This window comes from Mycobacterium sp. KBS0706 (assembly GCF_005938675.2).
GTDB lineage: Bacteria > Pseudomonadota > Alphaproteobacteria > DSM-16000 > Inquilinaceae > Inquilinus.
The window spans coordinates 1-45,322 of sequence record NZ_VCCH02000068.1 but is presented as its reverse complement, the minus strand read 5'-3'; the positions used below and the strand labels follow the sequence as shown (position 1 = coordinate 45,322).

Sequence of the window (45,322 nt, the reverse complement as noted above, 5' to 3'; positions counted from 1 at the left end):
GGTGGAGTGAGGCTCTTTCGAAGGAGACACGCCGGCGGCAGCCAGGGCCGGCGTCGTGCGGCGGCCGGTCAGTTGAGGGTCAGTTGCGGGCCGAGCCGATCGATCTTCTGGCTGGCGCGCAGGATGTCCCCTGGCTGGATTTCCGTCCGCTCATTGGCGGTGATCTCCTGGTATCCGCCATCGACGAGACGGGTGATGGTGTAGGTCGTCGTCAAGGTCGCGACCGCGTCGGTGGCGGTCGTCATCGCCTTCTTGAGCTCCGAGAGGGTGTCGAGAAGCGAGCCCAGCTTCTGGTCGGCGCGAGCGATCTCGAGATCCGCCTCACGGATATCGGCAGCATCCTCGTCGTTCCGCTTGTTCCGCAGCTCGACGCGCCGCTGCTCGAGGTCCAGCAGGTTCTGGTGCGCGCGCGCGAGATAGGACTGCTGCTCCAGCATATCGCGCTGGGCCACCGAATAGCTGCGCTGCGTCTCGCGCAACCGCGTCAGCTGGGTCAGCTTCTGGTCGGCCAGGGTCTGCATCGCCTTCACGTCCTCGGCCAGCAAGGCCAGCTCGTCGTTGTGAAGCTTGACGGCCTGCTCCAGCGTCGTGATCTCCTGCTCGTAGCTGGGGCGCTGTGCCTGCAGCGCCAGGTCCTGGCTCTCGAATGAGTCCTTGCGCACCTTGAACAGGTTCTTCTCGCTCTGCACGATCCGGTTCAGCGCATCGACATCCTGAATGCCGTCATGCGTGGGCGGGACGAAGGAGAAATCGTCAGCCCCCTCCATCTCCGCCTGAAGCCGGGCACGACGAACCTGGAGGGAGAAACGAAGCAGTTGGGAATCGGTGTAGTCCTGCTCGGTGGAGATGAGCTGGAGCCGGCTGTTGTCCAGGGTCAATGTCGGCTGCTTGAATCCGCCGCCGACGGCGAGGAGTTCCAGCGCGATCATGCCCGGCCGATACGGATAAGGGCCGGGCTTCTCGACCTCCCCCAGGACGAAGACCGGCGCGTATTCCTCGATCGACACGCTGACGGCCTTGCCCGACGGGACATGCTCCTCCAGCTCGTCGCCGATCCGCTTGGCGATCTCGCTGGTGGTAAGCCCGCGGACATCGACATCACCGATAAGTGGATAGCCGATGGCTCCGCCGGGGCCGACGCGGAACCGGCCGGTGAGCGTCTCCTGCCCATAGACGCTGACCATCAGGATATCCCCGGGGCCGACATGGTAAGCTCCGTCGCCTGCCGTGGCAGGGGTCGCAATGCCCAGCCAGAGCAGAGCTGCGAACAGGCCAGACAGGACGCGCGCCCCGGTCCCGCGGCCCGAAGCCGGTCGCGAACATCCCGGGCCTGTCATCGTCATCTGGATTTCGGTGTTCATGAGCCGCCCCTTCTAGGCTTCTTTCACAAGGCCGATGCCCTGACCACGCACGTCCGGCGGACGCGGCTGGTCGATCTCGGGGGGCCATTGGGGGAGGAAACCGCTTTCGTAGCGAGACTGGCGGCCGGGAGGGACGCCGTTGAGGATGACGCCGGACACCGGGATCCCGCGGAAGGCGAGCTGCCGGACGGTGGTGGCCACGGCCTCGGTGTTCGTCCGGCCCCACCGCACGACCAGGATGACAGCGTCCGCCAATGCCCCAAGCTGTGCCGCGTCGGTCGAGGTCGAGGCCGGGGCAGTGTCGAGAATGATGAGATCGTATCGCTTCCTGAGCTTCGGCAGAGCCTCCCGCAGATAGGCCCCGCCGAGGACACAGTCGAGAGAGTCGCCGAACGATGCCGGGGCGATGAAATGCGCCTGGGAGCGCGGATCGACCTGGATCGCGTCCTCCAATGACTGCGCGGCGCCGCTGACGTCGGGAACCGGCAAGGCCGCGGGCGTTCCGAACTGGGCAGCGATGGCGGGCTTGCGGAGATCCGCGTCGACGACGATGGCCTTGAGCCCGGTCCTGGCCGCCGAACGCGCCAGCGAGACCGCCAGGCTGGTCTTGCCCTCGCCGGGATGCACCGACGTGAACATCAGGACCTGTGCGCGTCGGGTCGCCGGGGCCAGCTGGAGCGTCGATCGCAGGGCACGGATGGCCTCGCTGAAGGCGGATCGGGGCTGGTCCACCACGAATGCCGACACGGCTGCCGGGCGCTTCACCCTGCGAATCCGGGGGACGAGATCGATCACCGGGAGGCCGATCATCTTCTCCAGATCGTCCGGGGACCGGACCCGGTCGTCGAGGCTCTCACGCAGCAATGCGAGACCGAAGCCTAAGCCGAGCCCGGCGAGAAGGCCCAGCCCGGCATAGGGAACGAGCTTCGGGCTCGCCGGCATGGATGGCGGCTCGGCCTTGGAGACCATGCGGGCCTCCCGGACGGCGTAACCCTCCTGCTCGATGGTTTGTTTGTAGCGGTTGAGATAGGTCTCGTAGATCGTGCGATCGGCAGTGGCTTCGCGCTCGAGCTGGTTGAGCTGCACCCGGGCATTGCTGGTCTTGGTGAGATCGGCCTCGGCCTCCTGGAAAGCGGCCTGCAGCGCGTTTTCCTTGCGCCGGGCGACGTCCAGCTCGTTGTCGAGGCTCTTGAGGACGCGCTGCACCTCGCCGGCGATCTGCTGCTTGAGCGATTCCAGCTGAGACTTGAGGGAGGGGAGTTGGCTGCTCTTGACGGCGCCCGTGTCCTGCAACTCGGACAGGCCGCGCTCGACCTTCGCCTGCTCGGCCCGAAGCGCCTGGATCGTCGCGGAACCAAGGACCTGGGCGAAATTGTCCAACCCGCCTTCGCTCTGCGACAGCGCCTTCGCGGTTTCGAGGCGGGCCTCGGCATCGGCCCGGCTGGACCGCGCCTGGACCAGCTCGATGTTGAGGGCATTGATCCGCTGGGTCTCGAGCGTCTGGCCATCGGATTCGATGAGCCCGGCGTCGCGACGGAAGCGTTCGGCTGCCGCCTCGGATGTCTCGAGCCGCTGCCGCAGGTCGTCAAGCTTCGCGCCAAGCCATTCGCTCGCCTGCCGGGTGGCCTCCGACTGGACCGAGGCCTGGTAGGAGAGATAGGCCTCGCCGAACGCATTGGCCACAGCCGCCGAGAATTCGGGATCCCCGGATGTGTAGGAGATGAAGATCGTATAGGACCGGCCGTCGTTGCTCACCTGGACATTGTCAAGCAGGCGATCGATCATATCGCGCCGCGTCGGCCCCTCCGCCGCATCGGATTGCGGCTCCGCCGGGTCTGGGGCGGGCTCCTCGACGAGGGTCCGCCACCCGTCTCCGATCCAACGTTCGATCTTATCCCGGGAAGTCTCGACCAGGGGCGGCGCGATATCGGCCGGCTGATATCCCGTGTGCTCGAGGATGTCGATCACGCGATCGGCCATCGTTCGGGATGAGATGACGTCGAGTTCGGTGCGGAGAACAGGGCTGTCCTGCGGCAGAGGAGAGACCACGGCGTCCGCCGGCAGAACCTGGACGCGCCGGACGTCGAGCGCGATGACGACCTCCGCAACATAATGTGGCTGCGCCTGCATGTAGAGAAAGGTGGAGATCATCATCGCGGCGGCCACCGGGATCCAAATGGCCCATTTCCGCCGGCGCAGGATTCGTAGATATTCCTGCGCCCCCCGCATGTGATGACTGGAATTCGCAGCGATCTCTATCATTCTCGCCCACCAAAGCCTAAAATAATTCTAGTTCAATAAAAACTACATAGATCTATCCGAACCCCCTCCCCTCGGCATCATGTCATTTATCTTGTAGGCCACCTCAGTTCGGTTCTTAGCCTTGAGTTTCTTCATGATATTTCGAATGTGCACCTTTACCGTGCTCTCGCAGAGATTGAGCTCGTAGGCGATGATTTTATTGGCTTTGCCCCGACGCAGTGCATCGGCCACCGCCGCCTGACGCGCGGTGAAGAGGCCATTCATGCCGCTGCTCTGGGTCGGCTTCTCGCCAGACAGATGCTGTTGAAAGGAGACAAGGCTACTGGCCGGAACAAAAATGCCGCCGGCGCGCGCGAGGCGGACCGCCTCTATGGCAACGTCGAGGCCCACACTGGTCGGAATATAGCCACGAGCACCATATTCCAAAATCTTCATGACGTGCACCATATCTTCCACGTCGCCGATGACGATCGTCGGAATGGCCGAGAATTCCGATGCCAAAGACCTGACCGCTTCCACAACCTCAGGGTCTGCCGCATTTCGCCACCCGATATTGAGCAGAATTGCTGACACCCGGTCATGGAGCTCCGACATGCTTATCCAATCTTCGATACTGGAAAAGGCGGATGCCTCCAGATTTGGATTTCTGGATCGAAATCCTCGTATCAGACATTCCAGTTCGAGCTTGCGATAGTCGATCACCGCCAAGTGGATGTTGCTGGAGCTTTCAGAGATCATCGGACTGCTCGCAGCATGATCTTTGGTCCCAGCCGCTTCGTGCAGATCGTAGAGCATCGGTTTTGTTTCCGCCGACCCCAAGTAGTTCTTGGTGGCTCCGTTGGCAGAAAATTCCAGGTTGTACGACATATTATTTCCCCGCTGGTGGAAGGCTATTTCCGGCCCTCAGAGCGATATTGCGTCAAGTTTTATGCAAATTTTTTCTTGTCGTTGTCTTGGCAACTCTCCGCCGCCCCCACTCACTTCCTCAGGGGTTGCCAATCGAAACTGGCACATCCCCCAATTACATTTAATCTTTCTTAGTATATTTTGGATCTCCCCTATCCAGGAGCCGAGTTCTCTCCGGATCAGGGTTACCATAAAGCATAGTATACGCTTCGGCTGCTTTGGGAATTAACCTAAATTAGGCGACCGGTACTCCTTTGGAGGAACCCTCGCAAAAGGCATTTCTCAACATATATCAAGCGACCTGAGTCCGGATGCTGTGGATCTGCCGATTGCACGATGGCGAAAGCGAAAGGAGGACACCCGGCTCCCCATCCGGCGGCCGCGCTCGGGCCTGGTTAGAGGATCGACGGGTCGGACCCGACCGGAATGTGGTAGCCCCCGCAGCTTCTGCAGCAATCCAGCCCACCATCTAATACACTTGGCGACCACCGATCAGGCTGCCTTCGGCGCCCGATGGCGCTGCCAAGCTGGGCGAATCGAAGCCGTCCGGGTGGCGGGCATGCCACGACCATGCCGATTGGATGATCGTTGGCAGGTCGCTGTGCCGAGGCCTCCAGCCCAGTTCGCGCTGCAGCTTTCCGGAATCGGCAACAAGGCTGGCCGGATCCCCGGCGCGGCGCGGCCGGATCATCGTCGGGATGTCGCGGCCAGTCACCCTTTCTGCGATCTCGATGACCTCGCACACGCTGTATCCCGTGCCCGATCCAACATTGTATGTCAGCCCTCCCGAGGACCGCAGTGCAATCAGAGCCCTGACATGGGCGTCGGCGAGGTCGAGGACATGGACATAGTCCCGGATGCAGGTTCCATCGGGCGTCGGATAGTCATCTCCGAAAATGTCGATATGCGACCGGCGCCGCAGCGCAACCTGGAGGACCAGCGGGATGAGATGCGTCTCCGGACGGTGATCCTCGCCGAGGTTCCCGCCGAACTGGGCGCCGGCGGCATTGAAGTATCTCAGGATGGCGGTGCGTATCCCGTGGCTGCGCTCGGCCCAGAACAGGATCCGCTCGCACATATGCTTGGATTCGCCATAGGGGTTGCCGGGCGAAACCGGCAGGCTCTCATCGATATCCGAACCATCCCGACTGTCAAATATACTTGCAGTCGAGGACAGGATAAAGGCACGCGTGCCGTGGTCGACGGCAGCCTGCAGGACATTCGAAAGTGTACCGATGTTGTATTGTATGTAGTCGATGGGACGAGCGTTCGACTCGCCGACCAACGTCCTGGCGGCGAAATGCATGATCACGTCGTATCGATGCTCCGCAAACACCCTGTTGATCGAACCGGCGTCCCGCAGATCGGCAAGAACGAAGGATGCAGAAGGCGGCACGGCTGCCCGATGGCCGGTGGAGAGGTCGTCGACAACCGTGACACGGAAGCCAAGGTCGCAGAGCAGCCAGGAGACATGGCTTCCGACGAAGCCGGCGCCTCCCGTGACCAGGATGGTCTCCACCGGATTGATCGCCCGACGCCTCATCATCCAACTCCCACCTGTGGAAACGCACTGGGCGGCACGCCCTAGCGCCGATTCACCCCGCCTCAGTTGCTGAAGATCTTGCGCGACGATGCGCGCCCGCTTCCGAGATAAGCGGCATCGAACTGAGCCAACTCGATGAGGCCGGTCCGGTCGAGAAACTCGACTTCCGAGTTCCGGAATACGACGAGCCCGAGTTGCCGCAGGCTCCTCAGCACGCGATTGACGTGAATGGCCGTCAACCCGAGAGCATTGGCCAGGTCGTGCTGGGTGAGCGGACAGAAAAATCCCGATGAATCGCCCTGGCCGATGAATTCCAGCCGCACGGACAATTCGAGCAACAGATGAGCCACGCGGGCCGCGGCGGATCTACGCCCCAGCGTGATCAGACGCTCCGCCACAATGGAGCCTCCGAGGCTGGCGCTCCAGAGGATTGCCCCACCAAGTCGCGGGCACTGCCTGGACACCGCCAGCAGCGATTGTGATGAGATCGACGCGGCTACGACCCGCGTTATGCTGGCAAAATTAAGGCCAGGTCCACTCACAAAAACGCTCTCCAGACCGCAGAAGTCCCCAGGCAGAACGAAATCCACTATCTGCCTCAACCCGTTGGGAAGATCTTTGAACGAGTAACCCCACCCCTTACTTATAATAAGAATCTGATTTCTCCGATCTGTCTCTTCTATCATCTCCATTCGGGCTGGATAACTCTGAGTATTCGTCAGGATTTTTCTCGCGGCAAGAGATTCCGATGGCGACGGCGTGATATACCGACCGATCTTTAACAAAAAGGCCTCGTCCACTATAGGCATCTGCGTTACCCTTGCCCAATTCAGGAGAAAAAACGATCCTCCTTCTCAAGTATTTTACAATATAGCATAATATGCATTAATATTGACATCCAAGGCGCCACTCCGAAATAATAATTTTAAAGCAACACCTCTGCTCTCTTTTGCCTTCTTGCAAGCGACCACAGGGCCGCCGTTCCGGGCATCTCGATTACTCCGTCGCCACGACACATACGCACAAACTGCATATTTATCATATTTAATTTTAATTAAGTTAGATTTAATCGCGCCCGCCGCGACCGAATTTGAATCGGGCTGTTGCGTCTCACCCTCCCGAACCCACCCACGGGCGATTGGCCATACCGGGATCACCCGATCGTGCTAACCGAAGACCAGGGCGTTGGATGCCTGGCCCGAGGGACCCGGCTTTTGTTGGTGCCCGTCATCACAATCATCATCATCCGTTCGCGGTGGTGCTTGTTCGAGCCACCAGCGATAGGTGTCCCGAATCCCGCCTTCCAGATCGATTCCGGATCGCCAGCCCAGCTGCGCGATCCGCTCGATGTCGAGCAGCTTCCGCGGAGTGCCGTCCGGCCGGCGTTCGTCGAAGGCGAAGGTCCCCTGATAGCCGACCACCTCCGCAATGACCTTGGCGAGCTCGGCCACGGAGATGTCCGCCCCTGTTCCGATATTGATCGGCGTCGAGGCCTCGTACTGCCGCATGGCGATGATGCAGGCATCGGCAAGATCGTCGACATGCAGGAACTCGCGCCGGGGCCGCCCCGATCCCCAGATCTCGACGCTCGCCAGGCCACGGATCTTCGCCTCGTGGATCCGACGAATCAGCGCCGGCAGCACATGCGAGGTTTCCAGATCGAAATTGTCGTTGGGACCATACAGGTTGGTCGGCATCGCCGAGATGAAGCGGCAGCCATATTGCCGGGCGTAGCACTCCACCATCTTCACCCCGGCGATCTTGGCGATGGCATAGGGTTCATTGGTCTTCTCGAGCGCTCCGGTGAGGAGCTGGTCCTCCCGGATCGGCTGGGCCGTGTCGCGCGGATAGATGCAGCTCGACCCAAGATACAGCAGCTTTTCGACACCGGTCCGATAGGCCGCGTGGATGACATTGGCGCCGATCATCAGATTCTCGTAGAGGAACTCGGCCGGGTAGGTCGCATTCGCGATGATCCCGCCGACCCGCGCCGCGGCGGCGAAGACAATCTCCGGCCGCTCCCGGCGCATCCAGTCCTCCGTGGCCGCCTGGCTGGTCAGGTCGACCTCGGCCCGGTCGACGAAGAGCAGCGTGCAGTCCTCCCGCGCCAGACGGCGGACAAGGGCCGAACCCACCATACCCCGGTGACCGCTGACCCAGACGCGCTTGCCGCGCAGGTCGAGAGGCGGCCGGCCGACATCGTCATTGGTAGCGGTCATTTCGCCCGGCCTCGCGCATCACGGCAATCATGTCTGAATTCACCATCTCCGCGACCAGATCGCCGAACGAGGTGGTGTGGCTCCAGCCCAGCTTCTCCCGGGCCTTCGCCGGGTTGCCGAGCAGGAGGTCGACCTCGGTCGGGCGGAAGTATCGCGGATCGATCTCGATCAGCGGTACGCCGGTCCTGGCGTCGAGGCCTTTTTCGTCGATGCCCGTCCCGGTCCATTCGATGTCGCGGCCCGCCACCCGGAAGGCGAGTTCGACGAATTCGCGCACGGTGTGGGTCTCGCCTGTGGCGAGTACATAGTCCTCGGGCGTGTCCTGTTGGACGATGCGCCATATCCCTTCGACGAAGTCCCGCGCGTGCCCCCAATCGCGCCGCGCGTCCAGATTGCCGAGATACAGGCATTTCTGGAGATCGCGCTCGATCGCGGCGACCGCCCGCGTGATCTTCCGCGTGACGAAGGTCTCCCCCCGGATCGGGCTCTCGTGGTTGAACAGGATCCCGTTCGAGGCATGGAAACCATAAGCCTCGCGGTAGTTCACGGTCATCCAATAGGCATAGAGCTTGGCGATCGCGTAGGGGCTGCGGGGATAGAACGGAGTCAGCTCGTCCTGTGGGACCGCCTGGACCCGTCCGAACAACTCCGAGGTCGAGGCCTGATAGAAGCGGCATCGGTCGCCGAGCTTGAGGATCCGCAGCGCCTCGAGCAGCCGCATCGTGCCGAGGGCATCGGCGTTCGAGGTGTATTCCGGGGTCTCGAAGCTGACCTGGACATGGCTCTGCGCACCGAGATTGTAGATTTCATCCGGCATCACATCCTGGATGATGCGGCAGAGATTGGTCGAATCGGTGAGATCGCCGTAGTGGACATGGAAACGCACGGCATCGCTGTGCGGGTCCTGATAAAGATGATCGATTCTCTGAGTATTAAAGGAGGAAGATCGCCGCTTAATTCCATGGACAATATAATTTTTTGACAGAAGAAGCTCCGCTAGATATGCCCCATCCTGACCGGTAACACCAACAATCAAGGCGATCTTCTCTGGCATTTTCAACTCCGCAGATCATCGCAATCCAAATATGATTTATTTGGAATTTGCATTGCAATTTATGCTGATTGACGGAAATCAGCATCCTATACAAAAGGGTGAGGGCCTCCATCTATGCAGGGCATGGCCTCATTCTCACTTCAGGGGTGTGCCGTGGATCGCTCGACAGAGCCTGGGATGCGGCCCACCTTCGAAGGAAGGTGCAACGGCTGATGGGCCGAAGCGCCTCATGGTCGGCAGAGCTCATTCACCGCCCGTGCGATCCGCTCCACCGCGGCAGCGGACAGTTCGGGGTAGATCGGCAATGAGAGGGTCTGTGCCGATAGCGCTTCGGAGACGGGCAATCGGCCAGGCCCATAACCGACAGCCGCGTAGGCGGGCTGCAGGTGGACCGGGAGCGGGTAGTGGATGGCAGTGGCAATGCCGGCCTGCTCCAGCCGCGAGCGTACGAGGTTCCGTTCAGCGATCCGAATGGCGTAGATCTGGTAGGCGTGGTCGCCGCCGTCGGGCCATGCCGGTCTCTGGATGGCCGCCCCCTCGAACGCCTGGTCATAGAATGATGCGATCCGTCGTCGCGCGTGGATCCATTCATCCAGATAGCGGAGCTTGGCGGCAAGAACGGCGGCCTGAAGCGCATCCATGCGATAGTTGAAGCCCTGGCGAATGTGATTGTTCTTGCTGCCCTGGCCCATGTCCCGCAGGCACCGGATCGTATCGGCAAGATCAGGCCGGTCCGTGACGACCGCGCCGCCATCGCCGGCCCCCGATAGAATTTTGCCGGGATAGAAGCTGAAGCAGCCCATGTCGCCGAAGGTTCCCGCGGCGACGCTGCCGCGTTCCGCCCCATGCGCCTGCGCGGCATCCTCGATCACCCAGAGCCGGTGACGCCGTGCGATCGGCAGGATCCTGTCCATGTCCGCGAGGCGGCCGTGCAGGTGGACCGGGACGATCGCCTTGGTGGCCGGGGTCAGCGCCGGCTCGATTGCCGACGGGTCCATCGTCCAGGTCTGCGGATCGATGTCGACGAAGACAGGCCTTGCTCCGGCATAGAGGATGGCCGCGGTGGTCGCGACATAGGCGGCGGAAACCGTTATCACCTCGTCGCCCGGCCCGATGCCGGCCGCGAGCAGGGCGACGTGCAATGCCGAGACGCCGGCGTTGACGGCAATGGCCTCGCGAGCCCCGCAACGGGCGGCGAAGGCATCCTCGAACTCGGCGATGGCAGGATTCGTGCTGCAGTCGCCGCTTCGGACGACGTCGAGGATCGCGCGCTCGACCTCAGCTCCGATGCTGCGGTGCTGTGCTGCCGGATCCAGGAACGGGATCATGCCCCCTCGGGGCTGTCGCTGCAATCGAACGACCGGTCGTGCCGATCCATGAGGATATATCATCCCAACCTGGTCGTGAGGCGCGGGTAAAGACTCTTGATGCATCGGAAGGATTGGCTCCGCGCCTCTCGTTCCCACCTTGCCGGGGGAAGCTTCAATCTGTACTGCCTCATTATTATGTTATGCGCTTCAGAGTCCTGAATTTTGCAATCCTCATCGACAATTGCGGCGGCGCAGGCTCTGAGGTTGAGCTCAGGATACAGATCTCGACCCGAAGCAAGAGGCTGGCAAAGAGAGATAGAGCCGATCGGTAAAAGCGATCAGCCAATGGGGGCGGCACCTCCATCCGGATAGTCCCACTGGCGGCAAACTCCTTACCGGCCTGCCGGCGCCTACGACCAGTGGAGGGAATCGTCCCGTTTAGAGCGGTACCAGTACCGCCTTTGCCCTGCTTGTTGGGTCAGGGAGGCCTCCTACAATGGTGTCCGGGCCAACCTCCAGATTCGGTTCGATCGATCATCACAGAGCGGGAAACACGCTGCGCCGTGGCGTTTCCCGGCACGACATCGTCGCTGACCACCACCGGCGACAACACTCATTGCTCGACGGCCTGACGCCTCATTCAACGATCCGTGAGCGACGGACAGATGAAAATCATTCTGGCGAACCGCTATTTGTATCCAGACGAGTCGGCGACCAGCCGGATGACATCCAGCCTGGCGTTCGCGCTCGCCCGCAAAGGCTTTGCTGTACACGGCCTGACCAGCAGGACGTTTCACAATGATCGCGACAGGCATTTGCCGCCCCGCGAGGTGACGAACGGCATCACCATCCATCGCCTGGCGACGTCCGGCTTCGGCCGCGACCGGCTCTGGGGCCGCGCACTCGACTATTTCACCTTCCATCTGAGCGCCGCGCTGTGGGTGCTTTGGCACGCACAGGCGGGGGATGTCTGCGTGGTGTGCACCGATCCCCCGCTCCTCTCCGTCACCCTTGCCCTCCTCCTCAGGCTGAAGCGGGCCCGGATGGTGAATTGGCTGCACGACCTTTTTCCCGAGGTCGCGCTGGAACTGTCCGTCGTCAGGAGGGGCCGGGCCGAGCGGATGGCGCTGGCCTTGCGCGACTGGTCGCTCCGCAGAGCAGCCTGCAATGTCGCCCCGATCGCTCAAATGGCCCGTTTTCTCGAGCGCCGCCGGATTCCCGCCGAGCGTCTCGCCGTCGTGCATCACTGGTCCGACGGCGCGGCGATCCGGCCAATTCCGCGCGAGGCGAATCCGCTTCGCCAGGACTGGCGACTGGGGAACGCCTTCATCGTCGGCTACTCGGGCAATTTCGGGCGTGCGCACGAGTTCAACACCATCCTCGGCGCCGCCGCGCAGCTGAAGCATCGGGACGACATCCGCTTCCTGTTCATCGGCGGTGGGCACAAGCGGGCGGCCATCGAAGCGGAGATCCGGGCGCGAGGGCTGGACAACGTCATTCTCAAGCCGCTGCAGCCGCGCGAGCTGCTGGCTGAGAGCCTCGGCCTGGCGGATATCCATCTGGTATCGCTTTTGCCTCCGCTCGAGCCCTTCGTCATCCCCAGCAAGTTCTACGGCATCCTGGCCGCCGGCCGGCCGACCCTTTTTGTCGGCGATCCGGATGGCGAGATCGGGGGCATCCTGCAGCGACACCGCTGTGGACATGCCGTTGCCATCGGCGACAGCGAAACGCTGGCCCGCCATATCCTCGAGCTGCGGGAATCGCCCGAGCGGCTGACCGAGCTGGCGGTGAATGCCCGGCGGCTTTTCGAGACCGACTACACCGAACGCCGGGGGTGCTGCGAATGGACCAAGCTTCTGTCGCGCTTTCTGCCGTCGGCCACCAACGCCGTAGCATCCCAGACGACCGAGAGCGCGATTCCCGCCGACGAAAGGAGCCGGCCATGAACGCGCGCGTGGTCGTCAGCCAGCTCGGCGCCCGCATGGACTATGCCGTGCCGCGCATCCTGAACGCGCACGGCATGCTGGAGCACTTCTACACCGACATCTGCGCGACCGTGGGGTGGCCGAGCGTCGTCGGTCACGTCCCGCCGCGATTCCTGCCGGCCGGGATCCGGCGGCTCGCCGGGCGGAAGCCATCCGGCATTCCGTCGCAGCGGATGACATGCTTCAACGGCCTCGGCCTCTCCTACGCGCTGCGCCGCATGCGCGCGAGCGGGCCTTCCGACGAGATGCGAGCGGCGCTCGATGCGGGCCGGCGCCTGTCCGAGCTCGTCGTCAGCCATGGCTTCGGCCAGGCCAGCGGCTTCTACGGCTTCGTCCGCGAGTGCCTGGAGCAGCTCCAGGCGGCGCGATCCCACGGCCTGTGGACGGCGGTCGAGCAGAACATCGCCGCACGGGAGACCGTCGACCGCCTGGCACGGGAGGAACAGGAGAGATTCCCGACCTGGGAGACGCACGCCGCACAGACGCCGTTCGCGGAAGCCTTGGCGTTTGGCGATCGCGAAAAAGCCGAATGGGCTGAGGCGGACATGATCGTCTGCCCCTCCGACTTCGTCCGGCAGACGGTGGCGGAGAGCGGCGGTCCGGTCGAACGCTGTATCGTCGTTCCCTATGGCGTCGATACCCGGTTCCAGATCCCGGTGCGCAATCGGCAACGTGGGCCGCTGCGGGTCCTGACCATCGGCGCGGTAGGGCTGCGCAAGGGCTCGCCCTACATCCTCGAGGCAGCCAGGCAGATGCGGGGACAGGCGGTCTTCCGCATGGTCGGGTCCGGCGCGATCCCGCCGGCGGCACGCGCCGGCCTGGAGGGGATCGTCGAGCTCACGGGCCCCATCCCCCGGCTGGAGATCATTGCCCAATATGCCTGGGCCGACGTCTTCTTGCTGCCGTCGCTGTGCGAGGGATCGGCCACGGTCACCTATGAAGCCCTGGCCGCCGGTCTCCCCGTTGTCACCACTCCCAATTCCGGAAGCGTCGTCCGGGATGGCACGGACGGGTTCGTCGTGCCCATCCGCGATGCGGACGCCATCGTCCGCGCCCTCCAGCTGCTGGATCAGGACCGCGCCCGGCTTTTCGAGATGTCGCACAACGCCAGATTCCGCGCCCAGGACTTCGACCTGCCGGCCTATGGGCGGCGCCTCTGCGACGCGCTTGACCAGGCCCGCGCCATACCGGCCGCCCGCACTCTCTAGAAGGTTCGCCATGCTCCATCGACGCATCCGGCTGCAGCCCGATCGGCCCGCCGCCGCTCAGCCCAGCCAGGCTCCCGGCCGAATCAAGGTTGCCCATCTGATGCCCACGGTCTCGCTGTCCGACGGTGGGCCTCCCACGGCTCTCCGGTTGCTGTGTGACGCGACGCAGCGATCGCCGGCGATTTCGCTCGAGGTCTTCGCGCTCGAGCGCGACGCCGAAGTCGATCGACAGGGTTGGGGGGATGTCCCCATCCATCTAGCACCCGTCCGGGGCCCTAAGAGCTTCGGCTATTCCCGAAGCCTGCAAGCCGCGCTGCGCGAGAGCGACGCGGATCTGCTGCATGTTCACGGGCTATGGATGTACACGTCGATCGTAGCGGTGCAGTGGGCCGCGCATACCCGCAAGCCCTACCTGCTCAGCCCGCACGGCATGCTCGATCCCTGGGCCCTGGCGAACCGTGGCTGGAAGAAGCGGATCGCCATGCGCCTCTATGAGGATGCCCATCTGCGGGGCGCATCCTGCCTGCACGCGCTTTGCGACTCGGAAGCCCAGTCGATCCGGGCGCTGGGATTGACGGCGCCGATCTGCCGCATCCCGAATGGCGCCATCCTGCCCGACGGCGTGCCCCCGCAACCGGAATGGAGGAAGCGCCTGCCCGCAGATGCGCGCATCCTGCTGTATCTCGGCCGGCTCACGCCGAAGAAGGGGCCAGGGCCGCTGATCCGGGCGTGGGCCGGTCTCCGGCCGACGGCTCCGGCATCGTCACCCTGGCATCTCGTCTTTGTCGGAGGCGGTCCCGAAGCCTATTGCGCGGAGATCGAGGCGCTGGCCGTGAGCCTGGGAGTCGGCGAAACCGTGCACTTCGTCGGTCCGCAGTACGGCCCGGACAAGGCGGCGGCCCTCGCCTCGGCCGATGCCTTCATCCTGCCGTCGTTCAGCGAAGGCATGCCCAACGCCGCGCTGGAGGCCTGGGCCCACGGCCTGCCGTCGCTCCTGACCCCGCAATGCAACCTGCCGGAGGGCTTCGAGCATGGGGCTGCGCTCTCCATAGATCCGAACGAATCGGCGATTGCGAACGGGATCCGGCGGCTGATGGGCATGACCGATGCCGAACGCAGGGCGATGGGCGGGCGCGGGCGCGCCCTGGTCGCAAACCGGTTCTCCTGGCCGGTGGTCTCTTCACAATTCGAGGCGGTTTATCGCTGGCTGCTCGGCTTTCAGGCGCAACCCGACATCGTCGATGCCGTCTGACCTGTCCGGGCCAGCGCGAGTGACGAGGCGTGCGCCGCCGGCGCACGCCGGGTCTCCGCCCGCCGTGGCAGGCAGGACTTGCCCTCAGGCCGCGTCGATATCGACCACGGCCGCAACCGGCCTGGAGACCGGTGCCTTGGGCTTGCGAAGCGACCTCGCCGCCGGCCGGCGAAGGCGGGCATTCGCGCTCCGCGCCGCCGGTTCGGAGCCGCTCTGATACTCCCGAAACCAGTCGATGAAAGCGCGCACTCCGGTATCCACCCGGGTCTGCGGGACATAGCCGGTCAGTGCCGCGAGCAGGTCGGGCGAGGCGAAGGTCCGGGGCACGTCCCCGGGCTGCATCGGCAGCATGCGCCGGATCAGCTGCACCCCAAGATGCCGCCCGATCGTGTCGATGAAGGGCAGCAGCCCGACGGGAGCCCCACCACCGATGTTGACAATCCGGAACGGCGCGATCGGCGACAGGCTGTCCCGGCCCCCGTCGAAAACGACGGGCCGTCCCTTGACCGGCACGACGTCGGCGAGACGCGCCATGGCTTCGACGAGATCGTCCACATAGGTGAAATCTCGCTCCATGCGGCCCTCGCCATAGACGTCGATCGCCTCGCCCTTCAGCGCTGCCGACACGAACTTGAACAGCGCCATGTCCGGGCGCCCCCAGGGGCCATAGACCGTGAAGAAGCGGACGACCGTGGTCGGGATGTCGTGGAGGTGCGAGTAAGCATGCGCCATGGCCTCCACCGCCTTCTTGGAAGCGGCGTAGAGGGTCATCGGCTCATCCGTGCCGTCGGTCTCGGTGAACGGGATCTTCGCGTTCGCGCCGTAGACCGAGCTGGTCGAGGCCACGATCAGGTGCCGGACATCGAGCTCGCGGACGACCTCCAGCAGGTTGAAGGAGCCGATGAGGTTGGAATCGACATAGGCGCGCGGATTCTCCAGGCTGTAGCGGACACCGGCCTGTGCTGCCAGGTGGATGACGATATCCGGCGCCGCGTCGCGGGCCGCCTGCCGAAGCCGGCCGGCATCCTCGAGCAGGCCGATCACCGGCCGGAACCGTGGGTTCTCGGTCAGGAGGGCATGGCGGCGCTCCTTCAGGCTCACGTCGTAATAGGGGGTCAGCCCGTCATAGCCGACGACGGAAGCGCCCTGGGCGAGCAGCAGGCGAGCGAGGTGGAAGCCGATGAAGCCAGCCGTGCCGGTGACGAAGTATCGCATTCGAGACACCCTCCGCTCTAACGGACTTGTTCTGGGGCGGCCAAGCACACCGGGAGGTCGAGGAGCCGACATCGCGACAGGCGTGTTCGATCCCTATTTCCTGGAGGCCTGAAGGCCCCTGCCCCCTCGGGCCAGGGTCGGGCCGGACCGCAGCACACGCGCGGGAACCCCTCCGGCGACGCATCCGGCGGGGATGTCGGACCGCACCAGCGACAGGGCCCCGATCAATGCATTGCGACCGACGGTGATGTCGCCGATGATGACCGCGTTCGCGCAGATCACGGCTTCGTCCTCGACGGTTGGATAGGCATCGCCGTTCGGCTTGCCGGCCCCGAGGGTGACATTCTGATAGATGACCACGCGGCTCCCGATCCGGACGCCCTGGCCGATCACGACACCGACGGCATGCGGCATGCCGAGCCCCGGCCCGATCGTAGCGCTGGGCTCGATATAGCACTGGGTCAGCAGGATGCTCAGCCGGTTGAGGATCGCTCCGGCCGCGGCGCCCACCCGCCCCAGCTTCATCAGGCGGTGGCAGAATCGGTGGTTCGCGATTGCGAAGAAGCCGGGGTGGTAGAAATACGCCATCACGCCGCGCAGCCGCCCGGACCGGCCGGTGTTGGCCTTGAGATCTGCCGCCAATGTCCGCCAGAGATCCGACATCGTGCCCTCGCCGCCAGCTGAATCAGGATCCGGGGCGCGACCGGGCCAGGCCGCCGCCCGAGCATTCCTGCGGGGGTGGAAACCGCGTCCGGGCCCGGATCAGGCGGGCGGGATTGCCGGCGTGGATCGTCCAGGCATCGAGATCCCGGAAGGCCACGCCCCGGGCACCGAGAACCGCGCCCTCCCCGACAGTCACGCCAGGGCCGACGAAGGCCTCGGCCGCCACCCAGGCCTGGGGGTTGACGATGATCGGCCGCGCACGCAGCGGAAACCGAGCGTCGTCGACGTCATGCGTGCCGGTGCACAGATGAGCGCCCTGCGACACCATGGCGAAGTCGCCGATCGTGATCGGGGCGACGTTGTAGCAGGTCGCGCGCGGGGCAATGACGGCATGTCGTCCCACCGTCAGGTGGGGTGGCCACCAGATCGCCGTCTGGCCGTAGACCCGCGCCGTCGGATCGATCCGCGCGCCGAAGGCCACCAGCACCAGGCGCCGCCACCGGTGGAACGGCCGCGGCGTCCAGGCGGCGAGCAGGCCCCAGCAGACCGACCAGGCGAAGCGGCGCAGCCGATCGCCCAGGGCGAAGGTCGGCCCGCCGAGCAACGGCTCGAGACGCGACGCGTCGAGACTCTTCATGACGCTTTCTCCGGTGCGGCAACGATCGATGGCCGCGCGGCCGACGTCCGGACCCGCGCATAGAGCAGGAACGGTATGAGGAACGCCGCCATGTGAACTCCCTCGGAGAGGACCCATTGGGTGTAGTGCGAGATCGAGTTCATCGCCGGCACCGCCAGCAGCATGTAAAACATCTGCGGCGCGGTATGGCCGGCCATCGCCGCGCCGTAGAGCCGGCTCATCACATAGGCGATGACGAAGAATTTGAAGGCGCCGAACCACCAGAATGACGCGAAGGCGTCGGTCATTCCGGTCTCGGACGTGCCGGTCGGCCGGTCATAGCTGCGGTCGATCTGGTCCTCTTCCATTCCGACATACAGCGATTCCTTCAGCGCCGGTCCGACCAGCTGCTGCGGGACATAATTCCAGACGAGGGTATCCCAATGGATCGAACCGAAATCGAACGCCATGTTCCGTTCCATGGAGTTGATCCTCAGGATGGCATTGCGCATCTCCGGGCCGCCCTTGGACAGCATCTGCTCGAACTTCTCGAGGGGTGAGATCTCAGACAGCCGCGACAGCGTCGGGTGATCGTTGCTGAGGCGGTTCATCTCGCGATATTCATGCGTCGCGCTTGCCGCCACCGTGCCCACGATGATCCAGCTCAGGAAAAGGAGATGCGGGATGGCCCAACGCCGCTGGAACCAGAGGGCCATGGCGACCATCAGGACCAGCTGGGTCGTCTCGCTGCGCTTCCCGGTCATCACGATGCGCTCGAGATAGAACGCCATGTCGACCATGAGGATGAACAAGGCGGGCCAGGACGGCCGCACGAAAAAGCACAGCAGCGCAACGCAAAGGCCATAGCGCAGAAGCTTGGAGAAGAAGAACAGCACCACGTTCCCGCCGGTGAACATCGTGTACACGGCTTGGTCGATCGGAATCTCGGCGAGCTTGCGATAGAAGTAGGCTCCAATCGCCGACAGCACCGCCGCGACGATCAGGAGCCGCTTCTCGTCGAACCGCCACTGGTAGGCCCGCATCACCGGCCGGTTGGGCATCCAGCCCAGCGGGATCATCGCCATGCATAGGATCGTGAAGATGATGGCGTGCTGATAGGACCCCGGCGGCAGGAACGGATCGTTGGCCAGGCCCGGAAGCTGCGGCAGGATAAAGGAGAAGGTCATGGTCCCGGCCAGGAACGGATATTCGTAGATCTTGCCGGGCCGGGTCCCTGCGGCGAGCAGCATCCATACGATGAGGCCGACCAGCAGCCAGGTGACGATCCAGTTCATGGCCATGGCGGGTTCATGGCCGCGGATCGATCTGCACTGACATCGTCATGCCTGGCGTTCCCGCAGCGTGCGGAGGGCGTTCTTCAGCGATGTCGGCAGATAGGTTCGAAGGCCCGGCTTCAGCCCGGGCGGCAGCCGCCAGCCGGCAAGGCCAAGCGGCGCGGCGACGGCGGGCTGCGAGTACCGCAAGCCGTCGATCAGATCGCGATAGCGCTCGGACATGACGCCGACGCTGAACCGCTCGCGCGCCTTCTGGCTCGCCCTGGCGGACATCTCCGCAAGGGCCGGCCTGTCCTCGGCGAGCCGGACGATCGCCCGGGCCGCGGCGCGCGTGTCGCCAATGGGGAAGAGGAAGCCGTTGACGCCGTCTTCGATCGCCATGTCCGTGACGCCCTGGAGATGGGACGCGACCGGCACGCACCCCGCGGCCATGGCCTCGACCAGCGTCACCGGAAAGCCTTCGAAACGCGAAGGCATCAGGAGCACGTCATGCTCGGCCAGGAGCGTCCCGACGAGGTTGGGCGCCACGGCACCGCGGAACTGGACGCGGCCGCCGAGCCCCGCGCACCGCGATTTCAGCCGGGCGAGATCGGGACCGTCGCCGGCCACCGTCAGAGTGGCGGAAGGCGGGAGGTCGCGAAAGATCCGCGGCAGCCAGAAAACGCCTTTGGCCTGGTCCTCGACCCGCCCGAGATAGAGCAGGCGAAGGCTTCTCTGCGACCGCATAGGGCGCCGCGACACCACCCCTGCCAGATCGATTCCGTTCGGAATCGTGACCGTCCAGTCGCGATTGAAGCCATATCGCAGCACCAGATCGGCCTGGATCCGCGACGAGACCCCGACCGTCGCATGGACATGGTCGCGGATCGCTCGGGCTGCGGCATAGGTTCCCGGCGTGATGTTGTGAACGACCATGATCCGGAGGATGCGCGGATCGAGGTAGCGGACGGCGTTGGTCTGCACGCGATCGGCCAGCACGTTCACGAACACGCCATCGAACCCCGCCTCGATCGCGGTCACCATGGCCCGCGTCCGCGCATAGTCGCCGTCCCCGGGGCGCCCGACCGTGCTGCCGAGCCCCATTTCCGCGCTGAACATCGGATTTTCCGCCGCCGCCTCGGCCTTCGGGCCGCAGCCCAGCCAGCGCAGATCGATCCCGGCGCTGGCGAGGCCCGTGCGCAGATGCCGGAACACGGAATAGGTGCCGCCGATATGGGGAAAGCCGAAATAGGCGAGCTTCATCCGAGGCGCTCCTGCGTGGAGGCGGCCGGCCGGAGCAGACGCGCCCGCCGGACCGACGTCCAGACGAAGAGGGAATGGACGGCGACCGGAAGCAGCAGGCCGATGGTGAGCAGCTGGTCGGAGACCGCGTAGACGGTCCCGACATAGGCGATCGCGCCGAACAGGATGGACAGGCCGACGATCACGCCGGTCGTGGCGGCGTGGGTCAGGCCCCGCTCCAGGATCAGATGGTGCAGGTGCCAGCGATCGGGAGAGAACGGGCTGCGGCCGGCATGCAGCCGGCGGATCATCAGGCTGAGCGTGTCGACCACCGGGATGACGCAGACCCAGAGGAGGACGGGGAACGGGACCGTCGGCTGCGTCCCGGAGGACAGGTCGACGATGAAATAGGCGATGGCGGCGCCGAGCATCGTGCTGCCGGCATCGCCCATGAACACTAGCGCGCGCGGCCGCCAGCGATGCCGCATGTTGAAGACCAGGAAGCCCAGGACCACGGCCAGCAGCAGGAACAGCTGCGTGATCTCCTCGCCGCGTCCGAGGAAGGAGGCCATCAGCGCCAGCCAGAACAGCGCCGAGGCGGCGGCCCCGCCGGCGAGCCCGTCGAGCCCGTCGATCATGTTGAAGGCGTTGGTCAGCCCGACCACGAACAGGACGGTGACGCAGAAGACGAGGGACGGCAGGATCGGGTCGGCGGCGACATCCTGGACGTCCAGGAAGGCGCTGCCGAAATTGCCGATCATGTGCCCGCCGAAGGCCACCATGGCGATCGCCGCCATGGCCTGGGCGATCAGCCGCAACAGCGGGCGCAGGTTCAGGCGATCGTCCACGGCGCCGACAGCGACGAGGACCGCGAGTGCGCCGATGAAGGACCAGGGAGCCCGCAGCGGCGGGGCCAGCACCAATGTCCCGATGACATAGGCCGCGAACATCGCCAGGCCGCCGCAGACCGGGATCACGCCCTCATGCGCCTTGCGTGCGGTCGGATGATCGACGAACCCCAATCGCGGGGCGATCCGTTGCATCCAGACGACCAGCACCACGGCGAGGAGAAATCCGTTCAACAAATGGGCGGCTAGAGTCGGCACCGCGCCCCCCTTTCATGAAATCGCAGTGTTCGAAGCGCGCCGGAACAGCGCAGAAAGGCTGGATGAAATGGCGATCGCCAGGTCGTCCTCGCCGACTCTATGCAGCGGGCCCAGCCCGTTCGATCTGGACAATGTGGTGGCCCGCTCTATCCGGAAGGCGAATTCGGATGCCTCGCGGGTAGTCTTTGGGTGCAGGGGACGACGAAGCCCTTCGACCGGTCGGGCGAGGTCGGCCTGCGGCCATGCCGCGCTCGCCGCGGACCCTCGTCTTCCGCAGGAGACCGGCCCGTTCAAAGGACAACTGGCGGAGACCTGCGGGATGGCTACCGTAGATGGCCCCGGGCGGAAGCGATGCGTCATCCGTCGACCGATCGAAACGAGCCGGCTTGACCGAGGGCTGATGACGATGCTGACAGGCTTGACAAGATCCGTCGGCGGTGCGCTGGCCCGCCGGGTCGGCAGCGCCCGTGCTTATCTGATCGAATCCTCGCTTCTGGCAGCTCTGCTCATCATCGCATCGGCCGGCTTCGCTCTGGCAGACAACCAGACTCCCGGCCCGGCCGTGCCTGCGGATTTCGGCTTCCCGGTCCCCGATCCGGAACCGGCCCTGCCCGCCGGGTTCGATGCCTTCGAGCCGCCGCGGCTGGTCCTGTCGGCGAATGCGCCCGCCATCGCCGAGGCCTCGAAAACGGCGGGTCCGGACGAGACGATCGTGCTGAGCGGGATCGGGTTCCGGAGCAATGCCGGGATCCGCGTGTTCTCGCAGGCCGGCGGGGCCGGCCCGACCCTGACCGCCGGTATTCCGCCGGGCGCGGCCGACGGGCTTGCCGCCGCCTTTCTGCTGCCGCACGACCTGCCCCCCTGGTCGATGTATCTCGTCTGGCCCTCGAGCGCGAAGGGCGTCGGAGCCCCCATCGCCCTCAACCGAACCGAGTCCTGGTGGGCGGGCCCGCGGCCGACGCAGCCGGGCGGAACCGCATCGCTCTATGGTCGAAACCTCAGCCGCGGCAACGGAACGGCCGAGGGCTCGATCTATCTGAAGCCGGGCGGCCGCTCGGCCGGCCGGTGGGTCCAGGTCACGGCCGTCAGCCCCTACCGGATTGATTTCGTGGTCCCTGCGGACCTGCCGGACGGCAACTACGAGATCTGGGCGCACAACGGCCATGGCGGCCGGTTCGGCTGGAGCGGCCCGATTGCCCTCACCCTGGCGCCGTCACCCTGGGCGGGCCAGGCGGCCCGCGTCTTCGACGTGCGGGACCGGGGGGCGAAGGGTGACGGCCTGACGGATGACACCGCGAGCATCCAGGCCACGCTGGATCTCGCGCGCGCCCACGCCCCGGCCACGGTCCGGTTCCCGGCGGGCGTCTACATGATCGGCCGCAGCCTCGTGCCGCCGAACGGGGTCGCCTGGGTCGGCGACGGGCCCGACCGATCCATCATCCGAGCCGTGCCGGCACCGTCCGACAAAGCACCGGATCCGCGGACCGACGCCCTGCTCTATGCCGAGGGGGAAAAGGCCGGAAACAACGTCGCGATCTCCGATCTCGGCCTGGAGCTGCCCGAGCGTCACGGCGACGATCCCGATTTCGCGGCGGTCTATCTCCGCTTCGTGAACCATCTGCGGCTGGACCGCGTCGGCATCCGCGCCGCAACCTCCGGCTACTTCAACGTCGACGGGTCGCAGGACGTGCGCGTGGCGGAGTCCGACTTCGTCGGCAGCCGCGGCACCCTGGGCACGGCGCAGCAGGTCTTCGTCGAGAACAGCCGCTTCCGTCTCACCTACCGGGCCCGGGCCGCAATCCTGGCCCGGGGCGGCGAGGAGATCTCGATCACCGGCAACCACGCGGAGGATCTCGATTCCTCGCGTCCGGAGGGAACCGCGGAGGGCCGCTTCTTCGTTTCCCAGGGCCACAATCGCGGGACCAGGGACATCTTCATCTCGGAGAACACCACCACGAACATGGCTCCCCCCACGCCGGCTTGGACCGATTTCGATCCCAACACCGGCGAGCAGGTCCTGTTCGAGCAGTTCGGAACCGCAGGGTTCGAATCCGTTCTCTCGGCCGGCCCCGACACGGCGACGCTGGCGCCGAACGGCACCGATCCGGAGGCTGACGAGATCGAGGTCGGCAACGACGTGATGATCGTGGCCGGCCGCGGTGTCGGCCAGCACCGGCGCATCGTCGGCTACGACCGGCCGGGACGGACGCTGCGCCTCGAGCGGCCCTGGGCGCTGGTGCCGGATGCCGGCAGCACGCTGGTGGTGGCCAATGCGGCCGTGCACGCCGTGGTCTACCGCAACAGGCTGGACGGAAAGTCCTTCTACGCCACCGAGGACACGGCGTCCTGCGGAGTCCAGTTCTATGGAAATTCGGCGGACATCGTGGTCGATGGCAACGTCATGACCCGCATGCGCGGCGGGGTCGAGCTCTGGGCCCTGGGCCACGGGGCGCTGAACCCCGTCTTCTTCAACCTCGTCGTGAACAACGAGATCGACGATTCCTATGACGGCCTCGTCGCCTACACCAAGTACCTGAAGACGGAGAAGGACGGCGCGATCGGCCATCTCGGCAATGTCTTCCGCAACAACCGCGGCGACCGGCTGACCCATGCCGGCATCAATGTGGTGACCTGGCAAGGCTACGAGGCCGGCGCGTATGTCATGGAGGTGTTCGAGCGCAACCGCTTCGCCGACGCCTATGGCGGCGTCATGATCGGGACCGATCCGCAGGCCAAATCCATCAAGCCCGAACAACCAACCCCGATCACCGGGATGGTCTTCCACGGCAACGACTTCGCCCGGGGCTCGGCTCGCTATACGGGATCGCGCGGCAGGGTCTGGCCGGGAGCCGCGACGGTGATCGACGCCGACAACTCCTTCAAGGGCTTCGAGGTCGAGGCGGTCACCCGTCGCTGATCCGGGGCCGGACGGCGCCTGTTCAGAACGACGCCACGCCGTACCGGACGGAGTACCAGCCGATCTTGGCGTATTCGGCGAGCACCGAGAGCCCGTGGTGGTTGCTGAGCATCTGGCGATAGGATTCGCCGCGCTCGACCGGCACCGACATCCACTCCACCTGCGGCAGGACCTGCCGGAAGCAGGCGATCGCCCGGCGGGTGTGGAACCAGCTGGTGACCAGGATGGCGCGCCGCGCCCCCATCGCCGTCAGCAACGGCGCGGAGAACATCGCGTTCTCCCAGGTGCTGCGCGCTGCGCATTCGGTCTGGATCACATCCTGCGGTACCCCCTCCTTCACCATGTACGCCCGGATGTTCTCGCAATCGCCGATGCCGGTGACGAGAACCTTCGGCGCCGCACCCTCCCGATAGAGACCGGCCGCCTGCCACGCCCGGGCCGGCCCGTCGCCACCGAGGACAACGATCACATCGGCGGCTTCAATGGGAGTCCGGACGACGAGCAGCGGCTCGGACGCCTTGAAGGCGGCGGCGACGGCGGCGCCGCTGACGAGCACGGCCACCATGATCGCCACGGAGACGCGGCGGATCCGTCTGAATCGAGGCGTCAACCGATCAGCCCTTTGGCCAGGACGAAGGCTTCAGCATAGCGCTCCGGCGCCCGGCACTCCATGCCGCGCAGGCGGGCGAGGCCCCGGAACGTCTCGGCATCGAACCAGTCCTTGGACCGCTGGGTGCCGAAATGAGCGAGCAGAAGCTCGACCTTCCGCTCGAGGATGTCAGCGTCGAGCGGCATGTAGAAGTTCGGCTGGCCGAGGTCGCCGTCCCATTTCGGGATCTCATATTCGAGGATGAGATGGTCGCGGAAGGCGTTCCAGGTGAGCCGGCAGGTCTCCTGGTGGTCCTGGTGCGCGTCGTCCCGGCGGTGGGTCAGGATGACGTCCGGGCGGCTGCGGGCCTTCAGCTCGGAGAACCAGGCCTTGATCTCGCTGCCCTGATACGGAAAGAAGCTGTCCTTGAAATCAGCGAGCTCGACGACGGAGCTGACCACGCCGGAGAGGAAGGCGGCGGCGGAGGCCTCCGCCTCCGCCGCGCGCGGGCCGGCGGCGCTGAGCACGCACCAATGGACATGCAACCGGATGCCGGACGCGATCCAGGACAGAAGCGTGCCCCCTGCCCCGATTTCGATGTCGTCCGAATGCGCACCCAGGCACAGGACGGACAGGCTTTCGCCCGGCCGCGCGAGACCCAGTGCCCGCATCAGGCCAGCACCAGGGGCTTGACCTTCTCCTTGGGCGACGCCGGCACGCGCCAGGGCATCTTGCCCTGCTCGACCAGATCCTCGAGCGCCTGCCGGTCCTTCAGCGTGTCCATCGAACGCCAGAACCCCTCATGCTTGTAAGCCATGAGCTGGTTCGCCTCGATCAGCCGCCGGAACGGCTCCAGGACCAGTTCCTCGCCCTCGCGCATGAAGTCGAAGATCTCGCGCCGGAACAGGAAATAGCCGCCATTGATCCAGATATCGGAGCAGTCGGAACTGCGGATATCGTGCACATCGCCGTCCTTGTCGATATCCGCCAGGTGGTAGGTCAGCGGCGGCCGCACGGCCATGAAGCAGGCGATCTTGCCGCTCTTCTTGAAGCGGTCGACCATGTCGTCGAGATCGCAGTTGGTCAGGCCGTCGCTGTAGTTGGCCAGGAAAATCTCCTCGCCCTGCACCTGGTCCCGCACCGCCCACAGCCGCTCGCCGATGTTGCGCCAGATCCCGGTGTCGATCAGGGTGACCCGCCAGTCCTTGTCCGGCTCGCTCAGCAGCTCGACATTGCTGCCGAATCCCGAAATGACGCAGTCGGCGAAATTCTGCGGCCGGTAGTTCAGGAAGAAATCTTTGACGATATTGGCCTTGTAGCCCAGGCAGAGGATGAAATCCGCGTGGCCGTATTGCCGATAGTATTGCATCACATGCCAGAGGATCGGCTGATGCCCGATCGGGATCATCGGCTTCGGGATGTTCTCGGAATACTCCCGGATTCGGGTTCCCAAGCCACCGCAGAAGAGAACGACTTTCATCGGTGCAATTCCTTCGGATCGATGACCGCCACCTCGGGGATGGGGACGACGAACTTTCCGCCCCACTCCGCGACATGGCGCATCTGCTGGACGATCTCGTCCTTGAGGTTCCAGGGCAGGATCAAGATGTAGTCGGGCCTGGCTGCGTCGATCGCTTCCACCGGATGGATCGGGATGCGCATCCCGGGCGTGAAGTGGCCCTGCTTGTAGGGATTGCGGTCGACCGTGAAATCGAGGAAGTCGGTGCCGATGCCGCAATAGTTCAGCAGCGTATTGCCCTTGCCTGGCGCTCCGTAGCCACAGATGGTCTTGCCCGCATCCTTCGCCTCGATCAGGAAGGACAGAAGCCGCCGCTTGGTGCGACGGACCTGCTCGCCGAACGATGCGTAGGTCGCGATGTCGCGGAACCCCAGGCGTTGCTCGCGGGCCAGCAGGTCCGGGACGCTCTCGGCGGTCGGCCGGGCCGAGCCGGCATGGGCCAGGTACACGCGCAGGGAGCCGCCATGGGTCCGAAGCTCCTCCACATCGACCAGCCTGAGCCCATGCCGGGACGCCATTCGCTCGATCGTGGTCAGAGAAAAGTACGAGAAATGCTCGTGATAGATCGTGTCGAACTGGTTCTCCGCCATCAGCCTTTCGAGATGCGGGAACTCCAGCGTGATCACGCCCTCCGGCTTCAAGAGCCGGGCCAGGCCCGAGACGAAGTCGTTGAGGTCCGGAACCTGGGCCAGCACATTGTTGCCGATGATGAGATCGGCCTGCTTGCCCGCTGCGACGAGCGTGCCGGCCAGCTCGTGACCGAAAAAGTCGACGCAGGTCGGGATGCCCTTCGCGATCGCCACCTTGGCGACATTGGCCGCCGGCTCGACCCCGAGGACAGGGACGCCGAGCGGCAGGAAATGCTGCAGCAGGTAGCCGTCATTGCTGGCGATCTCGACGGCCAGGCTGTCCGGCCCGAGCCCGAGCCGCTGCTTGACCATGCCGCAATACGCCTTGGCATGGTCAACCCAGCTCGTCGAGTAGGACGAGAAATAGGCGTATTCGCGGAAGATGTTCTCCGGGCTCACATACTCCCTAAGCTGGACCAGGAAGCAATCCCCGCACACCAGCACGTTGAGCGGGAAATGCGGCTCCATCTCGTCGAGCTGCTCGGGCGCAATGACGGTCTGGCAGAGCGGAGAGGATCTGAGATCGACGAACATGTGCTCGAGTTGGCTGCCGCAGAGGCGGCATCGGGCGGCGTGACCTCGCCCCGCCCCGGGCGTCCCGCCGACGGCGTCGCGTGATGCATCGAGTAGCTGAACATTCATCCTCAATCTCCATCGACGCCGTCTGCGTCCGTTCCGATATCAAGGGACCACCAATGCGCGGCCGCCAACTGAGGCCAGACCTCGGTTCACGATATTCTTAAAATTTACTCATCTTTTCTTCAAAAAGAACAGAAACCGGATCGTCGCCATCACTTCAATACAGTATCAACAAACGAGGCCGACGATCACGTCATTAAGATTGAGTTTCCAGTCGTCGATTTGGACAGCTGGTCATGATTATTTACTCCACCATTGGCCGGCTCAAGTGATGCATTCGACCGGGCGGCTACCACCAAATGGGTACAGAATCGAAACCGCCTGCACCAAGTCGGATACGGACCCGACCAACCTGGACCGGGATCAGCCGGGAGGGATCGGCGGCGGTTCCGCCTGGCTCGGGCCGGCGTGCCGGCGCCGGCGCAGGGCGGCGCGCAGCGCGCCCGCGACCTGGGCCCGATTGGCCGAGCTGAGGCCGAACAGCCACAGGCTTGCCAGACAGACGGCCCCCCCGACGGCGGTGCCGGCCAGCAGCCGGTCGAGAGCGCTCGGCAGCAGCGATCCGCCCGCCACCGCCATCGTCGCGACATAGGTCGCAAGGGAGACCGGCAGCAGCGGCAGAAGGCAGGTCCGGCCATAGGTCGCCATCGACACCCGCAGCCGCCGCAGGCCGTCGCGCAGGACGATCCAGTTGGTCGTCAGCAGCTGGGCCAGCAGCGTGGCCAGAGCGGCGCCGAGCAGCCCCAGACGCGGCACCAAGCCCCAGGACAGGAGGAGGGCCAGCCCGCCCGCCAGCAGGAAGGGAACGGCATAGACCTCGTTCTCGGTTGCCCGGGCGAAGGTGAGGATCGCGTTCTGCTGGACGCAGAGCACGAACATGACGCCCAGGGCGGTCAGCACCGGAAGGCCCGCGAAATGGTCGGGCCCGATCCAGACGCCGATCAGGTCCTGGCCCACCACCAGAAGCGTCGCCACGCCGGACACCATCAGGATCAGGGTGATGCGGAGGCTGCGCAGCACGATCTCGTGGATCTCCTCCATCGTGCCGCTGTGCCAGAGCTGGCTGACATAGACGCTGGACGTCTGGCCCAGGGCCAGGGCCAGGATCGCGAGGTTGTGCAGCAGCGTATAGACGGCGTAGTAGGCCGGCACCTGCGCCGTGTCGACGTAGAGCGCGATGAAGTACTGGTCCGTCTTGAACAGCACGGCGAAGCCGACGGCCGTGAGCCATGACCGGACTGCAGGCGCCATCATGCCGCGCATCAGCGCCCCGTCCCAGCGGCCGGGCACCGAAAACAGGTGCGGCTGCCGGCGTTGGACATAGAGCCGCAGCGACAGGCGGACGATGACGCCGCCGATTGCCGAGACGATCGAGAGCCAGAGAAGGCCGCCGCCGGCCAGCACCACCAGCAGCTGCGCCAGCAGGGTGACGATGCCGACCGCCGTAGCGGCGATGGTGCCCGCGGCCACATAGCCGAGGCCGGTGGCCAGTGCGGTCCACAGGCCGGACCAGGCCATGGTGGCGTAGCCGAAGCACAGCAGGATCCAGGCGATCCATGCCGTGGTCGGCGCGACCTGCCGCAGCTCCAGATGCCAGAGATACAGGCTGCCCAGCGCGAAGGTGACGACGAACACGCCGATGGACACGAAGCGGTAGGCGATGCGCCCGGACGCCAGCATGTCCGCGAGGTCGCGCCGCGACTCCTCGTCCAGGGGCCGGTCGGGCCCGGACAGGCTCCTGCCGGCCACGAAAGCGATCCGCCGCGTGATGGTGGGGGTGAGTCCTGCCTCCATGAGGATGCTGAGGAAGATCGTGCTCTGGCCGAGCACCAGCCAAAGCCCGAGCTCCTCGGAGTTCATCATATGGAACATGATCGGCAGGATCAGGAGATTGAGCCCGATCCGGATCACCTGGCTGAGCCACGAGGCCGAAACGGCGAAGGCGATCTTCCGGCCGATCACGGGCGTTCTCCGGGTGACGACGGCAAGGTCCCGGCCTCGCGAGACGGGATGGCTGTGGGCTTGGCGGCGCGGCGGCGCCGCGGATCAGGCCGGCGGTGACCGAAAGGATGGCCGGGCATGGCTACACGCACCGGAGCTCGGGGTCGCATCCCTGCGCCCGCAGCATCTTCTGGATCTCGTCGCGGTAGACGGAGTTCATGACCACCACCAGGTCGGGCGGTGTCGTGGACAGCTCGTCGGGCGATATGATCTCGTGGCCGGTGGCCGGCAGGTAGCGGCCGTGGCGGAACGGATTGATGTCCACCACGGAGGCCACCTCGCCGTTGAGGCCCACCGTGGTCAGGAAGGCGACTGCCTTCGAGCCCGACCCCCAGAGCACCGACCGCCGGCCCGACGCCGCCATATCCGTCAGCCGTTCGCGCCAGGCCGCGATCACGGCCCCGACCCCTTGCCGGAACTCTTCGGTCCATCGCCGGGTCTCCGCCACCGCCACTTCGCCGGCCGGGACCGGCACCGGCGCGCTCGCCGGCCGGGCCTCGATCATCAGGTACTGGTCGTCATAGTCGGTCCAGACCCGGTCCACGGCGAAGCCGCAGCGCTGGAAGAGGCCCGAGAGGCTGTGCGCCGTGAAGTACGAGCAGTGCTCGTAGTAGACGTCCCAGAACGCCCCGTCCTGCAAGACCCGCCTGGCATTGGGGACCATGAAGAAGATGCGGGTATCCTGCCCGTCGAGGGCGCGGCGGATCATGCCGACGAAGCGGCCAACATCCGGGATGTGCTCGAGCGTCATCTTGCAGCACAGGAGGTCGCAGGCGACGGGGCCGGTCGCCTCGTCGAAGCGCTCGCGGAGGAACCGGGCACGCCCGGTCGTGGCGTCGTCGAGGCGGCCCGGCACGAAGCTGGGATCGTAGCCGACCCCCTCATTGTCCCCGAGCCGGCACAGCAGGGCGAGAAACTCCCCCTTGCCACAGCCGATCTCGACCACGCGCCTGCCGTGCAGGCCATGCCGGTCGATCAGGTCGCGGGCCAGACGCTCGTGGAAGGCGTTGAAGGTCGGGGAGAAGCCCTGGGTCTCTTCATAGGCTTCCGAATAGACCGTCCGCGACTCCTCCCAGGCGGCGTTGAAGATGAAGCCGCAACCGGGGCAGAGGCACAGCCGCAGCGGGGCGACCGGGAAGGCGAGCGCCGCCGCCTTGTCGTTGATCAGGAGGCAGCTGTTGGTCGGGATCGCGGGCAGGTCGTAGAACGAGGCGCCCACCTCGCCGCCGCAGCTGGGGCAGGCAGTGACGATGGTCATGGCCGATTCCTTCGGACGCCCCGAGCTGCTCGGATGATGGCCGTCATTTCCGCACCTCGGGATCGGATCGCACCCTTGCCGCACCGAAATCAGGCAGCTTCCGGCCCCGCAGCCAGTGCTTGACGCGCCGCCCCAGGGTCTGGATCCGCGGATCGGCCGCCGTGATCGGCTCGATCACCAGCCGTGACAGCGTGTGCCGCGTCAGGACATGGCGCAGGAGAGCGAGATACAGCCTCCGGCGCTCCCCTCCCCGGGTGACATGCTTGCGGATGGCCCCGAGGGAATGCAGCTGGATCTGCCAGGTGGGGCAGAGATCCAGCAGGCGGGCGCGGTCGTTGTTGTTCCACCACCGCCAGGACGCGGCGCGGTCGACCAGGACGGCGTGGCTGAAGCGCTCGGGATGATCCCGGTTCAGGAACAGCGGTTCGGGCACCAGGGCGAAGCGTCCCAGCAGCCCAAGCTCGATGCAGAGGACGACGTCCGAGCAGGAGAACGGGGCGAGCAGGCCCGTCTTGGCCATGACGTCCCGCCGGACCAGCGCGAAGACCTCCCAGCAGTAGCGAGGATGCCGGACCAGCACCGCGAAGCGCTCGGACACCTGTGGCGAGGCCGCCTGCTGGATGCCATCGTCGCCGACGAACCTGGTCGTGCCCTTCGCGTCGATGATGCTGACGAGGGGCTGGGCGAGGATCGCGTCAGGCTGCCGGTCCAGCGCGGCCACGCAGCGCTCGAGACATTCCGGCGCCAGAAGATCGTCGTGGGCGAGCCACCGGAAGTACTCTCCGGTGGCCAGCTCGAAGGTCCGGCCGAAATTGGCGCTCGCTCCCAGGTTCCGGGGATTGCGGTGGTATCGGACCCGAGGGTCCGCGGCGGCATAGCGCCGGCAGATCTCCTCCGTCCGATCCGTCGAGCCGTTGTCGCAGATGACCAGCTCGAAATCCGCAAAGGTCTGGGCCAGGACCGAATCGATGGCTGCGGCCAGATAGTTTTCGCCGTTGTAGACCGGCAATCCGATCGAAACCCGGCATCCGTTCTTGACCATAACAATCCTTCTCGCCTTCGCCCATGAGGCCGAAGCTGCAATCGACACACCCTTCCATTGCGGTATTTTCTTATATTCCAGCCCGGCTATCGGATCTTCTGGCCACTGGGCAGAGTTTTCTCATTTGATTGAAGAAATATTTAATACCTTTTAGGACCTATTCATTCGAAGGCTGGCGCCTTGGCTATGCCGAGGGAGCGAGGAGCCTTACGCCCCGTTCAGCCACATCATTCGGCTGCGCAGGCCGACGGCCGGGCAATGCGGCGGAGATCGTCGCCGATAATCCCGTCCGCCATCAGCTTGCGGATGTGGCTGATCCGCTGGTAGCGGGGACCTTCGAACTCCTCCAACGTCAGGCGCGAGCATAGATAGGCGGCATAGAGCTGCTCAGCCCCCCGGCGAACATCCCATTGCGGCTGGAACTCCGGGAGGACGCGGGCAATTTTCTCGAAGCTCACCCGATAGGACCGCTTGTCGGGCCCGGCATCCGCCGCGATCTCCAGGCGGCAGCCCGGGACGACCTCCGCCACGATCTCGGCGATGTCGCGGATGCGGTAGTTGTGCTCGGTGCGGCCGACATTGAACGCCTGGTTGAACACAGCCTCGACCGGCGCGCGCAGACCGGCCAGAAAGGCCCGGGAGATGTCCTGGATATGAACGATCGGCCGCCAGGGCGTGCCGTCGGACTTCAGATAGATCAGCCCCTTGGTGACGGCCCAGGCGACAAGGTTGTTGAGGACGATGTCGAAGCGCATGCGAGGCGAGAGCCCGTAGGCCGTGGCCGGACGGAAATAGACCGGGCAGAAGCTGTCGTCGGCCAGACGGGAGATGTCGCGCTCCGCCCACACCTTCGACCGCCCATAGGCCGTCACCGGGTTGAGCGCCCCGTTCTCATCCACCATCTCGTCGCCGGCCAGACCGTAGTTGCTGCACGACGACGCGAGCAGGAAGCGGCCGACGCCCGCCGTCTTGGCCGCCTCGGCGACGTGCACGCTGCCGAGATGGTTGATGCTGTGGGTGATGTCGGGATTGAGGTCGCCCAGCGGATCGTTCGAGAGGGCGGCCAAGTGGATCACGGCCTCGAAGCCTTCGAGATCGCGCGGTGCGATGTCCCGGATGTCCTTGCGGATGTTCGGCACATCCGCGATGTCGCCGCCGGCGTCATAGGTGCACCGCTCATAGAGATCGCTGTCGCATCCGGTCACGCTGTGACCCGCCTGCATCAGCATCGGAACCATCACCGTGCCGATATACCCCCGGTGACCCGTAACCAGAACTCGCATGCGGTGTTCCCCTCAACTCGACGGCGATGAACAGGCACTGTTGTCCTGCGGGCCTCCTGCCCAGTTCGATGGCCCGAGTCAGAGGCTATGTCATCGGGGGACCGCCTTCCGAGAGGTCCGATCGGAGGGAGCATCGCGGCAATCGTTCGTGTTCGCAGTCGTCGGATGGAAGGGCGCCCTGCACGATGGTCCGATGGCCCTGTCCGATTGTCGAGGAACCACCCCTCTTTCGGCCGGAGCACCCGCTGCATCGCACCGGCGGATGGATGAACGAAGCGACCCGAACGGATGATCGTCGGCACCACTGCAGGCATCGCGTCGTGGGAACGAGATCCTCGCCCCGATCCATCGGGAACGATCGCCCTGCGGTGATCGCGGATGAGCCCTGCGCCTCAGCCGCCGGGGCTCCCGGCGTCGGCTCCCTCGCCCCGCAGATAGGCCTCCACCATCGCCGCCCATCTAATGTAGGCAGCGGCGCGGAGATGCAGCCCGTCGGCGGTCAGCTCGGGCGGCAGCGCCCCGTCCGGGGCGAGCCCGGCATTGAGATCGAGGTAGCCGCTGCCGGTCTCGGCTGCGAGTGCCTTCAAGCCATCGTTCAGGACGCCGATCTGGTCGTTGCGGCGGAAGTCCCAAAGACGCCGGATGTCGGGCCAGGCATGATCGTCCGCGACATAGAGGACAGACTGGACGACGACCCGCGCCCCCGCCTCCTGCAGACGGTCGATCAGGGTCCGGAAGGGCTGCAGGAGCGCGGCCGGCGGCGTGCCGTATCCGAGGTCGTTGGTCCCGACCATCACGAAGACGAGACGCGGGCGCAGCCTGGTGACGGTGTCGATCCGCTCCAGGATCTCGCCCACAGTGTCGCCGGAGGCACCCCGGTTGACGACATCTCGGCCGGGCAGCAGCTCGTTCCATTGCGGCGCGGCGGTGATGCTGTCGCCCAGCATCACGATGTCGGCATGGGCCGCCGGATAAAGCCGCGACAGCTCCACCGGCAACGGATCCACGCGGTGGCGAGGCTGGATAAAGGCGAGATCGGGCAGGAACCGCGCCATGACGCGCTGCGGCAGCTGGGATTCGAGTGCGACCGCGACGAGCAGGGCGGCAAGGATCAGGGCGAGGATCTTCATCGCCGGTCGATGCCGATCATCCCGATCCCGCTTGCGGAGGCCGGCGATCCGTCGCGGCGGCGGCCATTCACGAGGCGCGGCCGGTCCCGGCTGACGCCTGGGGAGCGGGAACGGTGAGGACCTGGCCCGGATAGATCAGGTCCGGATCACGGATCTGGACGCGGTTGGCCTTGTAGATGATGGTGTAGTGGGTGCCGCGCCCATACGCCCTGTGCGCGATCCGCCACAAGCTGCTGCCCGGCTGGACGACGACCTTGCCCTGGGCCAGGACGAGATCGTCGGGGGCTGCGCGCTGAAATGGCGTCTCGGTCCGGTCGGTCACCCGGCCTTCCGCGTCCAATTGGTCGGCCCGCAGACGATACGTGCCTGGGGCGATCGGGCGGTCTGCCGCGATGCGGAACATGCCGGCCTCGCCGATCCGGCCTTCTCCGATCGGAAGATTGTCGAGATAGAGCCGGACGAAGGCGTCGGCCGCCCCATGCCCGCTGACGATCACCGCCCCGTCTTCGCCGTAGTCGATGAGGTCGATGGACAGGCCCGGCAGCCCCAGGGCGGCCTGGTCCGGCGCCTGCAGGATGGTGGATGCGCCACCGGCCTTCGGGGTGAGGAAGACAAGCGGCTTGCCGTCGCCCTGGCCCGGCCCCGCCGCCAGGCCGGCGACGCTCCCGTCGGGCTGGGGTACGACGACCAGCGCGACATCGTTCGAGACTGTCGTGCGGCCGTCGAGGGTCGCACTCAGCGAGAGCTGATGATCGCCCGGCGCGATCGGCGCCTCCGAAACGAAAACCCAGTCGCCATTGGCATCGGCATCGACCGAACCGATCGCCGTTTCGCCGTCGAACAGAGTGATCCTGGCCTCGGCAGGTCCTTGGCCGGCAATAACCTGGAATCCTCCTGAATTGACACGGATCGCGTCGAACCGCAGCTCAGGCTCAGCGCTCGGCCCGGTCTCATCACCACCCGCAGCAGGGGCAGACGCCCCGTCCGTCGCGTCGAGCGACGCCATCCGAGGATCGGTGCCGGGCGACAGCGATGACGATGCCGGCGCCAGTGCGACCGGCTGTTGTTCCGGCGCCTCGGTCGCGATCCGGTATATGACGGTCGATGACGCCGGGAGGAGTGCGAGCGCCGCGCCATAAATCAGCAATCCGTGCTTCACCATCGGACCTGCCCAGGTCAAGTGCCGTGTCAGCCCATCCAAGCACGGTCCGCAAAGAAGCCGCCAAGATGGGCCTACTCCATCTCTGCGTACCCCCGCTTTTTCTGGTCACCGACTACTCTCGATCCCGGCGCGAGGGCATCTAATTCATGTAATTATAGAAGAATGGCTTATGCGGCACGAGTACCTCTTTTGTAGATCTGGTTCGTGTCAGTCGTAACCATTGCCGCGGCTGATGTCGGCGAAACACGACGATCATCGCAGGAGCGATGCCGAGCCACATCCTGAGGGGATTCCCTGCGCCCGCCCGCCACACAGCCGAGCGAGGCGATGCCCGGCCAACGCCTGTCCCGACTTAGAGCCTTCGGTCGATTCCGCATGACCAGGCTAGCCCCACCTTCCTCCGGTGGCGGAATATGCATCGCATTTCGGATGCTTTTTATCTTCTTTCTCCCTATCCCAACCCGCCGGCATCCCATCTTTGAGCCGCTTCAACACCCGAAATGGCAGGTGGATTACTTTCCACATTATAAGTCTACATTGCCGTAGAGCTCTGACCACTAGGTCCGTGCGCCTGTCCAGAGCAAAAAGACTTAAACATTGACGCATCGGATTCCGCCTTCTTACTCAGAGGCGCCGAACTTTTCTTTATTGATGAGGAAACAATGGCAAACTTCCCCACAACAGACGATGACGTGATCACTGGCTCAACTGGATCTGATCATATCGATGCATTGGCCGGCGACGACCACATCTCGGGTCTCGACGGGGATGACACCCTGGTCGGCGGTGACGGTGACGACTTTCTCTTTGGCGATGGCGGCGATGACCTCCTATATGGCGGAAATGGCCGCGACTACTTCCACGGCGGCGACGGAAACGATACGGTCTTTGGCGGCGACGACGCCGACGCGCTCAACGGCGGCAATGGCGACGACCGCCTCGATGGCGGCAGCGGCGACGACCAGCTGGACGGCGACGACGGCAACGACCTGCTTTATGGCGGATGGGGCGGGGACACGCTGAACGGTGGCGAAGGCAACGACCGGATCGAGGGTGGCGCCGCGGGCGATGCGCTGAGCGGCAACAACGGAGATGACGTCCTCTACGGTGACGATGGCGACGATTACATCTGGGGCGGCGATGGTCTCGACACCTTGTTCGGCGGGACCGGCATCGATCGTCTCAGCGGTGGTGCGGGCGATGACCAGATGAACGGCGGTGCAGGCAACGACCGCCTCGTTGGTGAAGATGGCAATGATGTCATCGACGGGGGCGACGACAACGACGAGATCGACGGCGGCGCCGACAATGACACGATCGATGGCGGCGCCGGCATCGATTGCCTCAACGGCGGCACGGGTGACGACCTCGTCCGCGGCGGCACCGGAAATGACAAGCTGACCGGTGGCGACGGCAACGACTGGCTCGCCGGCGACGCCGGGGCCGACGTGATCAATGGCGGGGCCGGCATCGACACGGCGAGCTATGACGCCTCCAAGGATGGGGTCACGGTCGACCTGAGGTCCGGCGCCGGCACAAGGGGCGATGCCCAGGGCGATACGCTGATCTGTGTGGAGAACCTGGTCGGCTCGAAGGGCATGGATGTCCTGATCGGCGACGAGAACGCCAACGTCATCGACGGCGGCGATGGCCGCGATACGATCGCCGGCGCGGCCGGCAACGATACGATCAGTGGCGGCAACGGCAATGACGACCTCAATGGCGGCGCCGGGGCCGATGCGATCGACGGCGGCGCCGGCATCGACACCGGAGACTACAATGGCAGCAGCGCCGCGGTGACCGTTAACCTGGCGACCAACGTCAACACCGGCGGCTATGCCGAGGGCGACACGCTGGTCGGAATCGAGACCCTGCAAGGCAGCACCTTCGGCGACAACCTGACCGGCGACGGCGCGTCGAACACGCTGCGGGGCATGAACGGCAATGACGTGCTCAATGGCGGCGCCGGCTGGGACACCCTCGAGGGCGGCAATGGCGACGATCAGTTGAACGGCGGCGCCGACGGCGACACCCTGCGCGGTGGCGCCGGCGCCGACCAATTGGCCGGCGGTGACGGCATCGACATCGCCAGCTATTACGACAGTGCCGTGGGCGTGACGATCAACCTGCAGACCCAGGTCAACACCGGCGGCACCGCCCAGGGCGATACGATCGCCAACGACGTCGAGACGATCAATGGCAGCACTCACAACGACGTCATGACCGGCAACGCCCAGAGCAACACGCTGCTCGGATTTTTCGGGGCCGACACCCTCAACGGCGGCGACGGCGGCGATGTGCTGCGGGGAGGCTACGGCGCCGACACGCTGAACGGCGGCAACGGCGCAGATTACTTCAGCTACACCAGCGTGTCCGAAAGCACGGCCTCGGCGGCCGACACGATCCAGGACTTCCAGGCCGGGACCGATCTGATCTCGGTGCGGCTGATCGATGCCGACGGCAATGGGGCGAACGGCGACACGGCCTTCAGCTTCATTGGCACCAGTGCCTTCTCCGGCACCGCCGGGCAGCTTCGGTACGAGATCAGCGGCAGCACGACGACAGTCTCGGCCGATGTGAATGGCGACAGCGTCGCCGACTTCGTCATCCGTCTCGATGGAGCGATCGCGCTGCAGGCGTCGGACTTCCTGCTGTAACCGGACCGGCTCGGGCGCCTCGCACGCCCGAGCCGTTCTTTTCGCGGAAGATGGAGGAGGGATTCAAGGCGGGCCATATAATTTTATGCAGGCTACCATATAATATTATGCGGAATCGGACCGATTCTTTGGCATCAGAGCATAAAGCGGCCGGAAACGCTCCGTAATGGCGTAGACGCGTATTATCCTTCTGTGTGATCCCCGCCGGACGTGCTATTCTTTTTATGTGCCGGCTGGCGCAATCTCCTTATCGATCCCATCCAATCGCATTACTTCAAAATTGAAATCGCTTTCGTAAGGGCAATTTCGGCTTGAGACAGAGAAAATGACAGCTCAGGTGCTGATCGTTGATGACATAGAAGCTAATGCCCAAATATTGAGCATTGTCGCTCAGGATCAGTACTATGCTGTCCTAACGGCTCGGAATGGCATCGAGGCGATTGCCTGCGCGCAGAATTGGCAACCGGATGTCATCATTCTCGATGTGATGATGCCGGAACTCGACGGTTATGAGACCTGTCGACGCCTGAAGGCAGACGAACGGACCATGCACATACCAGTCGTCATGGTGACCGCACTTGATGGTGCAGCCGAGAAACTGCGCGGACTCGAATGCGGCGCCGACGACTTTTTGACCCGACCGATCGATACGGAAACCTTCCTCGCCAGGGTCAAGGGTCTCGTCCGTCTCAAGCAGCTCTTTGACGAATGGAGAGCCCGGCACGAGACGACGCGGGCCTTGGGACTTGCTCCCGAGCCGCTCGACAGGGTCGAGGTGAGCGGCACTCGCGCACTGATCGTCGACGATTGGGACCTCGGCGCAGCAAGCGTCGAAAAGGCGCTGGCTGAGGATGGCGTTCAGACCGTGCGGGCCGCCAACGAGGAGGAGGCGATCGCGATCGGCGCCAGCCACCCGTTGAGCCTGATCGTCATCAATCTCTCGATGAGGGGATTCGAGCCCTTGCGCCTCGCCTCCCGGCTCCGGGCCAATGTGGCCAGCCGCGACATCCCTCTTCTCCTGATTGCCGAGCCCGATCATCGAGACCTTGTCCTGCGCGGCTTCGACCTAGGCGTGAACGATTGGATCTCACGGCCACTCAACCCGAACGAGCTCAGAGTCCGGGCCCGCAATCAGATCCGGCGAAAACTCTATCAGGACCGGCTGCGAAGCGCGCTCGACGGCGCTCTCAAGATGGCGCTGACCGATCCGCTGACCGGCCTCTACAATCGTCGCTACTTCATGCGGCACCTCGAAGGCGTACTGTCGGCCAGGCAGTTGGCGAACGTCGCCCTGCTGATGATCGACGTCGACAGCTTCAAGATCGTCAACGACCGGTTCGGCCATCAAGCCGGCGACGCGGCGCTTGAGCTGCTGGGGGAGAGGCTTCGCCTCGAGGCCCGGGCCGTGGATCTTATAGCCCGGCTGGGAGGCGAGGAATTCGCCGTCGTCATGATCGGCGCCGGCCTCAATGAAGTCGCCGCCACTGCGGAGAGGATCCGTGCCAAGCTGGCGGCGGAGGAATTTGCTCCGGCGCCTGAGAGTGCGTTTCCATTGACGGTCAGCATCGGCGCCGCGGTGGCCCAGGCTTGCGACATCAGCATGGACAAACTGATGCGGGCAGCCGACCGCGCGCTGTACCTCGCCAAGGCACGGGGACGGAACCGGGTCGAGGTCGTGGCCCTGGAAGGCCCGGACGACCGGACCGCCGTCAGCTGTTGACCCGCATCGGGCATACTGCGTCGCCAGCACCCATCTGCCTGGCCGCTTGACCGTTCCTCGCCTGACCTCGACGTGGACGCGATCTTGGTCCGAGGAATACATTGTAGCCAGCGCCTGGAGCGCCCCATCTATTGACGGGCGACGCTGTTGCTTTCACATCTCGCGAGCATAAGGCAAGCTTTTTAGGTAATTCCCATCCTTTGGAAGGGCTATCGTCCGTTCCGAAGGCATGAAGAATTGCCGTCGTGCCGATGCGGCAAGGAGCGTTTGATGTCCATCTTTGTTGCCGAAATCGAACAGGTCGGCTCGAGCGAAGTTGCGCCGGCCATGCGCCGGCCCCCCCGCGTCGAAATGGCCGCAAGGCTGCCGGCTGTCTTCCAGCCCTTCTTGTCGTGGCTGACCGCTCGGCCGGCGCCGGAGGAGGCGGAGGCCCCGCGCACGCCGATGTATTTCGTTCATCAGGGATGCCTCCTGGTCGCGGCCGGCCTGTCCCTCGGCGTATTGTGGACCTTCCTTCCGACGGTCCCGGGCGCCTTCCTGCTCTTCATTTCCCTGATTCTCACGACCTCCGGTCTCGGTGTGTTCCAAGTCGTCGTATTTCATCATTGCGCCCATGGCACCGTCTTCCGCACCTGGGAGCGCAACCGGGCCGTGGGCCGGCTGATCTCCGCCATCTTCCTGTTCAAGCATTTCGACCACTATCGAAAAGAGCACATGCACCACCACAGCGCCCGCAAGCTGCTGACCGAGGAGGATGAGTTCGCCGATTTCGTCCTCGGCATGTGCCGTCTCGAACCAGACGTGCCGAAGCGCGAATTGTGGCGACGCGTGCTGGTCAACGTGGTCTTCTCCCCGGACTTCCATGTCCGGTTCCTGCTGCGCCGCATGCGCGCCGCGATGCGCTCGCACGATCCGCGGCACAACATCGTGACGATGGCCGCCTTGGCGATTCCGGCGCTGGCATCAGCCCTTACGGGCCATGCCCTCGCCTTTCTCATCATCTGGTTCCTGCCGCTGACCTTGTTCCTGCAATGGGCGACGATCGGCCGGATCCTCTGCGAGCACCGCTTTCCCGAGCCGGCGTTAATCGCCGCGCGGGACAAGGAGTTCGTCTGCCTGGCGACTGCCGGCGTGTTTCCGGGCGCCCCCTTGCCCCGGGGGTCGGCCTGGTCACCCCCGGGCCTCGCCGCCTGGTGCGTCTGGTGGCTGAACATGCTGACGATCCAGCTCCTGGTCCGCGTCATCGTCCTGGTCGGGGACGCGCCATGCCACGATTTCCACCACCGCCGTCCGTCGACCAAGCAGTGGACAGACTACATTCACGCCCGACAGAAGGATGCGGATGCCGGATGTCCTGGCTTTCCGCTGAACTACGGCGAGACCTGGGGGTTGTTTCGTGCCATCGACGAGAATCTCGCGACGCTGTCGGCCACGCCCAAGGGAGTCGTACCGACATGGCCCCACTAGCGGGCCGGGATCAGCGCTTGGCTTTCGGGCGATCGGCCCGCTCTGAGCTGCCCAGCGCCGCCGGGAAGATGATGCGGACGATGGTCCCGCCCCCAGGCTCGCTCGTGATCGCGAGCGAGCCGCCATGGGCTTCGACAAGCCCCTTGGTGATCGGCAACCCCAATCCGGTGCCGGCTGTCGTGCGGGTCAACGCGTTTTCGAGCTGACGGAACGGCTCCATCGCGATCGCGATCTCCTCCGGCCGCATTCCGATCCCGGTGTCCGTGACCAGGAGTTGGATCGACTTGTCCGTTCCGATCTCGACATCGACGGCCACCTCTCCCCCCTGCGGCGTGAACTTGATCGCATTGCCAATCAGGTTGTCGAGGATCTGGCGAAGGCGAACCGAGTCGACAAGGAGGCCGAAGGCGGGATCGATCGGCGACATCGACAGCGCGACGCCCCGCTCCACTGCCATGCCGTCCGCAGCCCGGACGGCGGCGCCCACCGCATGCTCCAGGCGGATCCATTCGGGCTGAATGGCCAGGTGGCCCCGGGCGATCCCCGAGTAGTCCAGAATATCGTTGATCAGGCGCAGCAGGTGGCGGCCTGAGCCGGCGATCTCGCCTGCATAGGCGACGGATCGTTCGACTGTCAGGGCGGGGGCTCGCTTCGAGGACAGAATGTCGGCCAGACCGATGATGGCGTTCAACGGCGTCCGCAGCTCGTGGCTCAGCGTCGCGAGGAAGGCGGCTTTCGCCTCGTCGGCCTGCTCCGCCGCGCGCATTGCTCGCCGAAGCTCCTGCTCCGCCTGCTTGCGGGCGAGCACGTCGATATAGACGGAGAGGCCGCCCTCGATGAGTTCCTGGTCACCGGCTTCGAACGCCCGACTCACATTCGCCTCGGACCGGTTGCCGATCATCAAGGCATGGCCCGTCATACGGTCATACGCCCAGAGGACATAGGGCAGTTGCAGGATGCCCGTGAGCTCGTAGGCCGGCGGCTCGATCCTGGACTGGGCGGTGGTGAAGAAGAATTCCGGGACACTCGGCAGTGTGATCGGCGTGGCCATCTTCTCACGCAGCCCGATGGCGTGCGTCACACGAAAGCTCCGGTTTCCGGGAATTTCTTCAACCAGAAGCGCCGCGCGGTCGCACATTGCATTGTCGATGACGATCTCCAAGATCCGGTCGCCGAGATCCTCCGGGCCGATCACCGTGTCGGCGAGACGGTGGGCCTCACGGATCAATTTGGCCAGGGTTCGGCTGCGCCGCGCCTCCCGGAATGCCTGGCTCTGTTCCTCCTGCAGCCGCAGCAGGCGCGCGCCGAGATCATTGCACTCGCGCTGGTAATACGCGAGCTCGCGCTCCAGCTGGCCGGGCGGCACACCGACAGTCCTTCGCGAGCCGCTGTTCATCGCGCCGACAGTACGGTCAGGAGGCCGGTCCAATCCAAGGGCCGGCTATAGCCGTCGAAAGGTGCGATCTCGACGCCGGAATAGAAGCCGAGAAAGGGGATAGAGGAGTCGAGGCCGTCCGCCACCAGCCGGGCCTCCTCGATTGCGGCGCCGCTGCGGGCGCTGGCGCGGCCCGCACAGTCGATATAGATTGCCAGGAAGGGCTGTCCGCCCTGCTGCGTCCGGTTGATCGCGCTGATCCCGTTGCGAACGCTGTCGAGCATCAACGCGTTGTCGCGGGACATGATCTGAACCCGCGTGCCGAGGCGGAAGTCCTTCTCGAACAGGGTGATCGAGCCGGTGGCCCGATTGGCCCGCAGGATCAGTCGGTTGACATAGCTGTTCTCGTCATAGGCGGCATAGGGATCCCCCTGCTTCTCTCCCAGCGTCGCGATCAACGACAGATCGTGCGACGAGGTGCTGCCGAGCGTCACGCCCAGCATCTGCTCGATCACCTCGAGCGCCGGCCTGCCGTCGAGCTCGAAGACCTCTGCCCCGTCTATGCGCGTGATTTCCATGAAGGTGCTGACCGGTCGGCAACCGTGCAGGATGACGGTCTCGTCCTTGAGTCCCAGTGGAAAGACGAGCGCTACGGCCGCGTGCTTGATCGCCGATATGCCATCGAGCACCCAGGCATCGGATAGATTCATGTCGGTCAGGGTTCCCCCGCCGATCAGCCGGATTCTGTGGCCGCCAAGCCCTGATTGCAAACCCTCGACCAGGTCGCTCGCCGGATGCAGCCGCAGCGGTGATGAGCTGGCGACACTGTCGTAGAACATCAGCACGACAGAATCCTGCTCGGCGGTTTCGGCCAGCATCTGGCCGAGCGAGAAGCCGGCGGCGTGCTCGCCCTGCAGCAGATCGCGGTTGACCACAATCTGCGGCAGGAAGTCGTCCTCTCCGAAGGCGACGAGCCCGACCTCCAATCCACTGTAGCCGAGGCCGTCTCGCCAGATGATGCCGGCCGCTGATCCGCCGACGATCGGAACCGCGTCGCCGAACGTGGCCCTCAGAGCCCTGAGGATATCGGACCCTTCGTGCTTGCCGCCGCAAAAGACCAGCAACAAGCGCGGGACCATGCCCCCTAGCATCGCCCGACACTGTTCAATGGCTGTCGCCGCCGAGACGCTTCTTCCCTGACCGATCGCGACCATTCTGCCCCCCGGGCTCGGGCGCCCGACGAGGCGCCTGCGGAGCATCCATTCAGCGGCAGGACGCTCGCCCTGTCCATCGGTCAATGCACTGGCACACGCCAGAGATCCCGGCTTGGCGCCACCGCCCTCTGCTCCGGCACCGCGACCAGAAATCCCTGCAGTCGTTCGCAGCCGAGATCCTGCAGGATCCGCAACTGGGTTGCGTCTTCCACGCCCTCGGCCGTCACATAGACGCCAAGTTCCCTGGCGAGTTGCATGATGGCGCGGACGATCGCGACGGCACGCGGATTGGATGGCAGGTCTGCCACGAGAGACTGGTCGATCTTCAGCCCGTCAAATGGAAAGCGACGAAGCGCGTCGAGGGAAGACCAACCGGTGCCGAAATCGTCGAGCACCAGCCAAACGCCCAGATCTTTCAACTGCTCGAGCACCCCGGCGACCTCCTCTGATGCTTCGAGCCGAACCGATTCGGTGATTTCAAGCTCCAGGCGAGCCGGAGCGAGCCCGGCGGCCGCAAGCACCGTGGCCACCATCGAGGGGAACGCAGCCGATCGGATGTGCGCTGCGGAAATATTGACCGAGACTTGCGCGGCCCATGGCCAGGAGGCCGCCTGCCGGCAGGCGTCCTGGAGCGCCCATTCGCCGAAGTGAGTGATGAGGCCGGACACTTCGGCCACCGGGATGAATATACTGGGAGCTATTTCGCCGTGGATCGGATGGCGCCATCGCATCAGCGCCTCAAAGCCCCACAAGTCACCGTCAGAGACGGCGACGATCGGCTGAAACACAAGGAAAAACTGTCTGGCCTGGCGCGCTGTCAGGAGATCTGCTTTTCCGGGCGATCCTCGTTTCCACCCACGGCGGAGGCGAATAATGACTTGTCTCCCAATGACTGAATCGTTGCCGATGGGGCCTCGATTGTGGCGAGGCAGATCCGATTCCCGAGCGGGGCAGGTGGGGCATTCAGAACGATGCAGGAAACAAAAAATTTTAGATTGAACAGATCTTTTTGAGAAGGAGAAATTTCGAAGCCGTGCCCACGTCACATTCATTCGTGGGCCGCAGGCAAATCGACCCGCTCCGCCCGCGCACAAGATGACACCCGAACTGTGGATTCCGAAGCAATGAACCGGCACATATTTGAATATGAGATGATATGCTAGTTTTCTGTGGACAAATGATTTTCAAGATATGGCAGACCTTCAAATTGATAATGCATCACATAAGCAGTCATATTCCTTTTGGAGAAGTTGAAGCCATGCCGAGTTCAGGGAACTATCACCTCCCGGAGGTGCGAGCGAAGCCTCCTTCACTCTGGACGGCATTGCCGCTTCGGCTGGTGATGTCGACCAAGGATGCGGCGGCGTTGACGATGATGCGACACGAATTGCTCGGGCTCTCCATCGCGGTGTTGTCCGCCGTTCTGATGCTGGGCACCGCTTCGGCCTCGGCCCAGTCGATGACCGAGGCGCTGGCCTCGGCCTACGCCACCAACCCGGATCTG

Annotated in this window: 35 protein-coding genes and 1 pseudogene; 8 read left to right on the top strand and 28 right to left on the bottom strand. The window is 64.8% G+C overall.

What is annotated here, in order from left to right:
* Positions 1 to 68 precede the first annotated feature (68 nt).
* From FFK22_RS29165 to FFK22_RS29130, 9 genes and pseudogenes are all read right to left on the bottom strand, one after another.
* Positions 69 to 1,361, bottom strand: a complete 1,293-nt coding sequence (locus FFK22_RS29165) for a polysaccharide biosynthesis/export family protein (RefSeq protein ID WP_138891305.1) — start codon at positions 1,359 to 1,361, stop codon at positions 69 to 71.
* A gap of 12 nt (positions 1,362 to 1,373) precedes the next feature.
* A complete protein-coding gene (locus FFK22_RS29160; protein ID WP_138891304.1) occupies positions 1,374 to 3,623 on the bottom strand; it encodes a polysaccharide biosynthesis tyrosine autokinase in 2,250 nt (749 codons plus the stop codon).
* 42 nt (positions 3,624 to 3,665) lie between these two features.
* Positions 3,666 to 4,490, bottom strand: a complete 825-nt coding sequence (locus FFK22_RS29155; RefSeq protein WP_221938944.1) for a response regulator transcription factor — start codon at positions 4,488 to 4,490, stop codon at positions 3,666 to 3,668.
* 508 nt (positions 4,491 to 4,998) lie between these two features.
* Positions 4,999 to 6,048 carry a UDP-glucose 4-epimerase GalE gene (galE, locus tag FFK22_RS29150; protein WP_306770189.1) on the bottom strand — a complete coding sequence of 350 codons (1,050 nt, stop codon included), beginning with the start codon at positions 6,046 to 6,048 and terminating at the stop codon, positions 4,999 to 5,001.
* Between the two features lie 86 nt (positions 6,049 to 6,134).
* Positions 6,135 to 6,470 carry a Crp/Fnr family transcriptional regulator gene (locus tag FFK22_RS44005; protein ID WP_221938942.1) on the bottom strand — a complete coding sequence of 112 codons (336 nt, stop codon included), beginning with the start codon at positions 6,468 to 6,470 and terminating at the stop codon, positions 6,135 to 6,137.
* 72 nt (positions 6,471 to 6,542) lie between these two features.
* A pseudogene (locus tag FFK22_RS44870) lies at positions 6,543 to 6,881 on the bottom strand (cyclic nucleotide-binding domain-containing protein); the annotation flags it as partial.
* A 357-nt stretch (positions 6,882 to 7,238) separates the two neighbouring features.
* Entirely contained in the window at positions 7,239 to 8,291 is a 1,053-nt protein-coding gene (locus FFK22_RS29140; protein ID WP_306770188.1) for a GDP-L-fucose synthase, read from the bottom strand.
* Positions 8,275 to 9,345, bottom strand: a complete 1,071-nt coding sequence (gene gmd, locus FFK22_RS29135; protein WP_138891302.1) for a GDP-mannose 4,6-dehydratase — start codon at positions 9,343 to 9,345, stop codon at positions 8,275 to 8,277. Before gmd ends, FFK22_RS29140 begins: the two co-directional genes overlap by 17 nt.
* Before the next feature lie 227 nt (positions 9,346 to 9,572).
* Positions 9,573 to 10,673 carry a DegT/DnrJ/EryC1/StrS aminotransferase family protein gene (locus tag FFK22_RS29130; RefSeq protein WP_138891301.1) on the bottom strand — a complete coding sequence of 367 codons (1,101 nt, stop codon included), beginning with the start codon at positions 10,671 to 10,673 and terminating at the stop codon, positions 9,573 to 9,575.
* Between the two features lie 647 nt (positions 10,674 to 11,320).
* On the opposite strand from FFK22_RS29130, the gene FFK22_RS29125 reads away from it, so the two are divergent.
* The 3 genes from FFK22_RS29125 to FFK22_RS29115 are packed head-to-tail and all read left to right on the top strand — an operon-like array spanning position 11,321 to position 15,100.
* The gene (locus FFK22_RS29125; RefSeq protein WP_138891300.1) at positions 11,321 to 12,601 is read left to right on the top strand and encodes a glycosyltransferase family 4 protein; all 1,281 of its coding nucleotides are present in this window, start codon (positions 11,321 to 11,323) and stop codon (positions 12,599 to 12,601) included.
* Complete coding sequence (locus FFK22_RS29120; protein ID WP_138891299.1) at positions 12,598 to 13,848, top strand: glycosyltransferase family 4 protein; 1,251 nt, start codon at positions 12,598 to 12,600, stop codon at positions 13,846 to 13,848. The genes FFK22_RS29125 and FFK22_RS29120 overlap by 4 nt, the downstream gene beginning before the upstream one ends.
* A gap of 10 nt (positions 13,849 to 13,858) precedes the next feature.
* Positions 13,859 to 15,100 carry a glycosyltransferase gene (locus tag FFK22_RS29115; RefSeq protein WP_186002718.1) on the top strand — a complete coding sequence of 414 codons (1,242 nt, stop codon included), beginning with the start codon at positions 13,859 to 13,861 and terminating at the stop codon, positions 15,098 to 15,100.
* Between the two features lie 84 nt (positions 15,101 to 15,184).
* Here FFK22_RS29115 and FFK22_RS29110 read toward each other — a convergent pair whose 3' ends face one another.
* The 6 genes from FFK22_RS29110 to FFK22_RS29085 all read right to left on the bottom strand — a co-directional run bounded on the left by FFK22_RS29110 (position 15,185) and on the right by FFK22_RS29085 (position 21,216).
* Complete coding sequence (locus FFK22_RS29110; protein WP_138891297.1) at positions 15,185 to 16,315, bottom strand: NAD-dependent epimerase/dehydratase family protein; 1,131 nt, start codon at positions 16,313 to 16,315, stop codon at positions 15,185 to 15,187.
* Positions 16,316 to 16,408: 93 nt separating this feature from the next.
* The gene (locus FFK22_RS29105) at positions 16,409 to 16,957 is read right to left on the bottom strand and encodes a serine O-acetyltransferase (protein WP_186002717.1); all 549 of its coding nucleotides are present in this window, start codon (positions 16,955 to 16,957) and stop codon (positions 16,409 to 16,411) included.
* A gap of 43 nt (positions 16,958 to 17,000) precedes the next feature.
* On the bottom strand, positions 17,001 to 17,615 hold the full coding sequence (locus FFK22_RS29100) for a putative colanic acid biosynthesis acetyltransferase (protein ID WP_138891295.1): 615 nt from the start codon (positions 17,613 to 17,615) through the stop codon (positions 17,001 to 17,003).
* Complete coding sequence (locus FFK22_RS29095; protein WP_138891294.1) at positions 17,612 to 18,895, bottom strand: hypothetical protein; 1,284 nt, start codon at positions 18,893 to 18,895, stop codon at positions 17,612 to 17,614. Before FFK22_RS29095 ends, FFK22_RS29100 begins: the two co-directional genes overlap by 4 nt.
* A 39-nt stretch (positions 18,896 to 18,934) precedes the next feature.
* Entirely contained in the window at positions 18,935 to 20,131 is a 1,197-nt protein-coding gene (locus FFK22_RS29090; protein WP_138891293.1) for a glycosyltransferase family 4 protein, read from the bottom strand.
* Positions 20,128 to 21,216: an MraY family glycosyltransferase gene (locus FFK22_RS29085; protein ID WP_138891292.1), complete on the bottom strand. Its 1,089-nt coding sequence runs from the start codon at positions 21,214 to 21,216 to the stop codon at positions 20,128 to 20,130. Before FFK22_RS29085 ends, FFK22_RS29090 begins: the two co-directional genes overlap by 4 nt.
* Before the next feature lie 400 nt (positions 21,217 to 21,616).
* Between FFK22_RS29085 and FFK22_RS29080 the strand changes: the two genes are divergently transcribed.
* Positions 21,617 to 24,133, top strand: coding sequence for a glycosyl hydrolase family 28-related protein (locus tag FFK22_RS29080; RefSeq protein ID WP_186002716.1), 2,517 nt, complete (start codon positions 21,617 to 21,619; stop codon positions 24,131 to 24,133).
* 22 nt (positions 24,134 to 24,155) lie between these two features.
* On the opposite strand, the gene FFK22_RS29075 is transcribed toward FFK22_RS29080, so the two are convergent.
* The 10 genes from FFK22_RS29075 to FFK22_RS29030 form a co-directional block, all read right to left on the bottom strand.
* Positions 24,156 to 24,698 carry a YdcF family protein gene (locus FFK22_RS29075; protein WP_143956887.1) on the bottom strand — a complete coding sequence of 181 codons (543 nt, stop codon included), beginning with the start codon at positions 24,696 to 24,698 and terminating at the stop codon, positions 24,156 to 24,158.
* A 41-nt stretch (positions 24,699 to 24,739) separates the two neighbouring features.
* Complete coding sequence (locus FFK22_RS29070) at positions 24,740 to 25,393, bottom strand: PIG-L deacetylase family protein (RefSeq protein WP_138891289.1); 654 nt, start codon at positions 25,391 to 25,393, stop codon at positions 24,740 to 24,742.
* The gene (locus FFK22_RS29065) at positions 25,393 to 26,202 is read right to left on the bottom strand and encodes a sugar phosphate nucleotidyltransferase (RefSeq protein WP_138891288.1); all 810 of its coding nucleotides are present in this window, start codon (positions 26,200 to 26,202) and stop codon (positions 25,393 to 25,395) included. The genes FFK22_RS29070 and FFK22_RS29065 overlap by 1 nt, the downstream gene beginning before the upstream one ends.
* Entirely contained in the window at positions 26,199 to 27,512 is a 1,314-nt protein-coding gene (locus tag FFK22_RS29060) for a class I SAM-dependent methyltransferase (RefSeq protein WP_138891287.1), read from the bottom strand. The genes FFK22_RS29065 and FFK22_RS29060 overlap by 4 nt, the downstream gene beginning before the upstream one ends.
* 360 nt (positions 27,513 to 27,872) lie before the next feature.
* A complete protein-coding gene (locus FFK22_RS29055; protein WP_138891286.1) occupies positions 27,873 to 29,471 on the bottom strand; it encodes a lipopolysaccharide biosynthesis protein in 1,599 nt (532 codons plus the stop codon).
* Between the two features lie 121 nt (positions 29,472 to 29,592).
* Positions 29,593 to 30,768, bottom strand: coding sequence for a class I SAM-dependent methyltransferase (locus FFK22_RS29050; RefSeq protein WP_138891285.1), 1,176 nt, complete (start codon positions 30,766 to 30,768; stop codon positions 29,593 to 29,595).
* A gap of 43 nt (positions 30,769 to 30,811) precedes the next feature.
* Positions 30,812 to 31,810, bottom strand: coding sequence for a glycosyltransferase family 2 protein (locus tag FFK22_RS29045; protein ID WP_138891284.1), 999 nt, complete (start codon positions 31,808 to 31,810; stop codon positions 30,812 to 30,814).
* A gap of 227 nt (positions 31,811 to 32,037) precedes the next feature.
* The gene (locus FFK22_RS29040) at positions 32,038 to 33,093 is read right to left on the bottom strand and encodes an NAD(P)-dependent oxidoreductase (protein ID WP_138891283.1); all 1,056 of its coding nucleotides are present in this window, start codon (positions 33,091 to 33,093) and stop codon (positions 32,038 to 32,040) included.
* 392 nt (positions 33,094 to 33,485) lie between these two features.
* On the bottom strand, positions 33,486 to 34,223 hold the full coding sequence (locus tag FFK22_RS29035) for a GDSL-type esterase/lipase family protein (RefSeq protein ID WP_138891282.1): 738 nt from the start codon (positions 34,221 to 34,223) through the stop codon (positions 33,486 to 33,488).
* 67 nt (positions 34,224 to 34,290) lie between these two features.
* Entirely contained in the window at positions 34,291 to 35,385 is a 1,095-nt protein-coding gene (locus tag FFK22_RS29030) for a LysM peptidoglycan-binding domain-containing protein (protein WP_138891281.1), read from the bottom strand.
* Between the two features lie 662 nt (positions 35,386 to 36,047).
* On the opposite strand from FFK22_RS29030, the gene FFK22_RS29025 reads away from it, so the two are divergent.
* The 3 genes from FFK22_RS29025 to FFK22_RS29015 all read left to right on the top strand — a co-directional run bounded on the left by FFK22_RS29025 (position 36,048) and on the right by FFK22_RS29015 (position 41,229).
* Entirely contained in the window at positions 36,048 to 38,042 is a 1,995-nt protein-coding gene (locus FFK22_RS29025; protein ID WP_138891280.1) for a calcium-binding protein, read from the top strand.
* Positions 38,043 to 38,367: 325 nt separating this feature from the next.
* Positions 38,368 to 39,762, top strand: a complete 1,395-nt coding sequence (locus tag FFK22_RS29020) for a PleD family two-component system response regulator (protein WP_138891279.1) — start codon at positions 38,368 to 38,370, stop codon at positions 39,760 to 39,762.
* A gap of 270 nt (positions 39,763 to 40,032) precedes the next feature.
* Entirely contained in the window at positions 40,033 to 41,229 is a 1,197-nt protein-coding gene (locus FFK22_RS29015) for a fatty acid desaturase (protein ID WP_138891278.1), read from the top strand.
* Between the two features lie 10 nt (positions 41,230 to 41,239).
* On the opposite strand, the gene FFK22_RS29010 is transcribed toward FFK22_RS29015, so the two are convergent.
* The 3 genes from FFK22_RS29010 to FFK22_RS29000 all read right to left on the bottom strand — a co-directional run bounded on the left by FFK22_RS29010 (position 41,240) and on the right by FFK22_RS29000 (position 44,870).
* Entirely contained in the window at positions 41,240 to 42,625 is a 1,386-nt protein-coding gene (locus FFK22_RS29010) for a sensor histidine kinase KdpD (protein ID WP_138891277.1), read from the bottom strand.
* Positions 42,622 to 43,818 (bottom strand): FIST signal transduction protein, encoded by a 1,197-nt coding sequence (locus FFK22_RS29005; RefSeq protein WP_186002714.1) that lies wholly within the window; start codon positions 43,816 to 43,818, stop codon positions 42,622 to 42,624. Before FFK22_RS29005 ends, FFK22_RS29010 begins: the two co-directional genes overlap by 4 nt.
* A gap of 80 nt (positions 43,819 to 43,898) precedes the next feature.
* On the bottom strand, positions 43,899 to 44,870 hold the full coding sequence (locus FFK22_RS29000) for an EAL domain-containing protein (RefSeq protein ID WP_138891275.1): 972 nt from the start codon (positions 44,868 to 44,870) through the stop codon (positions 43,899 to 43,901).
* A 125-nt stretch (positions 44,871 to 44,995) separates the two neighbouring features.
* Here FFK22_RS29000 and FFK22_RS28995 point away from each other — a divergent pair.
* Positions 44,996 to 45,322 (top strand): hypothetical protein (locus tag FFK22_RS28995; RefSeq protein WP_143956886.1); only part of this gene is annotated, 327 nt, incomplete at its 3' end.

Bases quoted from the DNA above. Each gene is read 5' to 3' on its own strand.
- FFK22_RS29155 (WP_221938944.1), bottom strand. From the start codon at position 4,490: ATGTCGTACAACCTGGAATTTTCTGCCAACGGAGCCACCAAGAACTAC.
- FFK22_RS29030 (WP_138891281.1), bottom strand. From the start codon at position 35,385: ATGGTGAAGCACGGATTGCTGATTTATGGCGCGGCGCTCGCACTCCTC.
- FFK22_RS29060 (WP_138891287.1), bottom strand. From the start codon at position 27,512: ATGAATGTTCAGCTACTCGATGCATCACGCGACGCCGTCGGCGGGACG.
- FFK22_RS29160 (WP_138891304.1), bottom strand. From the start codon at position 3,623: ATGATAGAGATCGCTGCGAATTCCAGTCATCACATGCGGGGGGCGCAG.
- FFK22_RS29025 (WP_138891280.1), top strand. From the start codon at position 36,048: ATGGCAAACTTCCCCACAACAGACGATGACGTGATCACTGGCTCAACT.
- FFK22_RS29080 (WP_186002716.1), top strand. From the start codon at position 21,617: ATGACGATGCTGACAGGCTTGACAAGATCCGTCGGCGGTGCGCTGGCC.
- FFK22_RS29120 (WP_138891299.1), top strand. From the start codon at position 12,598: ATGAACGCGCGCGTGGTCGTCAGCCAGCTCGGCGCCCGCATGGACTAT.
- FFK22_RS29115 (WP_186002718.1), top strand. From the start codon at position 13,859: ATGCTCCATCGACGCATCCGGCTGCAGCCCGATCGGCCCGCCGCCGCT.
- FFK22_RS29130 (WP_138891301.1), bottom strand. From the start codon at position 10,673: ATGATCCCGTTCCTGGATCCGGCAGCACAGCACCGCAGCATCGGAGCT.
- FFK22_RS29070 (WP_138891289.1), bottom strand. From the start codon at position 25,393: ATGCGGGCACTGGGTCTCGCGCGGCCGGGCGAAAGCCTGTCCGTCCTG.
- FFK22_RS29045 (WP_138891284.1), bottom strand. From the start codon at position 31,810: ATGGTCAAGAACGGATGCCGGGTTTCGATCGGATTGCCGGTCTACAAC.
- FFK22_RS29050 (WP_138891285.1), bottom strand. From the start codon at position 30,768: ATGACCATCGTCACTGCCTGCCCCAGCTGCGGCGGCGAGGTGGGCGCC.
- FFK22_RS29110 (WP_138891297.1), bottom strand. From the start codon at position 16,315: ATGCGATACTTCGTCACCGGCACGGCTGGCTTCATCGGCTTCCACCTC.
- FFK22_RS29015 (WP_138891278.1), top strand. From the start codon at position 40,033: ATGTCCATCTTTGTTGCCGAAATCGAACAGGTCGGCTCGAGCGAAGTT.
- FFK22_RS29075 (WP_143956887.1), bottom strand. From the start codon at position 24,698: ATGGTGGCCGTGCTCGTCAGCGGCGCCGCCGTCGCCGCCGCCTTCAAG.
- FFK22_RS29035 (WP_138891282.1), bottom strand. From the start codon at position 34,223: ATGAAGATCCTCGCCCTGATCCTTGCCGCCCTGCTCGTCGCGGTCGCA.
- FFK22_RS29100 (WP_138891295.1), bottom strand. From the start codon at position 17,615: ATGAAGAGTCTCGACGCGTCGCGTCTCGAGCCGTTGCTCGGCGGGCCG.
- FFK22_RS29020 (WP_138891279.1), top strand. From the start codon at position 38,368: ATGACAGCTCAGGTGCTGATCGTTGATGACATAGAAGCTAATGCCCAA.
- FFK22_RS29040 (WP_138891283.1), bottom strand. From the start codon at position 33,093: ATGCGAGTTCTGGTTACGGGTCACCGGGGGTATATCGGCACGGTGATG.
- FFK22_RS29010 (WP_138891277.1), bottom strand. From the start codon at position 42,625: ATGAACAGCGGCTCGCGAAGGACTGTCGGTGTGCCGCCCGGCCAGCTG.
- FFK22_RS29000 (WP_138891275.1), bottom strand. From the start codon at position 44,870: ATGAATGTGACGTGGGCACGGCTTCGAAATTTCTCCTTCTCAAAAAGA.
- FFK22_RS29065 (WP_138891288.1), bottom strand. From the start codon at position 26,202: ATGAAAGTCGTTCTCTTCTGCGGTGGCTTGGGAACCCGAATCCGGGAG.
- FFK22_RS29095 (WP_138891294.1), bottom strand. From the start codon at position 18,895: ATGGCCATGAACTGGATCGTCACCTGGCTGCTGGTCGGCCTCATCGTA.
- FFK22_RS29125 (WP_138891300.1), top strand. From the start codon at position 11,321: ATGAAAATCATTCTGGCGAACCGCTATTTGTATCCAGACGAGTCGGCG.
- FFK22_RS29165 (WP_138891305.1), bottom strand. From the start codon at position 1,361: ATGAACACCGAAATCCAGATGACGATGACAGGCCCGGGATGTTCGCGA.
- FFK22_RS29140 (WP_306770188.1), bottom strand. From the start codon at position 8,291: ATGACCGCTACCAATGACGATGTCGGCCGGCCGCCTCTCGACCTGCGC.
- FFK22_RS29090 (WP_138891293.1), bottom strand. From the start codon at position 20,131: ATGAAGCTCGCCTATTTCGGCTTTCCCCATATCGGCGGCACCTATTCC.
- FFK22_RS29005 (WP_186002714.1), bottom strand. From the start codon at position 43,818: ATGGTCGCGATCGGTCAGGGAAGAAGCGTCTCGGCGGCGACAGCCATT.
- gmd (WP_138891302.1), bottom strand. From the start codon at position 9,345: ATGCCAGAGAAGATCGCCTTGATTGTTGGTGTTACCGGTCAGGATGGG.